General features: G+C 47.1%; 45 protein-coding genes and 1 tRNA gene (1 of these 46 cut by a window edge). 34 read left to right on the top strand and 12 right to left on the bottom strand.

The features are described from left to right. Nucleotides 1-420: 420 nt before the first annotated feature. The 3 genes from K331_RS0118730 to gyrA all read right to left on the bottom strand — a co-directional run bounded on the left by K331_RS0118730 (nt 421) and on the right by gyrA (nt 5344). On the bottom strand, nt 421-1173 hold the full coding sequence (locus tag K331_RS0118730; protein WP_208115210.1) for an SDR family NAD(P)-dependent oxidoreductase: 753 nt from the start codon (nt 1171-1173) through the stop codon (nt 421-423). Between the two features lie 221 nt (nt 1174-1394). After that, nucleotides 1395-2519, bottom strand: a complete 1125-nt coding sequence (locus K331_RS0118725; protein WP_028591503.1) for an HD-GYP domain-containing protein — start codon at nt 2517-2519, stop codon at nt 1395-1397. 293 nt (nt 2520-2812) lie between these two features. Continuing rightward, a complete protein-coding gene (gene gyrA / locus K331_RS0118720) occupies nt 2813-5344 on the bottom strand; it encodes a DNA gyrase subunit A (protein WP_028591502.1) in 2532 nt (843 codons plus the stop codon). 455 nt (nt 5345-5799) lie between these two features. Here gyrA and K331_RS0118715 point away from each other — a divergent pair, with 455 nt between their 5' ends. Beyond that, nucleotides 5800-6675 carry a YheC/YheD family protein gene (locus K331_RS0118715; protein ID WP_028591501.1) on the top strand — a complete coding sequence of 292 codons (876 nt, stop codon included), beginning with the start codon at nt 5800-5802 and terminating at the stop codon, nt 6673-6675. 284 nt (nt 6676-6959) lie between these two features. On the opposite strand, the gene gyrB is transcribed toward K331_RS0118715, so the two are convergent. From gyrB to dnaA, 6 genes are all read right to left on the bottom strand, one after another. Then, complete coding sequence (gene gyrB / locus K331_RS0118710; protein WP_033412258.1) at nt 6960-8870, bottom strand: DNA topoisomerase (ATP-hydrolyzing) subunit B; 1911 nt, start codon at nt 8868-8870, stop codon at nt 6960-6962. Between the two features lie 99 nt (nt 8871-8969). Then, the gene (gene remB / locus K331_RS0118705; protein ID WP_025681310.1) at nt 8970-9221 is read right to left on the bottom strand and encodes an extracellular matrix regulator RemB; all 252 of its coding nucleotides are present in this window, start codon (nt 9219-9221) and stop codon (nt 8970-8972) included. Between the two features lie 119 nt (nt 9222-9340). Continuing rightward, on the bottom strand, nt 9341-10456 hold the full coding sequence (gene recF / locus K331_RS0118700) for a DNA replication/repair protein RecF (protein ID WP_028591500.1): 1116 nt from the start codon (nt 10454-10456) through the stop codon (nt 9341-9343). Between the two features lie 59 nt (nt 10457-10515). Next, nucleotides 10516-10734, bottom strand: a complete 219-nt coding sequence (gene yaaA / locus K331_RS0118695; protein WP_018883668.1) for a S4 domain-containing protein YaaA — start codon at nt 10732-10734, stop codon at nt 10516-10518. 88 nt (nt 10735-10822) lie between these two features. Next, entirely contained in the window at nt 10823-11965 is a 1143-nt protein-coding gene (gene dnaN / locus K331_RS0118690) for a DNA polymerase III subunit beta (RefSeq protein ID WP_018883669.1), read from the bottom strand. Nucleotides 11966-12184: 219 nt separating this feature from the next. After that, entirely contained in the window at nt 12185-13531 is a 1347-nt protein-coding gene (gene dnaA, locus K331_RS0118685) for a chromosomal replication initiator protein DnaA (RefSeq protein WP_018883670.1), read from the bottom strand. Nucleotides 13532-14445: 914 nt separating this feature from the next. On the opposite strand from dnaA, the gene rpmH reads away from it, so the two are divergent. From rpmH to K331_RS0118635, 11 genes are all read left to right on the top strand, one after another. Further along, a complete protein-coding gene (gene rpmH / locus K331_RS31610) occupies nt 14446-14580 on the top strand; it encodes a 50S ribosomal protein L34 (protein WP_081625218.1) in 135 nt (44 codons plus the stop codon). A gap of 348 nt (nt 14581-14928) precedes the next feature. After that, nucleotides 14929-15279, top strand: a complete 351-nt coding sequence (gene rnpA, locus K331_RS0118680; protein ID WP_018883671.1) for a ribonuclease P protein component — start codon at nt 14929-14931, stop codon at nt 15277-15279. A gap of 71 nt (nt 15280-15350) precedes the next feature. Next, nucleotides 15351-16223: a YidC/Oxa1 family membrane protein insertase gene (locus K331_RS0118675; RefSeq protein WP_018883672.1), complete on the top strand. Its 873-nt coding sequence runs from the start codon at nt 15351-15353 to the stop codon at nt 16221-16223. After that, a complete protein-coding gene (gene jag / locus K331_RS0118670; RefSeq protein ID WP_028591499.1) occupies nt 16220-16960 on the top strand; it encodes an RNA-binding cell elongation regulator Jag/EloR in 741 nt (246 codons plus the stop codon). Before K331_RS0118675 ends, jag begins: the two co-directional genes overlap by 4 nt. Nucleotides 16961-17062: 102 nt before the next feature. Next, a complete protein-coding gene (mnmE, locus tag K331_RS0118665) occupies nt 17063-18439 on the top strand; it encodes a tRNA uridine-5-carboxymethylaminomethyl(34) synthesis GTPase MnmE (RefSeq protein ID WP_028591498.1) in 1377 nt (458 codons plus the stop codon). 101 nt (nt 18440-18540) lie between these two features. Then, the gene (mnmG, locus tag K331_RS0118660) at nt 18541-20427 is read left to right on the top strand and encodes a tRNA uridine-5-carboxymethylaminomethyl(34) synthesis enzyme MnmG (protein ID WP_028591497.1); all 1887 of its coding nucleotides are present in this window, start codon (nt 18541-18543) and stop codon (nt 20425-20427) included. Beyond that, entirely contained in the window at nt 20427-21158 is a 732-nt protein-coding gene (rsmG, locus tag K331_RS0118655) for a 16S rRNA (guanine(527)-N(7))-methyltransferase RsmG (RefSeq protein WP_028591496.1), read from the top strand. Before mnmG ends, rsmG begins: the two co-directional genes overlap by 1 nt. A gap of 776 nt (nt 21159-21934) precedes the next feature. Beyond that, nucleotides 21935-22753, top strand: coding sequence for a nucleoid occlusion protein (gene noc, locus K331_RS0118650; RefSeq protein WP_018883677.1), 819 nt, complete (start codon nt 21935-21937; stop codon nt 22751-22753). A gap of 236 nt (nt 22754-22989) precedes the next feature. Beyond that, nucleotides 22990-23751, top strand: a complete 762-nt coding sequence (locus tag K331_RS0118645; protein ID WP_025681305.1) for a ParA family protein — start codon at nt 22990-22992, stop codon at nt 23749-23751. Then, nucleotides 23744-24586 carry a ParB/RepB/Spo0J family partition protein gene (locus K331_RS0118640; RefSeq protein ID WP_018883679.1) on the top strand — a complete coding sequence of 281 codons (843 nt, stop codon included), beginning with the start codon at nt 23744-23746 and terminating at the stop codon, nt 24584-24586. Before K331_RS0118645 ends, K331_RS0118640 begins: the two co-directional genes overlap by 8 nt. Before the next feature lie 375 nt (nt 24587-24961). Then, the gene (locus K331_RS0118635; protein WP_028591495.1) at nt 24962-25483 is read left to right on the top strand and encodes a DUF4446 family protein; all 522 of its coding nucleotides are present in this window, start codon (nt 24962-24964) and stop codon (nt 25481-25483) included. On the opposite strand, the gene yyaC is transcribed toward K331_RS0118635, so the two are convergent. Next, complete coding sequence (yyaC, locus tag K331_RS0118630; protein ID WP_018883681.1) at nt 25434-26039, bottom strand: spore protease YyaC; 606 nt, start codon at nt 26037-26039, stop codon at nt 25434-25436. The genes K331_RS0118635 and yyaC overlap by 50 nt on opposite strands. Nucleotides 26040-26354: 315 nt before the next feature. Here yyaC and K331_RS0118625 point away from each other — a divergent pair, with 315 nt between their 5' ends. From K331_RS0118625 to K331_RS0118615, 3 genes are all read left to right on the top strand, one after another. After that, nucleotides 26355-27215 (top strand): mechanosensitive ion channel family protein, encoded by an 861-nt coding sequence (locus K331_RS0118625; RefSeq protein WP_051289911.1) that lies wholly within the window; start codon nt 26355-26357, stop codon nt 27213-27215. 131 nt (nt 27216-27346) lie between these two features. Continuing rightward, entirely contained in the window at nt 27347-27565 is a 219-nt protein-coding gene (locus K331_RS0118620; RefSeq protein WP_025681302.1) for a DUF951 domain-containing protein, read from the top strand. Between the two features lie 73 nt (nt 27566-27638). After that, nucleotides 27639-27729 (top strand) — tRNA-Ser (locus K331_RS0118615). A 313-nt stretch (nt 27730-28042) separates the two neighbouring features. On the opposite strand, the gene K331_RS0118605 is transcribed toward K331_RS0118615, so the two are convergent. After that, nucleotides 28043-28360, bottom strand: coding sequence for a hypothetical protein (locus K331_RS0118605; RefSeq protein WP_018883684.1), 318 nt, complete (start codon nt 28358-28360; stop codon nt 28043-28045). A gap of 392 nt (nt 28361-28752) precedes the next feature. Then, complete coding sequence (locus K331_RS0118600) at nt 28753-28947, bottom strand: YjzC family protein (protein ID WP_018883685.1); 195 nt, start codon at nt 28945-28947, stop codon at nt 28753-28755. Nucleotides 28948-29338: 391 nt separating this feature from the next. Between K331_RS0118600 and rpsF the strand changes: the two genes are divergently transcribed. The 19 genes from rpsF to K331_RS0118495 all read left to right on the top strand — a co-directional run. Beyond that, complete coding sequence (gene rpsF / locus K331_RS0118590) at nt 29339-29626, top strand: 30S ribosomal protein S6 (protein ID WP_018883686.1); 288 nt, start codon at nt 29339-29341, stop codon at nt 29624-29626. 50 nt (nt 29627-29676) lie between these two features. Further along, the gene (ssb, locus tag K331_RS0118585) at nt 29677-30156 is read left to right on the top strand and encodes a single-stranded DNA-binding protein (RefSeq protein ID WP_018883687.1); all 480 of its coding nucleotides are present in this window, start codon (nt 29677-29679) and stop codon (nt 30154-30156) included. Between the two features lie 21 nt (nt 30157-30177). Further along, nucleotides 30178-30447 (top strand): 30S ribosomal protein S18, encoded by a 270-nt coding sequence (rpsR, locus tag K331_RS0118580; protein ID WP_018883688.1) that lies wholly within the window; start codon nt 30178-30180, stop codon nt 30445-30447. Between the two features lie 640 nt (nt 30448-31087). Continuing rightward, on the top strand, nt 31088-32827 hold the full coding sequence (locus tag K331_RS0118575; RefSeq protein ID WP_028591492.1) for an ABC transporter substrate-binding protein: 1740 nt from the start codon (nt 31088-31090) through the stop codon (nt 32825-32827). Between the two features lie 68 nt (nt 32828-32895). After that, entirely contained in the window at nt 32896-33858 is a 963-nt protein-coding gene (locus K331_RS0118570) for an ABC transporter permease (RefSeq protein WP_028591491.1), read from the top strand. 44 nt (nt 33859-33902) lie between these two features. After that, nucleotides 33903-34829 (top strand): oligopeptide ABC transporter permease, encoded by a 927-nt coding sequence (gene opp4C / locus K331_RS0118565; RefSeq protein ID WP_028591490.1) that lies wholly within the window; start codon nt 33903-33905, stop codon nt 34827-34829. A 14-nt stretch (nt 34830-34843) separates the two neighbouring features. After that, nucleotides 34844-35827 (top strand): ABC transporter ATP-binding protein, encoded by a 984-nt coding sequence (locus tag K331_RS0118560; RefSeq protein WP_028591489.1) that lies wholly within the window; start codon nt 34844-34846, stop codon nt 35825-35827. Then, a complete protein-coding gene (locus K331_RS0118555) occupies nt 35824-36792 on the top strand; it encodes an ABC transporter ATP-binding protein (RefSeq protein ID WP_028591488.1) in 969 nt (322 codons plus the stop codon). The genes K331_RS0118560 and K331_RS0118555 overlap by 4 nt, the downstream gene beginning before the upstream one ends. A gap of 258 nt (nt 36793-37050) precedes the next feature. Then, complete coding sequence (locus K331_RS0118550; RefSeq protein WP_028591487.1) at nt 37051-38013, top strand: D-alanyl-D-alanine carboxypeptidase family protein; 963 nt, start codon at nt 37051-37053, stop codon at nt 38011-38013. A gap of 323 nt (nt 38014-38336) precedes the next feature. Further along, nucleotides 38337-39419 carry an LCP family protein gene (locus K331_RS0118545; RefSeq protein WP_036635295.1) on the top strand — a complete coding sequence of 361 codons (1083 nt, stop codon included), beginning with the start codon at nt 38337-38339 and terminating at the stop codon, nt 39417-39419. 118 nt (nt 39420-39537) lie between these two features. Further along, complete coding sequence (locus K331_RS0118540; protein WP_028591485.1) at nt 39538-39963, top strand: CBS domain-containing protein; 426 nt, start codon at nt 39538-39540, stop codon at nt 39961-39963. 226 nt (nt 39964-40189) lie between these two features. After that, a complete protein-coding gene (locus K331_RS0118535; RefSeq protein WP_018883697.1) occupies nt 40190-40492 on the top strand; it encodes a MazG-like family protein in 303 nt (100 codons plus the stop codon). A 6-nt stretch (nt 40493-40498) separates the two neighbouring features. After that, nucleotides 40499-41413, top strand: a complete 915-nt coding sequence (locus K331_RS0118530) for a DUF2232 domain-containing protein (protein WP_028591484.1) — start codon at nt 40499-40501, stop codon at nt 41411-41413. A gap of 11 nt (nt 41414-41424) precedes the next feature. Continuing rightward, a complete protein-coding gene (locus K331_RS0118525) occupies nt 41425-43416 on the top strand; it encodes a DHH family phosphoesterase (protein WP_028591483.1) in 1992 nt (663 codons plus the stop codon). Next, entirely contained in the window at nt 43413-43856 is a 444-nt protein-coding gene (gene rplI, locus K331_RS0118520; protein WP_028591482.1) for a 50S ribosomal protein L9, read from the top strand. Before K331_RS0118525 ends, rplI begins: the two co-directional genes overlap by 4 nt. Further along, a complete protein-coding gene (dnaB, locus tag K331_RS0118515; RefSeq protein ID WP_028591481.1) occupies nt 43857-45215 on the top strand; it encodes a replicative DNA helicase in 1359 nt (452 codons plus the stop codon). Nucleotides 45216-45813: 598 nt separating this feature from the next. Beyond that, the gene (locus K331_RS0118510; protein WP_018883702.1) at nt 45814-47100 is read left to right on the top strand and encodes an adenylosuccinate synthase; all 1287 of its coding nucleotides are present in this window, start codon (nt 45814-45816) and stop codon (nt 47098-47100) included. 481 nt (nt 47101-47581) lie between these two features. Next, a complete protein-coding gene (locus K331_RS0118505) occupies nt 47582-48385 on the top strand; it encodes a hypothetical protein (protein WP_028591480.1) in 804 nt (267 codons plus the stop codon). Nucleotides 48386-48929: 544 nt separating this feature from the next. Then, nucleotides 48930-49560: the beginning of a M23 family metallopeptidase gene (locus K331_RS0118495; RefSeq protein WP_028591479.1), read on the top strand. It continues 920 nt past the right edge of the window; only the first 631 of its 1551 coding nucleotides appear in the window; the start codon lies at nt 48930-48932; its stop codon lies beyond the right edge, outside the window.

Raw genomic sequence — 49560 nt, 5'->3', positions numbered from 1 at the left:
ACATGTACCAAAAACCTTCGCGTTGGATTTTGCTTCACAAAATCCGCTCACTCGTTGTTCAGTTTTCAAAGATCAACCGTAACACTTTTCATATCTCGTCGCTGCATTCTCTCGAACAATCAGCAACTTTTATATTGTATCATCTTCTTTTGAAGAGTGCAAGCTTTTTTTATTTTTTATTTTGCTTTGCACTAGTTGATGATACATCACCGTTTTCAGCGGCAAGAAACAATATACCATACATATTAACTCGATTGCAACCTGTTTTTTAAAAAAATTCATAGTTTCCTTTAATCCCGTACACCAGATAGGATGTATGCTTCACATATAGCAGGATTAGTCCCGTGGCAACCTTGAGACCCTTCATATGAAGTACAACAGTGAGCTCACATCTCTGTAGCAAGCATAGTTGAAGACGCCCTAGTTCATATATGTCCCACCATTCAGATTAATGGCCTCTCCAGTAATAAAGTCAGACATGGAGGACGCCAGGAACAGTACAGCGTCAGCAACGTTTTGTGGCGTACCTAACTTACCAAGCGGAATTTTACTTAAGACACTCTCCCGATATTCCGACGTCCACTGCTGACTCATATCCGTATCAATAGGCCCCGGACATATGGCATTGACATAGATATTATGCTTGGCCATTTCCAATGCTAAGTGCTGGGTAAGATAGTTAACCCCCGCTTTGGACGTCCCATATGAGGGTGCAGCATTCCTGTGCGGCGTCTTAGCTGTCGTAGAGGTCACGTTGACAATCTTACCATACTTCTGGTCAATCATATGCGGTATTGCCGCCATACACGTATAAAGTGTACCATTCAGATTAATATCCAATACCTTTCTCCAATCCTCCTCAAGATCCATATCAAGAGTTGGAGTTCGCCTGTTAATGCCTGCATTATTAACTAGAATATCAATACGCCCAAATTGCTCCATGGCCAACTGAGCCATTCCCTGTGCAATCTCTTGAACCGACACATCTCCTACGTATATAACACAGCCTGATCCAAGGGCCTGTATCTCAGCTGCTAGCTCCCTTAGCAAATCTTCACGGGTACCATTAACGACAAGCGACGCACCGTGCATAGCCAGTGTAAGGGCAATCGCCTTGCCGATACCACGACTTGCCCCCGTCACAATCGCGATTCGTCCTTCCAGCAGCATCATGCTTCACTCTCCTTTTCATCTGCTTCGACTTCTATAAAGCGTTTACAACAAAATTATAAAACATGCTATTTCATAAAAAAAGCCCCAACATCCGTAGATCGAATCTGCAGCAGAATCGTATCCGAGGTTGGAGCTCTGAAGTCACATGTTATCCTAGCTTGAGCTTGCGTCATAGCATAATTAGATAATGACTAGTCTCTGGACTACATTATAGCCCTACGTTAAACAATGATATCCTCAATGTGCAGATCAAGACGCTGCACCAGATTGATAATCTCATCGCCGAGATTTACCATCGGCCGTGTAGGATGATCACGATCTGCAAAAATAATTTCCCCAACTCGCTGATCATTCAGACGCACCTTGGTCCCATTGGACAGTTGAGTAACCTTGCTAATAAAAATACGTACAATAGACGGGTCCAGCTTGCCGAAGGCTTCACTTTGAATCTGCTCCAGTACCAAATAAGGAGACTGTGCCTTTCGGTATGTCTTATGCAGTGTCATCGCATGAAAAATATCCGCCACACTCACAATACGTGCATAGATATGCGTCTGTGATTCCTTGAGATGTAGCGGATAGCCACTACCATCCACCTTCTCATGATGTTGAAGCGCTGCAAGTCGCACTCCTTCATTGATGCCCTTCACATTTTTGAGTAGCTGATAGCCATACGTAGTGTGCTGTCGCATTTCATGTAACTCTTCTTCATTAAGCGGAGAGGGCTTGTGGATGACCGCAGGATCTACTTTTGAATTACCAATGTCATGGAACAATCCGGCAAAAGCCACCTGAATCCAGTCCTTCTGCGGCAGTCCGATCCATTGGGCAAGACAATAAGATGTCAGAGCCGTAAGCACTGCGTTATGGTAGACATATTCGCTTTCCTTCATGGAACTAGGTGTAAAAGTTATCACGTTGTAGCGATCGATCTGCTCCAGCATAGACTCCAGTTGGGCCCGAAGCTCATAGATGGAGAGATCGGATACTAGTACAGTTTGGAACGCGCTCTTAATATGATTGATCATTTTGTCATACTGCTGGTCGAATGAAAGAGTCTTGGCCACGGTAACGCCAGCCTTATCACTTAATGAACCCTGAGTGGCGGAACTGGAGGAATTCGAATCCGTTGATGTTTTGGCTGGAGCTTCATTCACTCGTCCTTTATTTGAGTGGCCCTGTCCTTCCGTTACGATCTCAACCTCATCAATCAGAAATGCTTGCAGAATCTCAATATCTCGCGGAAGCAGCACATGCTCCTTCGAAAGCAGCACACTTCCATACTCGGTGAATACATCCTTGGCCAATTTACTACCTGCCGACAACTCTTTAACGGATATGATCATATCGAACCTCGCTTATGTCCTGAAATTATGTCATGCGCCTTGCGCTGCTCTTTTTTCCTAATCTACACTCCATTATATTACTGCCGTAGAACACTGTACATGCTATTCCCAACCTTGTTCACAGGCCATAAGACCTATATTACAAAAAAACCTCCTGCAAAGAGTCACCAAATAAGGTGCGCTCTCTGCAAGAGGCTTGTCTGGATTAGTTAGCTATGCTATAGGTGTACTTCTAATGTCTTCAGTTAGACATATTCTGAATCACTTGGTATGACAGTCTGATAGGCTACGGCTTATTCAGCGTCGCCGCCTGATTCGTTGTCAGTCGTCTCCTCAGAGCTCTCTATTGCTTCTACATCAGAGGAGAAGCCCTCCTCATTCAGTTCCTCGTGTTCTTGCTCCTCATTCTTATCAGCACGGCACACGGTAGCGACTGCATCATCCTCGCGGATATTGATCAGCTTGACCCCCTGTGTATTCCGTCCCATCGTCGAAATTCCTTCCATGCTCGTCCGAATCAGGGTTCCGCTAGCGGTAATGATCATCAGATCCTCTTCGTTCTTCACGATCTTCAGGCCAACCACTGCGCCATTCTTGTCTGTGACATTGATCGTCTTGATCCCTTTACCGCCACGGCTCTGTACACGATAGTCAGTAACCGGTGTACGCTTACCATAGCCTTTGGCAGTAACGATGAGCACTTCGAGCTCCTGATCAACAATGTCCATACCAATGACCTCATCGGTTGGATCCAAGGTAATTCCTTTGACCCCTGTAGCACTCCGTCCCATCGAACGAACATCATCCTCTGGGAAGCGGATGGACATACCACACGCTGTACCAATGATCATTTCCTGTGCCCCATCCGTCAGTTTTACCTCGATCAAGGCATCGTCCTCACGGAGATTGATGGCAATCAGTCCACCCTTACGGATGTTCACATAGTCCTCCAGCGGCGTCTTCTTCACAATCCCCTGCCGTGTGGCAAAGAACAGGAATTTGTCATTCTCGAACTCTTCCACCGGAATGACCGCATTGATGGACTCACCCTGCTCAATCTGAATCAGGTTAATGATCGGTGTCCCGCGGGCTGTACGACTCAGCTCTGGAATCTCATACGCCTTGATTCGATACACCTTACCCTTATCTGTGAAGAAGAGCAGATGATGGTGAGAGTTCGTTACGAACAGATGCTCCACGAAATCCTCTGTCTTCGTATCCATCCCCACAACGCCACGTCCACCACGCTTCTGGTTACGATACGTGGTAACTGGCAGTCGCTTGATATAGCCTGTATGGGTAACGGTTACGATGACATCCTCACGCGGGATCAAGTCCTCATCAAGAATGCTCTCTTCCCCTACTGTAATCTCCGTTCTGCGTTCATCGGCAAAACGGGATTTCAGCTCTTGCAATTCCTCACTGATAATATTCAATACGAGATGCTCATTCGCCAGAATCTCGCGGTACTCCGCAATCTTCAGTAGCAGCTCGTTATATTCATTCTCAATCTTCTCGCGTTCCAGTCCTGTCAGACGTTGCAGACGCATATCCAGAATCGCCTGGGCCTGCTCATGACTAAGGGAGAAACGGTTCATCAGTCCGTCACGCGCAGCATCTGCTGTCGCAGAGGAACGGATCAAGGCAATGACCTCATCCAGATGATCCAGCGCTATTCTCAAGCCCTCCAGAATATGAGCACGAGCCTCAGCCTTCTTCAGATCATACTCGGTCCGGCGACGAATAACTTCGATCTGATGCTGCAAATAATGATACAGCACATCACGAATATTGAGAATCTTAGGTTCTTTATTAACGATAGCGAGCATGTTGATACCGAAGGTAGATTGCATCGCTGTATGCTTGAACAGATTGTTAAGCACGACATTCGGATTGACATCCCGGCGCAGCTCGATAACAATCCGCATCCCGTTACGATCCGATTCATCCCGCAGGTCGGTAATACCTTCAATACGCTTATCACGAACGAGCTCAGCGATCTTCTCTACCAATCTGGCTTTATTGACCTGATAAGGCAGTTCACTGACGATGATTCGGGCTTTGTTACCGTTCTCCTCGATCATCGTTCTCGCGCGCATAGTCACGGAGCCACGCCCGGTCTGATACGCCTGACGGATGCCAGAGCGTCCCAGGATGTAGCCTGCTGTTGGGAAATCAGGGCCTTGAATGTGATCCATCAATTCCATAGGCGTAATGTCTGGGTTCTCAATCATGGCCTGTACGCCATCAATTACCTCACCCAAGTTATGAGGCGGAATGTTCGTGGCCATACCTACAGCAATCCCGCCTACCCCGTTGACCAGGAGGTTCGGGAAGCGAGCAGGTAGCACGGCCGGCTCACGCTCTTCTCCGTCATAGTTAGGAATGAAATCGATCGTCTCTTTGTTGATATCGCGCAGCATTTCCATAGCGATCTTGGACAGCTTGGCCTCCGTATAACGCATCGCCGCAGCCATATCGCCGTCTACGGAACCGAAGTTCCCATGACCGTCTACCAGCATGTAGCGCAACGAGAAATCCTGAGCCATCCGTACCATTGTCTCATAGACTGCAGAGTCACCATGAGGATGGTACTTACCGATGACCTCGCCCACGATTCTGGCTGATTTCTTATAGGGTTTGTCCGGAGACATCCCAAGCTCAGACATCGCGTATAAAATACGACGGTGAACCGGCTTTAATCCGTCCCGTACATCAGGCAGAGCACGGCTGACAATAATACTCATCGCATAATCCATGAAGGATTCGCGCATCTCTAGGCCGATATCTCTGTTAATGATTTGCGGGTTATTTTGATCCGCCATGCTGGACCTCCTCTTTCTTTACCACTCTTCGTAATTCTGATTTCACTATATGTGAAAAGCCTTACAAATGCCTACTGAATCCGATCCTTCGGCATGCAGCCCAAAACGCCGCACAGGCATGCCAATACAAGGTCATACCTCTTCTAATTATATTATTTTCACAAATAGATCACAATTAAACGTGGCTTATTCAGGGTTTGCAACGAAATCCTTAAGAACTGGGGATTCGCCCTACCCACTATAGGTTTTCGACATACAATTACGTATACGGTTTTTTGTCTATCATGACGTAAAGAAGTATGTCCTTATACAAACATCCGAAAAACGCCGTATTCACCTATTATACCACTGTTTATTGAAAATGTCCTTTTGTTTTACTTAATTTGGAAATTGATTGTTAAAGTAATGACTTTTTATCTGCAAGGGTATGAAAATTACAGAAAGGGTGATCTTCCTTGTCCATTCAGCGGGTATCCAGCAAATGGGACAAAACGAAAGTAATCTTGAACCATCCCAAATTAGCCCCCTATATTCCCGATACCAGGTTGTACAGTCCTGACCATCTCAAAGAGATGATAGAGATGTATGACACTGTCTACATCAAGCCGGACTGTGGCACCTTCGGACATGGCGTCATGCGAGCTGAGAAGGAGCGAAATCCCCTCTTGCATGTATCGCCACCGGTCAGCATACCACCCAACTATAGCTATAGCCTTCGTTATGGCGTTCAAAAGGAGGAATACTCGACCCTGGAGGAGCTCCATCAGGCTATATCCACCCATATCAAATCTAAGGTATACCTCGTTCAACAGGGGATCCAACTGCTGCGTTATCAGGATCGTTCCTTCGATCTGCGTGTGCTCACACAGAAGAATCTACGCAATGAGTGGGAGAGCACCGGGTTCATCGGCCGTGTGGCTGCGCATGGTAAAGTAATCACCAACTATCATAGTGGAGGTGCGATCGGAGAATTCCATACGCTTCTCTCAGCCCACACAGATGTCATGACGCAGGCTCGTCTAAAGCGCAAGTTAGGAGTGCTTGGTGAGAAGATAGCAGAGCAGCTGGAGCAAGCGTATCCACGTATCAAGGAAATTGGGCTGGACGTCGCTTTGGATCAGCAGCTCCACCCCTGGATTCTTGAAGTGAACACCTTGCCCTGTCTGTATGTCTTCGGCAAGCTATCTGACAAGGAGCCCTATCGCCGTATCCGTAAATATGCCATCGCTTACGGGCGCATAACCAGCTCTGGTTCTGGACGCAAGAAAGGCACTACCAACCGCAGTAGCCGCAAGACGGCCCCTGTCACCTGGAAGAGACAACAAGCGTAGCCCAAGCTGAAGCTTCTGGAACAGAGAGTCGTGTGACCAATATGTAGAGATGATCAGTAGAGGTGCTACTAAGGGAGAAGGTAAGTACAGGAGGTATTACTCCTACAACGAGCTACAGTTAATTTTCTGGCTACGCATTACGCCTATCTGGGTGCATCTTATTAAGCTAAAAGGCGCCCAGATGGGCGCCTTCACACATGAATACAGTGTGTTTATTACAGGGCAGTTGCACATACCAGCAAGCTCTTATGCCAGAATTGCGAACTCGCCTTTTTACACTTGGTTTATACGTCCAGGTTCTTCACGTATTTCGCGTGCTCCTGGATAAAGTTACGGCGTGGCTCTACGTTATCGCCCATCAGCGTATCGAACAGGGAATCTGCCAGCATGGCATCACCGATGGATACCTGAAGCATAGTGCGGCTCTCAGGGTCCATGGTCGTCTCCCACAGCTGCGCAGCATTCATCTCGCCGAGACCTTTATAACGCTGTACGTTCAGCTTGGCCCCTTCACCGAACTCCTGAATGATCTCATCTCGTTCCTTCTCGCTGTTCGCATAACGAACAACCTTATTGCGCTCAATCTTGAACAATGGTGGCTGTGCGATATACACATACCCTGCCTCAATAATCTTGCGCATGTAGCGGTAGAAGAACGTCAGAAGCAGCGTGCGAATATGCGCACCATCGACATCGGCATCGGTCATGATGATGACCTTGTGATAACGTGCTTTGGCGAGGTCAAAGTCATCGCCAATCCCTGTACCGAATGCAGTTACCATCGACCGGATCTCATCACTGGACAGAATTCGGTCTAGACGTGCCTTCTCGACATTGAGAATCTTACCACGAATCGGCAGGATCGCCTGGAAATGACGGTCACGTCCTTGCTTCGCAGAACCACCAGCGGAATCACCCTCTACGATATACAGCTCGGAGATGGATGCATCCTTGGAGGAGCAGTCCGCCAGCTTACCCGGCAAGGAGCTGATCTCCAGAGCACTCTTACGGCGTGTCAGCTCACGAGCTTTACGTGCTGCTTCACGAGCACGGGCAGCCTGCAGCGCCTTCTCGACAATCCGACGGGAGACGGAAGGATTCTCATCCATGAACTCCTGCAGCTTCTCGGCGAACAACGATTCGACAATCCCTCTGACCTCACTGTTCCCTAGCTTGGTCTTGGTCTGCCCCTCGAACTGCGGCTCAGGAATCTTCACGGAGATGATCGCTGTCAGTCCTTCACGCACGTCATCACCAGACAGATTGTTATTGCTGTCCTTGATAATACCCGTCTTACGGGAATAGTCGTTAATGATCCGGGTCAGCGCACTCTTGAAGCCTGATTCATGCGTACCGCCTTCATGTGTATTGATGTTATTAGCGAAGGAATAGATGTTCTCCGTATAGCTGTCGTTATACTGAAGTGCTACCTCTACCTGGATCATATCCCGGGCACCTTCTACGTAGATTGGCTGCTCGTGGAGCACCTCTCTTTGCTCATTAAGGAACTGCACGTATTCACCAATTCCGCCTTCATAGTGGAACGTAGCATTCTCACCCGTTCTTTCATCGAGCAGGGATAGCTTAATGCCTTTATTCAGGAAGGCCAGTTCACGAATCCGTGTCAGTAGCGTCTCATAGATATAGACTGTCGTCTCTGTGAAGATTTCAGGATCGGGATAGAAGGTGGTCTGTGTTCCCGTCTCCTCCGTATCACCAATGACCTTCACATCATACTGCGGAGCACCCCGATGGTATTCCTGTTGATAGACATGGCCATCCCGCTTGACGGTGACCAATACCTTGCTGGACAAGGCATTCACAACAGAGACCCCGACACCATGCAGACCGCCAGATACCTTGTATCCGCCGCCGCCGAATTTACCACCAGCATGAAGTACGGTCATAACGACCTCAAGTGCTGATTTTTTCATCTTGGCGTGCTCGCTGACTGGAATGCCGCGGCCATTATCAATCACGGTAATGCTGTTATCCTGATGGACGATGACCTGTATGGTATCGCAGTATCCGGCAAGCGCCTCGTCAATACTGTTGTCCACTACTTCCCACACCAGATGATGGAGTCCCTTGACGCTGGTTGAGCCGATGTACATACCCGGCCGCTTGCGCACAGCCTCCAGTCCCTCAAGGACCTGGATCTCGCCCGCATCATAAGTTGGTTGATTCATAGACATGCCTTTCACCTACTTCTATAGATTCAATAGCCATAGCTTGGGCTCTAATTCTTAAGATCCGTTCATTTTCCATAAGTTAAAATGGGCGTTAGCCAGCCGCTAAGGATGGTCGACAAATATGTTTGCCCTTTTCTTCAAGGTTGCGGATGAGATCGGAGAGTAATAGACCTTCCTTTTGGTCACCACAATAGACTTGGCCTCTTCCTCGCCAATAACCTCGATATGCTTATGCTGCTGTGCATAGCTTACATATTGCTTGGAGATTTTAGAGGATTTCTCAATCGAAATATCGAAAATGGCGACGAGCTCGGAGGATCGGATAATCTTCTCCCCTCCCAGATGGATATACATGACCGTCATTCACTCCTTCTAGGCAGCTTGCTGAGGTTAAGTACGCAATACTACGTACCTAGCTCCTTACACCATGGAGAGCCTGTCAGCAAAGACGGGCATAATCCTGGCAAGCGTCTCTAATGCTCCACATGTCCTGCATGCACATGATAAATACTGGCATCCTTCAGCCGTCCGGTGTTCAGGCTCTCAATGCCTGTTGCTGTGATGAAGGTCTGCACCTTGCTTTGAAACGTCTCGATCAGTTGGGTCTGGCGGTAGGAGTCCAACTCGGACAATACATCATCCAGCAATAGAATCGGGTATTCCCCAATCTCCTCATGAATCAGCTCGATCTCTGCCAGCTTCAGCGAGAGCGCGGTCGTGCGCTGCTGTCCCTGTGAACCATAGGTCTGAACCTCTTTACCGTTGATGGCAAAGGTCAGATCATCGCGATGCGGCCCCGCGAGCGTCATTCCACGCCTGATTTCCTGATCCCTCATTTGTGATAACTTTAACATAAATTGCTCCAATAAGACAGCTTCATCTTCTTCCTCTGCCTCGCTGAAGGACGGAACATAGCCTAATTCCAGCGTCTCTTTGCCTCCAGCAATGCCCTCATGAATCTCCTGTGCCCACTTTTGGAGCTTCTTTATGAATTGTTTCCGTTTTTTAACAATCTTAACACCATGCTCTACAAGCTGTTCATTCCAGACCTCCAGCATGACCTGTACCGATGACAGATCCTTGCCCCAGGCCTGCTTCAAAAGATTGTTGCGCTGGGCTAGCACCTTCTGATATTGCTGCAAGTGGTATAGATACCCTGGAGCCACCTGACCAATCTCCATGTCAAGAAACCGGCGGCGGCCCCCCGGTGTCCCCTTCACAATCTCCAGATCCTCCGGAGCGAACATGACGACATTCAGCGCTCCGATGAAATCACTTAGCTTGCGTTGTTCAAGTCCGTTAATCTTCGCCTTCTTCCCCTGTACAGACAAGGCCAGCTCAAGCTTGACCTTCCCATACCGCTTCTCCACCTCGGAGGAAAGATAGGCAGCGGAGCTATCAAATGCGATTAGCTCTCGATCCTTGGAGGTGCGATGGCTCTTCGTGAGAGCCAGCACGAATATCGCCTCTACCAGATTCGTCTTCCCCTGCGCATTTTGTCCGATCAGCAAATTCACCGGTCCGAACGCATTCAGCTCAAGCTGAGTGTAATTGCGATAATGCTGCAAATGGATGTTGTTCACATACACGCTTGGTCCCCCTCATTCAGATGACCGGCACACGACAGGAATGCTGTCCTTTGGCGGGCTTAAGTCGCCGAGATAACCTCAAAGCTTCCTTCGCCCTCTACCTCTACACGATCGCCTGGGTACAGCTTGCGTCCTCTCCGCTCCTCCGGCTCACCATTGACATGAACGGCACCCTCCTGCAACAGAGCCTTGGCCATTCCTCCAGTCGGCACACAATCTGCCAGCTTCAAAAATTGATCCAGCTTAATATATTCACTGTGGATAGAAATCTGCTTCATGTATCACAACCACCTTCCTGCTTGTCCACATGTGCATAACTTTTTTAGTTGGAAAACCTGCTCCAAGTTATGCACCATGTCTCCATCCTTAATTTGTCGTCCGGTAAGGCAAAATAATGTAGAGCGCCTTGCTCTCATCAGTCGGCTTTAGAATAATTGGGCTCATGATACCCGTAAAGGCAATGACCAGCTGTTCACTATCAATGACCTTGAGCACATCGAGCATATATTTCGAGTTGAAGGAGATTTTCAGTGGTTCGCCTTCAAAGCTAGATACGCTAACCTCTTCGCGCACCTTGCCTAGCTCCGAGGAGCTGGATGAGATTTCAAGTCCGCCTTGCTCAATAGATTGCATACGCACAATATTGGTCTTTTCTTCACGAGATAGCAAATAAGCACGGTCGATTGACTCGCTCAGACTTTTTGTGTCCAGCATCAGTTCTGTTTTATACGATGTCGGAATAATCCTAGAAGTATCGGGATAGGTTCCGTCAAGAATACGAGAATAAAATAGCACCCGATCAATCTTGAACAGCACCTGACTATCCGCTACGACGATATCGACCATTGTATTTTGATCTGGAACGATCTTGCTCAGCTCGTTCAATGTTTTACCAGAGATAACCACATTGTTGAAACGAATGCCTTCTGCAGAATCCAGCATGGCGGAGCGAGTAGCAAGGCGGTGGCGGTCGGTAGCAACGAACTTCAGTTCATTGTCGGCCAGACTCCAAAGTACACCCGTCAGAATGGGTGTTGTCTCGTGCGAGGAGATGGAGAATACAGTCTGCTTGATCATATTCTTGAGCAGATCTCCTGGAATAGAGAACATTTGGTTCTCTTCAATGCTTGGTAGTACAGGGAACTCCTCAGGATCAAGACCTACCATCTGGATCTCGGTTGCTCCCGCAGCAATGAAGGTCTGGAATTGGTCCTTAACCTCCATATGAACTTCCTGAGAAGGAAGCTTCTTGATAATTTCAACAAAAAATTTGGCAGGCAGCACGACGCTTCCTGGCTGATCAACCTTTACGATCGTCTGATCACCACTCTCAATCGGAATAAACGATTGGATGGAGATATCCGTGTCGCTGGCGGTCAGTGTCACGCCCTGATGATTAACATCCAGCTTGATGCCGCTCAAGATGGGGATTGTTGTACGGCTGGAGATCGCTTTGGATACATGCTGGATGGATTCATTAAGAGCTTGCTTTAAAATACTGATTTTCATAATTTCCTCCTACAAGCGAATGGACTTTATCTTGCTACTGTTGTGGGTTCAGCTTTTCGTTATTCATGTTGAGGCAAAGCCGATGACATGATGGTGATTTATTTATAAAAAATAGTAGTAATAGCAGTAGGTGCACTGAATATGTGGATAAGTGACATAAACGTGAATAAATCAAGCCTATCCACATGTGTATATATTGTGCATAGGCTTTGTACTTGTTCAGGTTGGGTTTTTGATTTTCTCAGTAATGTTGTTGATAACTTTGAACAGATCCTGGTCAGCTTGAATGGACTTCGAGATCTTCTCATGGGCATGAATGACTGTTGTATGGTCTCGTCCACCGAAGGCTTCTCCAATCTTGGGCAAGGAATAATCGGTCAGCTCTCGTGACAAATACATGGCAATCTGACGCGGGAAGGCAACAGCCTTGGTACGCTTGCGTGCCTTGAAATCCTCCAGCTTAAGATTGTAGTATTCTCCGACCTGCTGCTGAATGTCCTGAATAGTAATCATCTTCGGACGACTGGATGGAATGATATCCTTCAGCGCCTCGGCAGCCAGATGCGTCGTTACATCCTGATTGGTTAAGGAAGAGTAAGCCACAACGCGGATCAAGGCACCTTCCAGCTCCCGGATGTTTGTATCAATCTGATTGGCGATATACATCATCGCTTCATTCGGAATGTCCAGGTTCTCCGCCTTGGCCTTCTTACGCAAAATGGCAATTCGCGTCTCCAGATCCGGAGGCTGAATATCCGTGATTAATCCCCATTCAAAGCGGGAGCGAAGCCGTTCTTCTAGTGTGGGAATCTCCTTGGGCGGTCGGTCACTGGAGATGATAATCTGCTTGCGTTCCTCATGAAGTGCATTGAAGGTATGGAAAAACTCCTCCTGTGTCGACTCCTTGCCCGCCAAAAACTGAATATCGTCAATCAGCAGGATATCGATATTGCGGTATTTGTTCCGGAAGCTCTCGCCGCGGTTGTCGCGGATCGCATTAATGAATTCATTGGTGAATTTCTCGGATGACAAATAAACGACCTTGCTGCTGGGATTGTGCTCCAGAATATAATGACCGATAGCGTGCATAAGGTGTGTCTTTCCTAGTCCCACGCCACCATACAAGAACAATGGGTTATAAGCTTTTGCCGGCGCCTCGGCGACGGCGAGCGATGCAGCATGGGCAAAACGATTGCCCGACCCGATCACGAAGGTATCGAACGTATATTTCGGATTCAGCATATGAGAGATGACTTCTTCCTGGGCAGCAGGCTGCTGGGGCGGAAGCTGCTGCGGGTCAGGCTCTGCAGGCTTGTTCTCTTCGATGATGAATTTGACCTCAACCTGCTTGTCCAACAGCTCATACACGGTGGAAGCGACCAGCTTCGTATAGCGGCTCTCCAGCCACTCAACAGCGAATGTCGTCGGCGCAGAAATCACAATGGAGTGATCCGTAAGCTTTGTCACCTTGGTTGCCTTGAACCAGGTATCAAAGCTGGGCTTGCTAAGTTTGGTTTGTATGATGGATAGTATTTGCTGCCATATTTCGGAAGTATGGCTCTCCACAGACGTCACTCCTTTTACATCCTCCAATGTGGCTACAACCGCCTCGTTAAGGCACATCCGCGTTGCTGACTAGCGGCGCACAGTTGCAGAGAAACGCAGCACAAACCAGCCCCGAACGAGACATAGACGGAAAGTCAGCTGCCGTAATCGGCAGAATCGTGGCAGTCAATTCAGGTGGGCTTGGGCAGTGTAGTTGTACTCTGTGTTCCATAGGCCGGAGAGGAAATCAAAATGTCGAAATGAAATGAATAATGTAGAATATATCCCCAGAATCCAGTATCCGCACAAATAAAAAATATGGATAAATTGAACTTGTTCACAACTTTATCCACAGACTGTTGATAATATATAGGGTAAAACAACATATTCACAATCAAAAGTAATATAATCATAGCAAAAGAAGCCTTGTATTTCAATGAGTCATCGGATTTTATCCACAAATTCAATCTGTTGTGTATAAATCTTATGCACAACACAAGATATTGTTAATAATTTGTTTAGTTTTCGACAATAACTCAATTCACTGGATAAAAATTATTCACAGGTTATGACGGATCAAATCGGTTATAAGCTGTTTTTGTGAGCTTGTGTATAACTCCGATCTAGAGCATTGTTCAAAAGAGCCTGTGGAAAACTCTAACTGACAGCAACTGACCAGCAGCTTATTCAGGATTGGCTCGGAATGTACTTAATAGTGGAGTAGACGCTATGAGGGTATCGTTCCATTTTTAGAGGATGATTATGTGGGCAAGGTACAGGAAGAAGAAATATAGAAAAAAGAAAAAAGAGGAAGAGCTTCAAGCAGGTTGACTTCGTAGAATACTTATGGTTAAATGTATAAAGGTGTTTTTTGTGGAGATCGCTATCGAGTATATTCCATATAAAACGTATTTCTTGTAAGGAGGTGCAATACATTGAGACCGACTTTCAAACCAAATGTCAGCAAGCGTAAAAAGGTTCACGGCTTCCGTAAAAGAATGAGCACGAAGAACGGACGCAGAGTGTTGGCTGCCCGTCGCCAAAAAGGCAGAAAAGTATTGAGTGCATAATACGTGCATGGAGACCACCTGCGGTGGTCTTTTTTTTTGAAGATAATAGAATTTTTAAGTTTTCAGCGGCCTTGAATTATTCGATTATCTCCAGAAAAATATCCATAAACACGGTCTATCTCCTGTGAAAGTACGACGAGAGACATTTTCTTATCAGACAGTGGGAGAAAAAGTTCCTACATCTATATATGGATGATGGTGTATGAATTAGGCCCAATATAGATGTAGGCATAGCTCCGGTTGCATCTAGATTATCACCCGGAAGTTTGGGCTATAATTATTTATAGTAGAAACGCATTCCGGGAGCGGACGAATGAATAGAATTGAATTGAAGCAAGGAGAAGCGCCGTGCAGAGAAAATTGCGTCTTCGTAACCGTGCAGACTTCGGACGAGTATACCGACATGGCAAATCCTTTGCGAATCATCAGTTGGTTGTATACTGGTTTCGCAAAAAAGAGGTAGATCAGTTCCGCGTGGGTATCTCGGTAAGCAAAAAGATTGGTAATGCCGTCGTCCGTAACCGGATGCGCAGATTAATTAAAGAAATTATGCGTCACCATGAGCATGAGATCATGGACCATATCGATCTGATCTTTATTGTTCGCAAGGGGGCCGTATCCATGTCCTATCAAAATCTGGAGAAGAGCGTATTACATGTATTACGCAAAGCCTCACTGTTGAAATCTTCAGGGAGATAGTCGGTTTCTTTGTCCTGCTCAATATGGTATGATTTACGTTGGAATGGATTGGTTAAGAGAGGGGTTATGAAGTGTCGCGATTCAAGACAAAACAGGGAAAATGGTTTCTCCTGAGCGCCATGCTTGGTCTTGTTGCTGTATTAGCCGGTTGTGCTCCATCAGCGAACAATTCCTATACGACAGCTGACTTGGCTAACGGAAGCTTCTGGCAAAGGAATGTCGTATACTGGTTCTCTTATGCACTGGACACCTTTGCTGAATGGTTCAGTGGAGAGTATGGCTTAGCAGTACTACTGCTCGTGATTATTGTAAGAACACTGATTTTACCGCTTACCCTCAAACAGGTGAAGAGCTCAAAGGCAATGCAGGCGATTCAGCCGCAGCTGAAAGAAATCCAGAATAAGTACAAGGATACACCAGAGAAGGTACAGCAGGAGACGATGAAGCTGTTCCAAGAGAACAAGGTCAATCCTATGGCTGGCTGTCTTCCACTAGTTGTGCAAATGCCAATCTTCATCGCGCTGTATAACGCGATCTACTATAACTCGGAGCTGCGTGATCACACATTCCTGTGGTTACAACTAGGTATGCCTGACCAATATTGGATCCTGCCAGTTATCGCAGCGATTACAACATTCGTGCAGACCTGGATGATGATGAAGATGAATCCAACGCCGCAGCAAGGGCCTATGCAATTCCTGCTGTGGGTATATCCGGTATTGATCTTCATTATGTCCTATCAGTTCCCATCGGCGCTGCCGCTGTACTGGGTGTACAGTAACATTTACACGATCGTACAGAACTATTTCTTGTATCGCAATAACGACAAGACGGCTGCAGCTCTTGCTGTGAATGCTGCCAAGGTATCTCAAGGTGGACAAGGCAATAGCAATAAGAGAAAAAATCAGAGCGGAAAACGGAAAGGAGCTAAAAAATCGAGATGACCAAAGTCGTTGCGACAGGAAAAACCGTTGAAGATGCTGTAGAACAAGGGCTTGCCGAGCTTCGGACAAGCCGGGAACGAGTAAACGTGACCGTGTTAGAGCAGCCGTCAAAAGGATTCCTGGGCTGGTTCGGGACCAGGAAGGCGAAGGTAGAACTAACTATAATTCCTGAACCTGACCCTATACCGGCTACTAAAGCAACCATAGAACATCATCCGATAACAGCTCCTGAAGCAGAGGTACAATCTGCTTCTACACAATTGGCGTCTACAGATTCTTCTTCCACCGGTGCTGATCCATATGAGGAGGCTATTCGCTTCATCAGGGAGACGGCAGCAGGTATGGGGCTTGAGGTAAGTGTGGATGTCCACCATCGTAAGGATGAGAGCACACTGGATATTTCCGGCCCCGAGCTTGGAATGCTGATAGGAAGAAGAGGGCAGACGTTGGACGCTCTACAATATTTAACCAATATTGTGGCTAATCGATACTCTGATGGATATGTTCGTATCATTCTTGATGCCGAGAATTTCCGGGATCGACGACGTAAGACGCTGGAGAATCTGGCTGAGCGTCTGGCTGGACAAGTTGTCTCTTCAGGCAAAGAGGTCATGTTAGAGCCTATGTCTTCGGCGGAGCGTAAAGTGATTCACGCCAAGCTACAACGTAATCATCAGGTTAGAACGTACAGCAAAGGGGACGATCCGAATCGGCGCGTCATCATTGCCAAGAAATAAAGAAATGCAATGGCTCTCTGCCTGGTGCGGAGGCCATTGCTTTTTTTCATAAGAGCGAAGAAGAGGCATGTGTGCCCCAGAAAATAGAACGAGGTGAGAATAATGTTAAGCGATACGATAGCAGCGATCTCCACAGCAGTTGGTGAGGGAGGAATTGCGATCATCCGCGTTAGCGGGCCAGAGGCATTACCAGAGGTTCAGCGTATGTTCAAGAGTAAAACCCCTCTTACAGAGGCTGAATCACATACTGTGCATTATGGACACATTATCGAGCCCCAGAGCGGAGAACGAGTCGAAGAGGTGCTGGTAACGGTCATGAGAGGGCCGCGATCCTTCACTACAGAGGATGTCGTAGAGATTAGCTCTCATGGGGGTGTGGTAGCTGTCAAGCGAGTCATGGACCTGTTACTGCTCCAGAATATTCGACTGGCTGAGCCAGGTGAGTTCACGAAGAGGGCATTCTTGAACGGACGAATTGATCTTAGCCAGGCAGAGGCCGTCATGGATCTCATCCGCTCCAAGTCAGACAAGGCATTCTCTATTGCGATGAAGCAGTCAGAGGGGATGCTGTCCTCGAAGATTCGCAATCTTCGTCACATTCTGGTCGAGACGCTTGCCCATATTGAAGTGAATATTGACTATCCAGAGCATGATGTAGAATCGCTAACCTCGCAGTTCATCAAGGACAAGAGTAGTGAGGTCATGAAGGAGATTGATGGACTTCTGCGTACAGCTGAGCAGGGGAAGATTCTGCGCGAAGGGATTACTACCGCCATCATCGGGCGACCGAACGTGGGGAAATCTTCATTACTGAATGCTTTGGCTCAAGGGGATAAGGCAATTGTCACAGATATCCCTGGTACGACCCGTGATGTCATTGAAGAATATGTCACAATTCGCAATGTTCCGCTAAGGCTGCTGGATACTGCCGGGATTCGGGAAACGATGGATGTGGTCGAGCAAATTGGTGTAGAGCGTTCACGGACCGCTGTCAGTGAAGCTGACCTGATCTTACTGGTCCTGAATTCAAGTGAGCCACTGCATCAGGATGAGCTGGAATTGTTGGAACAAATCCGCGGTAGACAAGTGATTGTCATTATGAATAAAATGGACTTACCTTCCCAACTAGATCGAGGGATTCTGACACGTTATATAGCTGAGGAGCTGATTGTTCCGATGTCCGTGAAGACGGATGAAGGCTTGGATGGATTGGAAGAAGCTATCTCCAAGCTGTTCTTCAGTGGTAAGCTGGAGTCTGCTGATCTTACCTATGTAAGTAACGTGCGGCATATTGCGCTGTTGAAACGGGCAAAGCAGTCACTCCAGGAAGCCTACGAGGCTGCCGATCAATTCATTCCGATTGATATGATTCAGATTGATGTCCGGCTCGCATGGGAGCAGCTTGGAGAGATTGTGGGCGATACGGCTCATGATGCGTTGATTGATCAGATCTTCTCCCAATTCTGTCTTGGGAAGTAGGAATTACAGCTTCAGAAATTGATGGTTAGAAAATCATACTATTTATAATAGAAGAGAGTGAATAGCAACGGCTATGCTCTTATTTTAAGGAGGTACTACCAATGGGATACGATGGCGGCAACTATGACGTTATTGTTGTAGGCGCTGGACACGCTGGCGTAGAGTCAGCACTTGCTGCGGCCCGTATGGGCTGTAAGACATTGATGATTACCATCAATCTGGATATGGTGGCTTTTATGCCATGTAATCCTTCGATTGGTGGTCCGGCCAAGGGTCATGTTGTACGTGAAATTGATGCGCTCGGGGGAGAGATGGGGCGCAATATAGATAAGACCTTCATTCAGATGCGGATGTTGAATACAGGCAAGGGACCAGCCGTTCATGCGCTGCGTGCGCAAGCAGATAAGTTCTCTTACCAGCATGCCATGAAGGAGACGATGGAGAAAGAACCCAATCTGACACTTCGTCAAGGTATGGTCGAGGAACTGATCGTTGAGGATGGTAAATGTGTAGGGGTACTAACAAAGACCGGAACCTCCTATCGGGGAGGTGCAGTGGTATTGACTACTGGAACCTATCTGCGTGGGAAAATTATTATGGGTGAGCTGATGTACGAGAGTGGCCCGAACAATCAGCAGCCATCTGTACGACTGTCGGAGCATTTGCGTGAATTGGGCTTCAACCTGGTGCGCTTTAAGACCGGAACTCCTCCACGAGTGCATAAGGATAGCATTGACTTCAGCAAGACAGAGATTCAACCAGGTGATGATCAGCCCAAATTCTTCTCGTATGAGACGAAATCGTCTGACAACGAGCAGCTTCCATGCTGGCTGACATATACTTCAGTGGACACACATCAGATTATTAATGATAATCTGCACCGTGCTCCTATGTTCTCAGGTGTTATTGAAGGGACAGGGCCTCGCTATTGTCCTTCGATCGAGGATAAGATTGTACGCTTCAGTGATAAGCCGAAGCACCAGATCTTCCTGGAGCCTGAGGGCAAGAATACCTCTGAGTATTATGTACAAGGCTTGTCTACAAGTCTTCCGGAGGATGTGCAGCTTGCTGTGCTCCGTTCCATTCCAGGTATGGAGAACGTAGAAATGATGCGTAATGGATATGCTATAGAATATGATGCGATGGTACCGACACAGCTCTGGCCGACACTTGAGACGAAACAGCTACCAGGACTCTTCACCGCTGGACAAATTAACGGTACCTCTGGATATGAGGAAGCGGCTGGTCAAGGTATTATGGCTGGGATTAATGCAGCTCGTAAGGTACAAGGCAAGGAGCCAGTAATCCTTGATCGTTCACAGGGCTATATTGGTGTACTGATTGATGATCTGGTGACCAAGGGGACGAATGAGCCTTATCGCTTGCTGACTTCCCGTGCTGAATATAGATTGTTGCTGCGGCATGATAATGCAGATTTGCGTCTGACACCGATCGGCCATGAGATTGGTCTGATTCCAGAAGAGCGCTATGCGGCATTCGTGGATAAGAAAGCTAAGGTCGAACAGGAAATTGAACGTCTGCGTACGCATAAAATCAAGCCTGTAGATGTTAACACCATGCTGGAGGCGGCAGGCTCTGCTCCAATCCAGGATGGTAGCAATCTGCTGACGATCCTTCGTCGTCCAGAGATCAGCTATGCGCAGGTTGAGCAGATCTCGGCTTCACCAATGGAGCTGGATGCAGACATGAAGGAGCAGGTTGAGATTCAGATTAAGTACGCTGGCTATATCGAAAAGCAATTGCAGCATGTAGAGCGTCTGCAAAAGATGGAGCAAAAAAAGCTGCCTGAGGACCTTCAATATGATGAGGTACAGGGGCTTGCCATGGAAGCGAAGCAAAAGCTCAACACCATTCGTCCAATGTCCATCGGGCAGGCTTCACGGATCTCAGGTGTGACACCTGCTGATATTTCGATTCTGCTAGTCTATCTGGAGCATTATAATCGTGTGAAGGCGGCAAGAGCATAATGGCAGATGCGATACAGTTAGAATTTCAGGCAAGATTAGCCGAGCATGGCATTATGATTCATGAACAGCAGCTAGACCAGTTTGAAAGCTATTATCGTCTCCTTGTAGAGTGGAATGAGAAGATGAATTTGACCGGGATTACTGAACGTGAGGCTGTCTACACGAAGCATTTTTACGATTCCGTCTCCCTGGCCTTCTATGTGAATATGGACGAGATTCGGACACTCGCAGATATTGGATCGGGTGCGGGTTTTCCTGGCATACCTCTGAAAATTTGCTTTCCGTCCATTAAGCTGACGATCATTGATTCGCTGAACAAACGGATTAACTTCCTGTCGCACATCAAGGATGCTCTGCAGCTTACGGAGACCGAGCTGATTCATGGTCGAGCAGAGGAGCTAGGTCGTAAGGCTGGCTATCGGGATAGCTATGACCTGGTTACAGCACGAGCTGTAGCAAGGCTAGCAGTTCTTAATGAATTCTGTCTTCCTTTTGTACGCAAAGGTGGATGCTTCGCGGCGATGAAGGGCAGTGACCCGCAAGAGGAGATTCGAGAGGCGGCTTATAGTCTTAAAGAGCTACGAGGACAGCTGAGCTCAGTTGAAGCCTTTCAGCTTCCCGTTGAAGAGTCTGCTAGACACATGGTGCTGATTCGAAAGCTTGCCGAGACACCTAAGAAGTATCCGCGTAAAGCAGGAACCCCTTTAAAAACGCCTTTACTGCAGCCTTAGGTCATTTGATTTATGGACTGTCGTAAGAAATTCCAAATATAGAGCTGAGTAAAGATCGAGATCATGATAAAGATACAAATATAGAGACAAGGGAGTGTTTCACGTGAAACATTCCCTTTATTTGTGATTCAACAATTTTCCATATTATAATAGAGTAGCCTAGTAAGATATTATATTGTTGGAAAGGAGACAAAGAATCCGCTGCTGATACATATCTTCAATTGATGCTGTAGACGATGTAGAGAAGTAACGGTCTCATGGACCAGAGAAGGAGCTTGTTAGCTAGTATCAGACATGGGTGAATTATATCATTAACCTATAGTAAATAAGAGACCAAATCATATATTTTAGGGATTGGGAATAGATAGGATTATACTCGAAAAAGTGATAGAATAGAAATAACGGATGTAACCAGATACATGATATACAAGTAACTTTATGCCCGCATCACATTTTACTCATAGTTGGAATCTAGTTCCTGAAGGTCCGATGAATTTGATGTTACTTCGCGTATCTGTATGTACATAGTCTCTGTATTACACATGAATAGATATCTGCTCATATGACCAAGGTTGCTTGTCCACATGTGGATAGCCATTCTATTGTGGCTGAGGATATATCAATTAATGTGCATGAGGGGTCTTTAGCCTGAGTGATCTTCAAGGTAAGAGGAGACAGCAGGACCGTGTATCAGGTGAGTGTATTAGGAAGAAACACAAATGAGTGTGTGCAGGTTCTGTGAATGTCCATTATGAAATTAGGTGGTATTATACGGAATGAAAGAACAATTTTCTAAGCTATTTGGTTTCTCGGAGCGTGTAAGTGGAGATGAAGTGAAGAACATTCCGATCCATGACATTGTCAGCAGTCCATTTCAGCCTAGGACGATTTTTGACGATGACAAGATTGACGAGCTGTGCCAGACGATTAAGACACATGGAATTATCCAGCCGATTGTGGTCCGTGCCCGAGATCAACATTATGAGATTATAGCAGGTGAACGTCGTTGGCGTGCGGTGACCAAGCTGGGAATGGAGAGCATTCCAGCAATCGTGCGTGATTTTAATGATTCACAGGCCGCTTCCATTGCTCTCATTGAGAATTTGCAAAGAGAAGGACTTACTTCGATCGAAGAGGCTGTCGCCTATCAGAAGCTGATTGATCTGCATCAATTGACTCAGGAGAGCCTTGCTCAGCGTCTGGGTAAAAGCCAATCGACGATTGCCAATAAAATACGTCTGCTCCAGCTTCCAGATGGGGTTAAGACGGCTTTGATGGAGCGCAGTATTACTGAGCGTCATGCCAGAGCTCTGCTGTCATTAGAAACAGAAGAATTGCAGCTTAAGGTACTGGCAGAGGTAATCAGCAAGGAACTGAATGTGAAGCAGACGGAAGCCAGAGTAGCCTTTTATAAAGAAGCATCCAAGATTAAAAAGGCTAAGCGCGTATCCTTTACGAAGGACGTGCGGCTGGCCCTGAACACAATCAGACAGTCCATCGATATGATTACTGGCTCGGGAATGGACATCAAGACAAAAGAATCAGATAATGAAGATCACTACGAGATCGTTATCCATATTCCAAAGCGTAAATAATGTAGTTGAAGCGTCAAGCGGCAGCGTTGCCGCTTTTTCTGTCTCGTGAGACTGTATTCTCCGTAGAACGATGAACTCCGGGAATAAGGTACAGTGGAAGTTGATGATCAGGTTCAGTTAATATAGTAGAAGAGGTTAGCTGTATTGTAGCTACATCCATTAGAATGTAACTATGTATAGCTAATCTCAGAATCTATCAGAATAAGACCCCTTTAATAAATTATGAGGTGAACGAATTGGCCAAAATTATAGCCATAGCGAATCAAAAGGGCGGGGTAGGTAAGACGACTACTTCCGTGAATTTGGGCGCTGGACTTGCTTCCCTCGGCAAGCGGGTACTGCTTGTGGATATTGATCCGCAAGGGAACACCACAAGCGGGGTTGGAATCAATAAAGCAGATGTGCCTAACTGTATATATGATGTGCTCATTAATGAAGTCCATCCTAGTGAGGCCATAGCGCCTACGCAGGTGGAAGGATTGCATATTATTCCGGCTACCATTCAATTGGCAGGTGCTGAGATCGAGTTGGTACCAACCATTTCCCGTGAGCTTCGGCTGAAAAAGTCTCTGCAGCTCGTCAAAGACAACTACGATTATATATTGATTGACTGTCCGCCATCCCTTGGGATTCTTACGCTGAATTCGCTGACGGCATCCGATTCTGTCATTATTCCTATCCAATGTGAGTATTATGCTTTGGAGGGGCTTAGTCAGTTGCTTAATACGGTTCGCTTGGTGCAAAAACACTTGAATACTGGCCTCCAGATTGAGGGTGTGCTGTTGACGATGTTCGATGCACGGACGAATCTTGGCATACAGGTCATTGAAGAGGTCAAGAAGTATTTCCAAAGCAAGGTGTATCAGACCATCATTCCTCGTAACGTAAGACTCAGTGAAGCACCTTCACATGGACAATCGATTATTACGTATGATCCTCGCTCACGTGGGGCAGAAGTATACATTGAGTTGGCAAAGGAAGTGGATGCAAATGAGTAAGAGACTGGGTAAAGGTCTGGATGCACTGATACCTTCACTTGCTGTCAATGATGACGATAAAGTTGTAGACATTCCGCTGAATCAATTACGAGCGAATCCGTATCAACCACGGAAGGTGTTTGAAGAAGAGGCAATTAAGGAACTGGCGGAGTCCATCCGTCAGCATGGGGTCATCCAACCTATTATTGTCCGCAGTGTGCTCAAAGGCTATGAGATTATAGCAGGGGAGAGACGATTCCGCGCTTCTCAATATTGCGGCAATACGACGATACCTGCAGTGGTGCGGAGTTTTTCTGACCAGCAAGTAATGGAGATTGCTCTTATTGAGAACCTGCAACGTGAGAACCTCAACGCGATGGAGATCGCCGTTGCCTACCAAGGATTGATGGAGCAATTTTCCCTGACACAAGAAGAGCTTTCGTTAAAAGTAGGAAAATCAAGATCTCATATCGCTAACTTCTTGAGATTATTGTCTTTGCCTGAAGAAGTGAAAGATTATGTTTCACGTGGAACATTGTCAATGGGACATGCACGGGCATTGGTATCGGTCAAGAATGAGGAGACGCTCAAAGCACTTGCTCAGCAGTCGATTGATTTGCAATGGAGTGTACGTGAGCTAGAAGAGGCTGTTCAGCAACTAGATCGGAAAGCGGATGACACGAAGAGCAAACCAAAGCAAAAGAAGAAGGACCCATTCATTGAAAATGTTGAAGAATCATTACGAGATCGATTCAAGACGACTGTTCGTATTAAGCATAACAAGGACAAGGGTAAGATTGAATTGAACTATTATAGCCAACAGGACCTTGAACGACTGCTTGAGTTACTTCAATAAGGGTTAGTAGGTCAGGAGAGGATATACTTTTCTGTATAAGCCTCTTTATGTCCGGCAATTCTTGAAAACCATTGTAAGTTAATTCTATGCAATACGTAATAAATGGTTAGCGAGGCAAGGCGTGAAATAACCTGAAATAGCAAATACTCAAAATGATGGAGTAAGGTTAGAAGAAATCATCATCCATTCGACCAATGACAGAATCAGAACAAGCAGAGACTCACACCATACCCGAGAGGTAAAAGTGAAAGTCGAAAAACACACTACAGACCATAAAGAACGAGCAGGAGCATAGGGGATTGCATAGATGATTGATTCATAATCCATGCTTTGCCATTACAATAATCAAAATGTACAGGGGAGTAGGAGCAATACATGGTCGAATTAAACGGACTAATCGCGGAGCAGCTGGCTGCTTTGATGGCGGGGATATTTCTCGTTTTACTGATCCTCATCATTGTAGTCATTGTCCAAGGGGCCAAGCTCAAAGGAATGCGACGCAGATATCAGAAAATGATGGCAGGCAGCGGAGTCGACAATCTGGAATCATTGCTGATTGATCTGAAGGTTCAGATGGATGGGATTGAGGATGAGCAGGAGAAAAATCGGGCTCTGATGCACACGATCCAAGGTAGAATGAAAGGCCTGAAAGGGAATATTGGGGTCAAAAGATACAACGCTCTTGGAGAGCACGGTGGAGACCTGAGCTTCTCCCTGGCCATTCTGGATGAGCATCGGGATGGTATGGTGTTGACCGGGATTTACAACCGAGATGGCTCTTACGTTTATGCTAAGGCTGTAAAAGGGGGAAGCTCCTCCCATATGCTCTCCCCCGAAGAAAATGAGGCTATTGCTCTTGCGCAGTCAACAGTGCATAGTGATAGTTCCACTCCTTGATCGCTGTATACAGGCTATTTGAAATAACATCAGCAAGCTTCATTACCAGATTCAAGCGAGTGTTCTGAAGTACAAAGTATTCCATAAAACCGCCGACGTTCACGATGCCCGTAAGATGGATATCGCCAACCGGCGGTAATTCTTTATTTACCCCTGCTCCCGGACGAAGAGGCCCTTCTGTGACCTGTATGCATCCTACACTGGAGCTCTGGCCTAGACAAGCATCAATACCGATCACGTAGGGGTTATGATGCTGTTGGCTGATCTGGTCGAGTGTGCTTTGCAAATTAATCGCGTGTACAGGCTCATCAAGTGTACCGTACAAGTGAAAAAGAGGCGAGTGGAGCTTGCTCAGGCTCGTTCCGACAAGAGGACCTAACGAATCGCCAGTAGAGCGGTCTGTACCTACACAGACAACGACCAGATTCATATTGCGGGCCTGATGCAAATAGAAGAGCAGACGATGCACAAGGATAGACTGGATATCAGGGTCTGAGTACAAGACCTTCAGGTTGGCCGCTTCATAGTTACCTGTAGATTGGGGAGGACGATTCATGAGATCTTCCTTTCGTAGCTTAGTGTGTCAGCATAATGCAGACGATATAGTAGTAACTAGTATATGGAAGTAATCTTCTTTTTATACTTTATGAATCAAGAGAATTCATAGATCGGCTCCCGCAGGGATTATCCTGGGAAAGAGCCGCATTCCAGGGAACTTATAATCATGCTTGGGACATGAGAAGAGTGAAAGGAATGAAAAGGGGTAAATGATATAGATAATAATGTACATTGCTGTAGAAGAGGTCACGGCTAGAGGAGGAGATCATGTGTGGTAAGGCTGTTAAATGAGAATAGTGGGACAGAGGATATTATGAAAGATGCGGCCTTATGGAAGCAGCAAATCTGGGCATGGCTAACCGATACTGGAATGTGGACCGGAACGGCCTACACCATACTGAAGGTTGTTATTATTATCTTGATTACCCGCATTGGTATACGCCTGATGTATAGGTTGATTGACCGCACGATGGAGCAGCGAAAGACGCGCAAAATTATGGTCAACTCCAGAAGAATGACGACCATAGGCGAGCTCCTCAAAAATGTCATTACCGTCGTGTTCAATTTCCTACTAATCATGCTTGTGCTATCCCAACTGGGCATAAATCTGGCTCCACTTATTGCCGGTGCAGGCGTTATTGGACTCGCGGTCGGTTTTGGTGCACAGAGCTTGGTGAAGGATATTATTACGGGCTTCTTTATTATTTTTGAGGATCAATTTGCTGTAGGTGATGTAGTTGAGACTGGAGCCTATAAAGGGACTGTAGAACTCATTGGATTGCGGACGACCCGATTGATTGGCTGGCGGGGTGAGGTGTACATTATACCGAATGGTATGATTACAGCTGTCACGAACTACTCTATGTCCAACTCTCTTGCTGTCGTTGATCTACCTGTGAAGGCAGAGCGTACTCTGCAGGAGACGGTAAATATGGTCAATCAGGCTCTGGAAGGTATACAGGATCGGAATCCACTGGTTATCTCAGAACCTGAAGTGCTGGGGGTACAGTCGATGAGCACCTCCGAATATATTATTCGTATCGTAGCAGAATGCCAGCCAAATACGAGATCTGAGGTGGAGCGTGACATCATCACTGAGGTGAAGAAGTCAGTGGAGCATGAGGAAGCGATGAGACAGGCATTGCTGGAGCAGGCAGCCTCCAGAGAGCAGTGAGAAAGCCAATTGCAGTAAAGAATACTAATTCGAGAAATGAATAGACTGAGCTTTGCTTTGGCAGATATGATAAAGATATAAGCAAGTATTAGAGCAAGGCTAAGCAGGTGATTAAAGGGGGAGTCATGGAGATGGAGCGCAAGACCTTCCAATTGGGAGATATCGTACAAATGAAGAAGCAGCACCCTTGTGGGAGCAATGAGATGGAGATCATCCGAATGGGTATGGATATCCGCATTAAATGTGTAGGCTGCAAGCATAGTGTACTCATTCCACGTCTGAAATTTGAAAAAAATATGCGGAAGGTGCTGCGCTCAGCTGGGGCCGAAGAGGGGCCAACCCCTTCGTAATGCGTGTTGCAGGAATTCTTTAGACGGACATCTTGAACCGAACCCATATATGTGATACAATAAACCTTGCTGCGGAAAGGTACCCAAGAGGTCCAAGGGGGCTGACTCGAAATCAGTTAGGCGTCGCAAGGCGTGCGTGGGTTCGAATCCCACTCTTTCCGCCATTTCTACTTTCTGCTTATACATGCTCGATCGGATATATTCCTCTTGCACTCGACAGAGTTCAGGAGGATTTTTTGCATATATACAATTACGCTAGCCTTACGCTTAGTATATGGATTATAGAAGCAAATATTAATGAGTGGCCGTGTATACAATCCAAAGAACTGATGCTCGGTTTTCAGGCAATGAGAAACCCCTTGCTCGGCTTGCTGCTGAACAAGGGGTTATTGATATTTATCTATGAATACATAAATGAAAGGATCTCTTCAGGTGAGACAAGGCTCTCTAAGCTACGTAAAAGACCGCTCTACCTATTTAGAATGGGTTAGGTGGGTAAGAGTAGCGCTCCGTTCGCTTAGCCCCGGTAATCATGCACAGAATGGCTGTAATAAGGTGCAATAGCCAGCCGAGAACAGGAATCCATGCGATTGCAGAGGTAATTATACCGAATACAGAGCCATAGATGGGCTCTTGGTTGCGAAGTGAGAGAATGACTGTAATCAGATGAAGGACGAACATGAAGCCGAGAGCCGAGTAAGAAGTACCAATTACAATGGACCCGCCAATGATGGGGATGGCAAGAATCAGCTCCAGAACGCCTGAGATCCATTTTAATACTCGGGACACGCTCATAGCATTTACCTCCAATGGAATAGGATCATTAGTTCAACAGGTATAGTCTATCAGAACTAACCAGAACAATCCAGATAACTGGCGTAAGGAAAAAAATAGAAAAAGGAGAAACCCTAAGGCTTCTCCTCTTCGGCAGTGCATTAATGGATTGATCTTTCCTTATCATCACGAACCCAGTGTATTGCTAGGCAATACTTGCGCTTACAGAACTAATGTCCTCGGCACAATCTGTTGCTCTCTAATGTCCGGGGCTGATCTCCCAACAGTCTGTCCGGCTACGTCATCCAACGGAACCACACCTCTCTGCTACACTGCCTGATAATAATATGCACGCACTTGCGATGTTTTATACATTACCCTAAAAATTTATTGAGTGGACTTTTTGAGTGGACTTAGTGAACGCGTGCCTTGGTCTTCTTTTTCCATTTTCGATTATGGTTAGTGGTCTCAGGGAAGGTATCTCCCTTGAGAAGATGCACATGCTGCGGGTTTTGAATCTCGGTATGGAAGCTTTTCTCGCCGACCTCCATATAATACCCGTCATTTGGAGCTTTGTCGCCAGGCTCAAATTCGGTTTTTTCACCCATAATGCTAGTCCTCCTTTGTAGAAAGTGTGTATTTTGCCGAAGCGGGTATATTGTGTGCTACTGTCCAGGGAAACATGTGCCTGCGTCTACAGGAGAATCAGTATGGGGAAAAGAGGGGGGAGCGGCGTGAGCAAGTGCAGCGATCAGCTAAAGATGGAAAGGGTCAAGTTAGAAAGTAAAGATAAGAAATCAGAAATTAAGTAAAAGAAATTAGAAAGTAAGGATACGAAGTTAGAAGGCAAGTATAAGGGAATACAGCAGAAACAAGGAAATTAGGAGTTTTCCTTGCAATAGCAGTATCCTTTTGATATAATATTTCAGTGCGAGTTTGTGCTCGTTCCTTGCTCTCAACTGAGATTGAGGGCCTTAAGTCCATAAGGAGGTGTAAAGAATGCGCAAATACGAAGTGATGTACATTATTCGCCCTGACATTGAACAAGAAGCTGTTCAAGCGGCAGTCGAAAAATTCCAAGGCATCATCTCCAACGGCGGTGGCGAAATTACCAAGCATGATGTGATCGGTAAGCGCCGTCTTGCGTATGAGATCAAGAAGTTTCGTGATGGTTCCTTTGTTCTTGTTAACTTCACAGCTGAACCAGCTGTAGTTACTGAGATGGAGCGTCAAATGAAAATTTCTGACGATGTAATTCGTTATCTCATTACGAACGACGTAGCTTAATTCACATTCTGTGATGTAATTATGCACAACGTACAAAGGAGGGGATTGGATTGTTGAATCGTGTTATTCTGATCGGTCGGTTAACCAAAGATCCAGAGCTGAGATATACACCGGCAGGTGTCGCTGTTACTCAATTCACTTTGGCTGTAGACCGTCCGTTTACAAGTCAAGGCGGGGAACGGGAAGCGGATTTTATTCCGGTTGTCACCTGGCGCCAGCTTGCGGAGACCTGCGCTAACTATCTTCGTAAAGGTCGACTAACGGCTGTTGAAGGCCGAATTCAGGTAAGAAATTATGAGAATAATGAAGGTAAACGTGTATACGTGACTGAAATTATTGCTGATAATGTTCGCTTCCTGGAGTCGAACCGTGACGGTGGAAATGGTGAAGGTGGTCGTCAAGAGTCCTCATCTTCATATGGGGGCGGCGGCAACCAACGTGGGAACTATAACAACGCTCGCAGCAATCAGGATCCTTTTTCCGATGACGGAAAGCCGATTGATATATCGGACGATGATTTGCCATTTTAAAACGGAAAGGACTGACAAAGAATGGGCTTCAGACAAAGAGAAGGCGGAGACGACAACAAAAGACCAGCTCGTCGCGGTCGCAACAAACGTCGTAAAGTATGTTTCTTCACTGTGAACAAAATTACTCACATTGACTATAAAGATACAGATCTGCTCAAAAAATTCATCAGCGAGCGCGGCAAAATTTTGCCACGTCGTGTGACTGGAACTAGCGCGAAATATCAGCGTATGCTGACAATCGCTGTTAAGCGTTCCCGTCAAATCGCTCTGCTTCCTTACACTACTGAGTAGTAATTAGGGGCTACAGAAAAGGGACATTCTCTTCGGAGAGTGTCCTTTTTTTGTTAGGTAAATACTTTGGAAAAAATAACAGACTTAAGGAAAAGCTTGACAACTCTAGCATTGCGATGTAACGTGTTACTAACACATTTTTATTCCATTACTATCCAACTTCTCTGTATCATCCAGAAATAGCTTTGTTATTCAATTTTTTTTGTTGATGAAATTCAAAGCCTTCAGATATGATCCCCACAACATGATGCAATTCCTACAGTAGCAGACTCTATGTTATCAGACCATAAACCTGATCAAGTATAGCTCCATTTACCAGATAGCAATAATACGTCAATTATATGTAATGATAGTTAACTCTACATAGCTACATTGTGACATATATTTATAGGTGAGCATGCTTTTTCGTTACTAACTCTTAATAATCGAATAAATATATAACACTAATATTTCATGATTATGAATTAAAGTTAATTAATGAGAGGAATAAAATATATTGACGTAATGTTAAGTGACATTGTAATATGATTGATAATTCATTGGGATAATTTGTGAGCGAGAACAACAAATTATTGACCAATGGTTTATTTCTAAGACATTTCTATGAAGTCCAAAGCTAGGTAAAGAGGGGGATGAATCTGTGGTAAAAGTAAAGAGCTGGTATGGAACATGCATGTTGATTCTGGTGTTAGGTCTGGTATTAGGTGCTTGTGGGGGAGGAAGCGGAGCAGATACGACTGATCCAGCTGCGGAATCACCGCCTGCCGAGACGCAGACGCCTACAGAGGAAGCTAGTGAAGGGATATTTGAAGCTGAAGATATGTCATTGAACCCAGCTGCCGCACAACAGCGTACAGATACAATTATTGTTGGAATGACGGCTCCTAAGGGAGTGTTCAACTGGTTATTCTATCAAACCTCCTATGATAACTATGTGAACCGTCTCATATTCGATACGCTTCTGGAAGTAGATGTAGATGGTACGTTTAAGGAAAGTCTGGCTGAGAAGGTAGATGTATCTGAGGATGGACTCAAGTATACATTCCACCTCAAGCCAGGTGTGAAGTATAGCGATGGTACACCCGTGACGATGAATGACTATCTTTTCGTCATGAAGGTTCTGCATGACCCGGCATATGATGGAGAGCATGACATGCTGTCGATCAATATTGCAGGTGGTAAAGAATACTTCGAGGGGAATGCACAGGATATCTCAGGTATCAAGATTATTGATGAGCTGACGGCTGAGGTGACTGTAACCGAGCCAAATGCGGCTACACGCGATGTATTGGGTGATGTAGTGCTCATACCTGAATCCTACTACGGCAAGGACTACAAGAAAGGAAGTCTTGATAGCATCAAAGCACTGAGTGACAAGCCAATTGGCTCTGGTCAATATATTCTTAAGCAATATGTACCTGGACAACAGGTTGTGTTGGAAGCGAATCCGGATTACTTCAGAGGAGCTCCAAAGACAAAGAATGTCATCTATAAGACAACTACAGACGGAACAAATCTGTCCATGCTTCAGACGGGTGAGACAGATATGGATAATGTCACGGTGACCGAGGACAATGTAGAAGAGCTGAAGAGCTTTGGTTTCTTGAATGTGCATATCATGCCGACGAACGGCTATGGATATATAGCTTTTAACCACAAGGATGAGAAATTCCAGGATTTGAAGGTGCGCCAAGCACTGACAATTGGCCTGAATCGGGAGGAGATCGTGCAAGGCGTATACGGGCCTTATGCAAATGTCATTAACATTCCTCAATCCACCGAGTCCTGGGCTTATACAATTGAGGGTGTTGAACAGTATGAGTTCGATATGGAGAAGGCTAAGCAGTTACTGGATGAGGCTGGCTGGACGGTCGGAGCTGACGGTATCCGTGAGAAAGGTGGCAAGAAGTTCAAGATCAACTTCTCTGCAACAGCGGATAATCCAGTAGTAGATTCACTGCTACCGATCATGACAAACAATTACAAGGAGCTGGGCATTGATCTGGCCGCAGAGACGTTAGACTTCAATGCCATTATGGATAAAAAGGATACAGGGAACTTCGAAATGTTCTTCGCTGCATGGAGCCTGACGCCTGATCCAGATACAACGGTCTATATTACGAATGGGGCGCAAAATGATATTGGATACTCCAATGCCAAGGTTGATGAGCTGACGCTGGCGGCGAAGAAGGAGCTGGATCATGAGAAGCGCAAGGCTCTGTATGCTGAGCTGTACCAAGAGATTAACAAGGATGTACCAGTAATCTTCATGTACCAGCGCCGGGATATGTGGCCAATCAACGGCAGATTGTCTGGTTTCGAACTATCGCCGTTCAAGGATTTTATGTACAGCATGTATAGCGTATCGACTGCACAATAAGTGACGTTCATATATGCTCAGCTCTATTCAGGGCTGGGCATATCATTTATCTTCCAGGAGGAATCCGCATGAAGCAGTATATCGCTCGAAGGCTGCTGCAAATGATCCCCACGCTCCTTGGCATATCCATTATCATTTTTGCCATTTCAGCCTTGGTACCTGGCGACTATATCACAGGAAAAGGCAATCCGAACATGACCGCTGAGAAAGAGGCACAGCTTCGTCATATTTACGGGCTGGATAAGCCTGACTATCAGCGCTATTTCATCTGGGCTGGCAATATGCTGAAGGGGAATTTCGGAGAATCCATGCAGCATAAGCAGCCGGTCACCAAGGTCATTAACAATTATGTCTGGAACTCCTTCCTGATCGCCTTCTTCAGTCTGATCTTTAGCTGGATTATTGCGGTCTTCATAGGTGTGTTCTCAGCCAAGTTCCAGTACTCCTTATTTGATAAACTGGCTACACTCTTTATCTTCTTATGTATGTCTCTTCCCTCCTTCTTTATAGGGTTATTGTTTATCAAAATATTCGCGCTAGATCTGGGAATGTTTCCGGTAGGCGGGATGACGACTGCGGGAATCACCAACAATACATGGGAGCATATCGTCGATATTATGAATCATATGTTCTTACCTGTACTCATTCTGACGATGCTCAGTACAGGAAGCCTTACCCGCTACTTCCGTACAGGAATGCTAGAGGTCATTCGCCAGGACTACATCCGAACTGCTCGTGCGAAGGGGCTGAAGGAACGGACGGTCATCTTCAAGCATGCGCTTCGTAATGCACTGATCCCGGCAATCACCTTGCTCGGCTTCGAGCTGCCGGCTCTATTCAGCGGTGCGATTATATTGGAAAAGGTATTCGTATGGCCCGGGATTGGTCAGGTCTACCTCGAATCCATCAATATGAGGGACTACCCCTTTATGCTCGGATTCACCGTCTTCTTGGCTGTGCTAACACTGCTGGGGAATCTGTTGTCGGACGTATTATACGGGGTTGCAGATCCACGCATTCGTCTGAAATAGAGGACGACGTATACCTAATCATGAATTAGCAGGAGGGATTCATTTTGTCAGTTGAGACGGTTACCTCAGAAATGAATCAGCAAGTCCCTGTGCGTCGTTCAGAGCTCTCGCCCTGGCGCATCGCATGGAGTCGATTTGCTCGTAATAAACTGGCTGTCATCGGCGCTATTGTTATTATGCTGATGGCTGGAATAAGCATTTTTGGACCCATGATCTCCCCCTATACGGTGAATGACTATGATCTATCACAGAAAAATCTGTCTCCTAACTCAAAATATTGGCTGGGAACCGATAAGCTAGGTCGTGATATTCTGCTGAGAACAATGCTTGCAGGGCGAATCTCGTTAATGGTCGGGCTGGTAGCCACCGTCATTTCAGTGGTCATTGGCTCTACCTTGGGCGCTTTGGCAGGCTTTTATCGCAAGAACGTTGATACGATCATCATGCGGATTGCCGATATTTTCATGTCCTTACCGACACTACCACTCCTCATTATCCTGGGAGCCGTGCTTTCTGACCTCAAAATTGACCCATCCAAACGCATTTATTTCTTAATGTTTATTATAGGAGTTCTAAGTTGGACTACGCTTTCTAGGTTAGTGAGAGGGCAAATACTTACACTTCGAGAGCAGGAATTCATGCAAGCGACAGAGGCACTTGGTCTTCGGGATCGGCGTAAAATTTTTCGTCATCTGCTACCGAACACGATTCCTACTATTATTGTTACGGCGACACTAGGCGTAGCAGGAGCAATTATTACCGAATCAGCCCTAAGCTTCTTGGGGCTTGGCGTTGTTCAGCCGACACCCTCGTGGGGCAACATGATCTCAGCCGCCAATAATCTCATTGATTTCCGCAAACGACCGTGGCTCTGGATTCCTCCAGGCATGTGTATTCTCATCACGGTAGTTGCTATTAATCTGATGGGGGACGGACTTCGGGATGCCCTTGACCCCAAAATGAAGAGATAGACCGGGAGGCCATTATGGAAAATACACTAGTCGAATTTCGAAATCTCAAAACCCACTTTCATACCTCGAGCGGTACGGTCAAAGCCGTGAATGATGTTAGCTTCAAGATCAGAGAGGGGGAGACACTATGTGTGGTCGGGGAGTCCGGCTGTGGTAAAAGCGTAACCGCGATGACCATGATGAGGCTTATTGATTCCCCCCATGTATCGGAGGGCGAGATATGGTTTGAGGGACGTGAGCTCCTTTCTCTTCATAAGCGGGACATGCAACGGATTCGCGGGAATGATATCTCAATGATCTTCCAGGAGCCGATGTCTTCTCTGAATCCAGTGCTGACGATCGGCGAGCAGATTATGGAGCCATTGCTCATGCATACACTTATGAGCAATAAGGAGGCCAAGGTACGTGCGATTGAGCTGATCAAGCTGGTTGGTATCTCAAGGCCTGACGAAATCTTCCGTTCCTACCCACACGAACTGAGTGGTGGTATGCGTCAGCGCATCATGATTGCGATTGCTCTCTGCTGCAATCCTAAGCTACTCATTGCGGATGAGCCTACCACGGCGCTGGATGTTACGATACAAGCGCAGATCCTTGACCTGATGCGTAATCTGAAGCAGGAGATCAAGACCTCTATTATGCTGATCACGCATGATCTGGGTGTGGTAGCCGAGATGGCAGATTATGTGGTGGTCATGTATGCAGGGAGGGTTATTGAGGAGGCATCCGTGTATGAGCTGTTCAAGAATCCTAAGCATCCGTATACTCAAGGATTGTTAAAAGCCAAGCCTATCATCAATCAAAGGAAGGATCGGCTATATTCCATTCCCGGACAGGTGCCGAATCCGATTGATCTGCTAGATAATTGCCATTTCCATGAACGATGTGAGGCTTGCATGCAAATATGCAGGGAAAAGACCCCACCGCTACGTACGAAGGAACAGGGACATAAGGTAGCCTGCTGGCTGTACGAGGAGGAAGGGGGAAGCAGACCATGAGTACAGAAGTCTTGGTTGAAGTGAATCGGCTCAAAAAGTATTTCCCGATTACAGGTGGTGTGTTTAAGCGCAAGGTCGGGGATGTGAAGGCTGTAGATGATGTGTCCTTTCAGATATATAAAGGTGAGTCCTTCGGACTTGTTGGCGAGTCGGGCTGTGGCAAGAGCACCATCGGACGTACGATATTACGTCTGCTCGACAAGACGGGTGGTGAGGTGCGCTTCAATGGGACAGATATTCATACCTTGCCCAGTGATCAGATTCGCAAGCTGCGCCCACGTATGCAGATTGTATTTCAGGACCCGTTCAGCTCGCTAAACCCACGAATCAAGATTGGTGAAGCTATCGGAGAAGCGCTGCTGGATCATGGATTAATTGACCGCAAGGAGCTGAAGGACAGAGTTATCGAGACGCTCAAAATATGCGGCCTTGCCGAGTATCATTACGACCGTTATCCCCATGAATTCTCAGGTGGTCAGCGTCAGCGGATTGGTATTGCTCGTGCTCTGATCCTGAATCCCGACTTCATTGTAGCCGACGAGCCAGTATCTGCTCTGGATGTATCGATTCAGGCCCAAATCATTAACTTGCTTAGTGATTTACAGGAGAAGCGCCAGCTGACGTATCTATTTATTTCTCATGATCTGAGTGTGGTAGAGCATCTATGCTCAAGGATAGGAGTCATGTATCTCGGCTCCATGGTGGAGATGGCTACGACAGATGAGTTGTTCAGCAATCCGTTACATCCGTATACGAAGGCACTACTGTCAGCGGTTCCGATCCCTGATCCTACAATTAAAAGGGAACGGATCGTGCTGCAGGGAGACATCCCAAGCCCGGCGAATCCTCCAACCGGCTGCAAATTTCACACCCGCTGTCCGTTGGCGGCCGACCAGTGCAGGCAGGTTGTGCCCGATTACAGGGATATGGGTGGCCAGCATTACGTAGCCTGCCATTTCGCATAATCATGTGCTGGGTAAATACCCCTCTACACCATCTACAGTATTTTATAGCATTCTCGACATCCGCCAGAACGGCGGATGTTTTTGTTTTTGGAAGGACACGGCTCGGCGAGTTTCTATAAATATTTCGTTATTGTCACCAGATTATGACCGATTTTAAAGGGGAAATTCTCTTGTCCGAAAAAAAAATTAAATTTTTTTTACAAAATTGCAGACCAAAACCCTCTTTAGTTCGTCTAATATATATATGGGGGTTGTGCGATGATGAATAAACGATGGTTCCGCTGGGCTCTGGTGCCCACGCTTATTATATGTGTGTGTATAATCGCTTCACCAGTCATGCTGGTCGGCAAGCCTGATGTAAACGCTAATGCAGCTGTAGTCATGGATATGGAATCCGGCAATATCCTGGTGGATGTGAATGGAGGACAAGCCCTACCTTCTGCCAGTATGTCCAAGCTTATGACGGAGCTATTGGTGCTGGATGACATCGCTGCAGGCAAACTGAATTGGAATGATGAGGTTCGAATCAGCCGGTATGCAAGTACAGTTGGGGGCGTTAACCTGTCATTGCGGTATGGTGAGTATATGACGGTAAGCGAGCTCTTCCAGAGCATGGTAGTCTACTCTGCCAATGATGCTGCTGTTGCGATCGCTGAGCATATTGCTGGCTCGGAGGCATCATTCGTACAACGTATGAACGAGCGTGCTAAGGAGATCGGACTCAGCTCACACACCTTATTTGTGAATTCTTCAGGAGCAAGTGCACAGGAGCTCGGAGTGAATCATCCGGTAGATATTCATGGCGAGACGCTAATGACAGCCACAGATACGGCTAGATTGGCCTCCTATCTGATTCAGACACATCCCGAAATTCTGACGACCTCAAGTCGCACACAGCTGGAGTTGAAAGGCAAAGGCTTGTATCTTAGCAACACGAATTGGCTGCTCGCTGCACTTGGGGGCCCCTATTCCTACCAAGGTGCAGATGGACTCAAAGCAGGCTACACGGCAGATGCCGGGTATTGTATTACGGGGACAGCGGAGAAGCATGGCAAACGTCTTGTAGTCGTCATTCTGGGTGCTGCAACCCGGGAGGAACGATTCGAGGAGACGCGCAAGCTGTTCAATTATGGGTTTGGAGAGAAGGTATCATTGAAGGATCGATTCCAGAATTGGGCTCACTTGGCCCCGAACTGGCTGGTTGACCTGCAAAGATTGTAATGGATAAAGAACTTGATCCGATTATAGCATTTCATTGATTACCACTTTGGCAATGGATAAAGGAAGCCAAGAAGGCTCTGTCATCAGACAGAGTCTTTTTATTTTGAACGATTCAGCTGAATGGAGAAGACAACGGTGAATAAGCTATAATACAGGAGGTTGTTTGCGAGTTTTGACAAGTGACCATCTCAACTCTTATGCTGAGGTAGACAAGTGGCGCTTCATCCTGTGGCCAGTGCGGTTAAATGAAGATAGTAGTCGTAGTCATGCGCTATTAGGCAATTATTGTTATTGAAAACTAACGGTAAAGAAGGAATCATGATATGGATAAAAAACCTGCCGAATCCGGGAAGACAAAGGTGAAGACAACTGCTAAGAAAAAGAAGGGAAAGAAAAGCGCGAGGCGAGTATTCGGAATCGTGCTCATTGTGGTGCTCCTGATAGCTGGCGCTGGCTTCCTCTTCCGCAAGCCTTTGACGGCACTAGCCTTTGATTTGTTCGTTGCTCCGACGCTGGAGAATAAGCTGCAGGAGTCCTATCAGCCGCGAGGTGGCGGTGAGGACAATATGGTGCCTACCAGGGTCCAGAATGAGCCATTCTCTGTCCTGCTGCTGGGCTCAGACCGCAGATCGTATGAGAAGACGCGGGGACGCTCAGATACGGTGATGTTCGCAGCGGTAAGGCCCAAGGAGTCCCGAGTGCTGCTGGTGTCGGTACCACGTGATACCTATGTGCAGATTGTAGGACGGGATGCCAATAAGGATGGTCAGTATGATTTTGACAAGCTGGCACATGCGTACGCTTTTGGTGGGGAACAGATGTCCATAGACACCGTAGAGCAGTTGTTGAGTCATAAGATTGACTATTACGCTACGATTAACTTTCAAGGGATACAAGATGTCGTGAATGCAGTGGGCGGCGTGTCGTTGCCGATTACAGAGGATATAGAAAATAAGAATCCCAATCACGTAAAATTCAAAATTGAAGCTGGAAAACCCGTGTATAATGGAGAAGAGGCTATGTATTATGTGCGTTATCGGGAGGACAGCGACTTTAATCGCACTAAGCGTCAGCAGATATTCCTGAAAGCCTTATCCGATAAGGTTCTGAATCTGAGTGGAATTACCAAGGTTCCGGAGCTACTGGATATCATGGGTGATAATTTCCAGACAGATATGCCACCCGGCTCGATTACAGATCTGGGCAAGCAGGTATTGATGCAGGATACAAGTCCACAGATCTCCAGCTTCACTATTATGGGTACAGGACAGAAGGTGAACGGCATCTATTATGATCAGGCTAATGAAGAGGATCTAGAGTATGCCAGGTCATTGATCCAGAACTGGATGGACCCCAGTACAACACCAGCTACCTTGAAGCTGCCAGATCGACAGGATCTGGATTGATGGAGTGAAAGACACAGTCAGGTGATTAGCATCAGCAGTCGGAAGGTTCCGTCTGCTGATTTTGTTCCCTGTATAGAACGGGGTACAAACCTACAATATAGGAGGATACACAGTTCTCATGAATATTGCATTTTTCTTGTTGCCTAAGCAGGAGGTTGCTTGTGTAACGTCTGATTCAACCTTAAGACAGACCCTGGAGCGGATGGAATATCATCGCTTCACCGCTGTTCCAATTCTCGATAAGGATGGTAAATATATTGGAACCGTTACCGAAGGAGATCTGCTATGGCATATGAAGGACTCGGGCGGGAAAATAACCTTCGAGAATTCATCAAAATTTCTACTGAAGGATGTTCCTCTGCGTGTGCACAACAAGCCTGTATCTATCGAGGCTAACATGGAGGATCTTATCAATCTGGCCAAGGTACAGAATTTCGTGCCCGTCGTGGATGATATGGACCGCTTCATTGGCATTGTGCGGCGCAGCCAAATTATTGAGTATTGTGAGCAGTTGGTGTCGAAGGAATCTCTGAATTCCGGATAATCCAGCTGTCTGGCCTGCAGGAGTGCAGGCTTTTTTCAAGAATAATCTTAGGACATTCTATATCTGCTTGTTGTTGCTCCTCTAGATTAGGCTGGGGAGTGAAAGCAGTGTCATTATGCCTTGGCAGAGTGGCTATGTATAAGGTGGTAAGTCACCTTCGTATTCATGCAGGGTTATGCTATAATGGAGAATAAAGCTTTTTCAGAAGGGGTGGCTCTTCAGAATTATGGCTAAGGAACTGGATGTGGCCAAGCGGGCCAAGGTCATTGAATGGCTAAAAACAGAGGTATTGGACCAGGTGTCTCGCCTGTTCAAGGCCATATGGGAAGGAAGTACAGCGCGAATAGGAGATTGCCTGGCAAGTCTCATTATGAGCGGATACATCTTGGGACGACGTCTGGGAATATCGTATCGTGAGTTGGATGACCAGTTGCTTGACAAGCTAAAGAAGCACAGACAGGAAGGCCATCAACTGGAAGATTGGTATCAGGATATTTCCGCTCTGGAAGAACATATGCGTAAGAGGTGAATACATTTGAAATCCCGTATGACTTCAGCGGTGTGGGTCGTTATATACGTACTGCTGCTGTTGTCCTTGCTTACACCGTTGAGATTAATAACCTCCTTTTTCTTGATTGTACCAGCTGCGGTTCTATACGCATTGCTGCCTATTAGACAATTTCTGCTGTATATTGTGGGTGTGGCAGTTGTGGCTTTGATCGCTTCACCCGTGCTGTTGCTGTCGATGTTATATTTCCTGATTCCAGGATTGTTGATGGGGATGGCCTACAAGAAGAAGGCACCAGCACTGCAGGCCTTGATGACAGGAACGGGTGTCATGGTAGCGATGCTGCTGTTGCTCTTGTTAATTAGCACGACACTGTTCCAGTTCGATCTGTCCGGGTATATCCGGGAGATTGTCAATCAAATGGTTGCTCCGCTGCAGGATATGACGAATAACAATCCGTTAACCAGCATTAACTGGACGGATCAGGATACGAAGGAAGTGGCGGATGCTACAGTTGCGATGGTACCGTATGCGCTAATCCTGACTTCTTTCTTGATTGCGTTAATTACGCACGTGGTGACAAGACCGCTCCTGACAGCTGCTGGTATGGATGTTCCCAAAATGAAGCCTGCTCGGGAGTGGCGTATGCCACGAGCATTGATCTGGTATTATCTGCTGGCTGTACTCATTGAATGGATTGCGTACGGCTCCAGCGGGGGCTGGGCTACGATTATCGCTGCGAATCTGATTCCACTGATTAACATTTGTTTTGTGATTCAAACGATCGGGTTCTTCTTTTTCCTGACACATGTCCGTCGTTGGAATCCGGCGATCTCATTCCTGTTATCCGCATTGGTGCTGCTCATTCATCCACTTCGGATAATAGGAATTATTGATCTGGCCTTCCCGCTTCGTGAAGCTATTACGAAATCCAAACGATAGGGAGAACAGTCATGCCTAAATTCCTACAGAAACGCTGGCACGGCTATTACACCGTCTGGGCGTTTCTACTGTTGCTATTGCTGGTCATTGCTATTAGCTGGTACAACTGGGCGCTTGGTGTTATTGGTCTGGTTATCTCCTTTGCTCTAAGCGGAATGCTTTTGCGCGCTGAAATGAATTTTCGGGAAGGGTTGTCCGAGTACATAAGTGGACTCTCCTTCCGCATCAAGCGTGTAGAAGCGGAGACGGTGAATAAGCTTCCTTTTGGAATCATTCTCTACAGCGAGGATCGCACTGTGGAGTGGAACAACCGTTACGTAGCGGGAATGTTCGAGGATGAGCATAACCTGATCGGTGCTTCGCTTCAACAGGTATTCCCGCAGCTAACGGCGTTGCTGCAGAACAAGAAAGAGCTTAAAGAGACGGCGAAGGTTCATCAGTTGGAGATCCAACATGACAGTCGCTTCTACCGAATGACAGTCATTCTGGACGAACGTCTCATCTATTTACATGAGGTTACTGAGCTTGCCGTGTTGCGAGAGCAATATGAGAATGAGCGTCTGGCGATCGGAATCGTGCTGCTCGACAATCTGGATGAAGCTTCACAGGGCATGGATGATCAGCAGCGTACAGCCTTGATTGCCAAGGTGTCCAGCGAGATTACCGCTTGGGCGAAGCAGTTCAATGTATACCTGCGGAGACTCTCCTCCGAGCGCTACCTGATGATGCTTAACCAAAAGTCTTTACAGGAGCTAGAGCAGAGCCGATTCGTTATTCTGGATACTGTACGGGAGATGACAGCTGATCTGAAGGTGCCACTCACGCTGAGCATTGGCCTGTCCTTCGGCGCTGGCACGATTAGTGAGCTGGGCGAGCTGGCACAATCCAGTCTGGATATGGCGCTTGGTCGTGGTGGAGATCAGGCTGCAGTCAAGGCAGGGCAGCGCTTGTCCTTCTATGGCGGCAAGACGAATGCCGTCGAGAAACGGACACGAGTGCGTGCGAGAGTCATCGCCCATGCGCTTCGCGATCTGATGCAGGAGAGCGACCGTGTGATTATCCTCGGCCATCGGGCGCCGGATATGGATGCGATTGGAGCAGCCATCGGCGTGCGGAAGGCGGCGTCGCTCTTCAAGGTGGAATCGAGCATTGTCCTGGATAAGCCGAACCCGTCGATTGATCGACTTCTTGAGCAGGTAGCCAAGGATGATCAGCTGACATCAGCGTTCGTTACACCAGAGCAAGCCATGCAGATGATGACGGAGCATACATTGCTCGTCGTGGTAGATACGCACAAGGCTTCCATGACGATGGAGCCCAAGTTGGTACAGGCGGCCCGGCGCGTGGTTGTAGTAGATCATCACCGTCGGGGTGAGGAGTTCATTAACGATGCCGTGCTGATCTATCTGGAGCCTTATGCCTCCTCTGCGTGCGAGCTGGTTACGGAGCTGTTGCAATATATCCATGATCGAGTGCAGTTCACGCCACTGGAGGCAACAGCGCTGCTATCTGGAATTACGGTAGATACGAAGCACTTCTCCCTGCATACAGGCTCGCGGACCTTTGAGGCCGCAGGGTTCCTGAGACGCAGTGGAGCGGACACAGTCATGATCCAGCGTCTACTGAAAGAAGATCTTGATGAATATATTGCTAAGGCAGAAATCATTAAGCATGCTAAAATGATGTATGGGCATATCGCGCTTGCGGTCACTGAGCCAGGGAATAAAATTCCTCAGCTATTGATCGCGCAAGCGGCCGATACACTCTTGAATATGACGGACGTGATTGCGTCGTTCGTCATAAGTGAACGCCCGGATGGTCTGATAGGTATAAGTGCCCGGTCATTCGGACGTATGAATGTTCAAGTCGTGATGGAGCGGCTGGGCGGCGGGGGACATCTAACGAATGCGGCCGTGCAGCTGGAATGTACGCTGGCCGAGGCAGAGCAACGCTTGCTTGCCGTGCTGGCTGAAATAGAAGAGGAAGAGGGGTTGTTTGAATGAAGGTCATTTTTTTGCAAGACGTAAAAGGGCAAGGTAAGAAGGGCCAAGTGAAGGAAGTATCCGATGGTTATGCATCGAACTTTTTGCTGCCGAAAGGCTTGGTTCGTCCAGCAACCGATGGCAATATGAAGGTGCTGCAAAATCAGGCAGCTGCAGAAGATAGACGCAAGCAAGAGGAGAAGGAAGAAGCGCAGGCTCTGGCTAAGAAGCTGGAAGCAACTGCAATTGAGTTGAAGGCCAAAGCTGGTGAAGGCGGTCGACTGTTTGGAGCTATCACCTCCAAGCAGATCGGAGAGGCTCTGTCCAAGCAAGGACTGAAGATTGATAAGCGTAAAATTGAGCTGGATGAGCCGATTCGTCACCTGGGCGTGACTCAAATGACAGTTAAGCTGCATCCGGAAGTGAAGGCGACCCTGAAGGTTCAGGTGACCGAAGAGTAAATGGGCGGCGAATTCTTTGACCGGATTCCTCCGCAGAATCTCGAAGCGGAGCAGGCTGTAATTGGCTCAATTCTGCTTCAGGCAGAAGCTCTGATTACCGCAATGGAGCGGGTTCAGAGTGAGGATTTCTATGATAAAGCGCACCAAATGATCTACGAGTCCATGATTGAGCTGGGAGAGCAAGGCCAGCCAATTGACCTCGTGACGTTGACTGCGAAGCTGCAGGATAAGGGCCAACTGGAGGAAATCGGTGGTGTCAGCTATCTATCGAAGCTGGCTCACGGTGTACCTACAGCAGCCAACGTAGACTACTATGCCCAGATTATCGAGGAGAAGTCGATGCTTCGTCGTCTGATTCGGGCAGCCACCCAGATTGTAAGCGAGGGCTATACAGGTGGGGAAGATGTACCTGCGATGCTCAGTGATGCTGAGCGGCGGATTCTGGAGATATCCAACAGCCGCTCCGGTAGCGGATTTATAGCAATCCGTGATGTCGTCATGGAGGTCTTCGACCGTATGGAGGGGCTGTACCAGAATCGGGGCAATACGACAGGAATTCCATCGGGCTTCGTTGATCTGGATAAGATGACTGCGGGCTTCCAGCGTAACGATCTGATCATCGTAGCAGCGCGTCCTTCCGTGGGTAAGACAGCCTTTGCACTGAATATCGCCCAGAATGTAGCGGTACGGGCCAAAGAGACTGTAGCCATCTTCAGTCTGGAGATGTCCGCGGCGCAGCTCGTACAACGTATGATCTGTGCCGAGGCCAATCTGGATGCGAACGTTATGCGTACAGGTGAATTCAAGGGTGATGAAGACTGGGCCAAGCTGACGATGGGGATTGCAGCTCTGGCTGAGGCAGAAATCTACATTGATGATACCCCTGGTGTGACGGTAGCGGATATTCGTGCCAAGTGTCGTCGCTTGAAGACCGAGAAGGGGCTTGGAATGATCGTCATCGATTACCTCCAGCTCATTCATGGTCGCGGCAAAGCAGGCGAGAACCGGCAGCAGGAGGTATCGGAAATCTCCCGTACACTCAAGCAGATTGCCCGTGAGCTGGAAGTGCCCGTCATTGCTCTGTCCCAGCTTAGCCGTGGGGTTGAGCAGCGGCAGGACAAGCGTCCAATGATGAGTGACCTTCGGGAATCAGGCTCCATCGAGCAGGATGCCGACATCGTCGCGTTCCTGTACCGGGATGATTATTACAATCAGGAGACGGAGAAGAAGAACATCATTGAGATCATTATTGCCAAGCAGCGTAATGGTCCGGTAGGCACGGTGGAGCTTGTATTTCTCAAGAATTATAATAAGTTCGCCAATTACGAACGTGCTCATACCGACGCATTTGCCGGATAGCGGCTGGATGGCGCATTTCATCCAAATGTACTCATGTTAAACTATGAAATGGTCGTCTTCGCTTGAGGTATCAAGCGAGGACGGCTTTATTTTCGTAAAATGCTCATAATATGAATAGATATCAGGTTCGAACGGTGCCATTTTGTGACGTTACTTGGGAATGTTATAATATAACTGTAATTTACATTCGCGTATTGTCATACATATTTTAGCGATAAACCATCATCCTAGAAGGAACGCTGGGTATACAGAACTTCCGTGTCATCGGAACTATAAGGTCTTAGGCTGTATCGCTTATGGGGAAGCTTGTCATTTGCAGGCTTGGTTAATTCACGAACATTTATAATTTTGCACAACCAATTGTTCGCTTTTAATTTGACTTTAAAATTTGAGGCTGGTACACTTAAAGTGCTGCGTTAAAGCAGTGGGCTGCTTATGCGCCCGGGGATTTCCACGCCCGCGGAAGGGCATCTCCGGACGTTTTTTCCTGCTGCTTGTCATTCCGTTGTCCTGTCACTGGTGTTATTGGCGGGATGCAGTGAACGGAAGCTCAGCTCAAAATCAGAGTGTCTGCGAGCACTCCACGGAGGAATGAAACATGTCAACTGTAGTCGTTGTGGGAACACAATGGGGAGACGAGGGTAAGGGTAAAATTACGGATTTTCTGGCCGAGAAGGCAGATGTCGTAGCCCGGTACCAAGGCGGCAACAATGCAGGCCATACCATTCTGATTGAAGGAAAGAAATATAAGCTTAGCTTGATTCCATCCGGTATCTTTTATGAAGATAAGACATGCGTCATCGGGAATGGTATGGTAGTGAACCCGACCGCATTGATTGAAGAAATTAATTACATTCATGATAATGGATTTAAGACTGATAATCTGGTCATTAGCGATCGTGCACACGTGATTATGCCTTATCATATGACGTTAGATGCGTTGGAAGAAGATCGTAAGGGTCCGAACAAGATCGGTACGACCCGTAAGGGAATTGGCCCGGCATATATGGATAAGGCCGCACGGAACGGTATCCGTATCGCGGACCTGATGGACGCCGAGGAGTTCGAGCTGAAGCTGCGTCACCTGATGAAGGAGAAGAATCAGATCATTACGCAGATGTATGGGGCAGAGCCGCTGGATGTGGAAGAAATTCTGAAGCAATATCTGGAGTATGCAGAAATCCTGCGTCCGTATGTTACCGATACCTCTGTTGTATTGAATGACGCTATTGATACGGAGCGCAAAGTATTGTTCGAGGGTGCTCAAGGGGTCATGCTGGATATCGATCAGGGTACTTATCCATTCGTAACGTCCTCTAACCCGTCAGCGGGGGGAGTATGTATCGGTTCTGGCGTAGGACCTTCCAAGATCAAGGAGGTCATCGGTGTAGCGAAGGCATACACTACGCGCGTCGGTGATGGTCCATTCCCTACGGAGCTGAACAATGAGGTCGGTGATTTCATCCGTGAGAAAGGCCATGAGTACGGTACTGTAACTGGTCGTCCACGTCGTGTAGGCTGGTTCGATAGCGTAGTCGTTCGTCATGCACGTCGCGTAAGCGGAATTACAGGGCTGTCCTTGAACTCTCTGGACGTTATGACAGGTCTGGATACGGTCAAGATCTGCACAGGCTACAAATACCGTGGTGAGATTATTACCCATTACCCGGCAAGCCTGAAAATGCTGGCTGAATGTGAAGCGGTCTACGAGGAGCTGCCAGGCTGGCATGAGGACATCACTGGCGTGAAGACGCTGGAGGAGCTGCCAGAGAATACTCGCCGTTATGTACAGCGTGTATCTGAGCTGACAGGTATTCCGATCGCCATCTTCTCTGTAGGACGCAATCGTGAGCAGACGAATCAGGTACTGCCGATCTACGTGTAATCCTTTTCGGAAATAAGAGCAAGCTACCACCCGACGTTCGTGTAACGGAGGTAAGGCTGCTGCGAGTATAAATAAGGGCTATAGTGCCATAAGTGTTATAAGGAAGCATAAATAAGCAATATATAAGCGCTATGAATAAGCGTGCCCATCCGATGCTATTGGCTGTCGGAGGGTACGTTTTTTTTGTTGGGGTGGGAGAGTGCACTAGGTACATCTTGTCGAGATGATTTAGATGCAGCCTGTGAAGAGGAGGAGACTCATAGTGGCTGTCGGGCTAATTTCGGTGCTGGCAAGGTTAACTCGACTTCCTTTGGTCAATAATGGAGACAGACGGACTTACCGTTAACTTGGCATCATTCGAGGATGGATGTCAGTGAGGAGCTTTGGATGGTTCTTGTCAAATTCGAAGCCTTCATAACGGGGTCCTCCATTCGGAGAGCGTTATTCCTGGATGGCTGAAGCGGAAGAAGGAGGTACACCGATGAAGTGGATTAGCTGGATGGTACGCAAGACCTTATCTATCGTGATGATTGTAGCGCTGACACTACTGACGACTGGATATGTCGTGAATGCTTATGTGCAGTCTCTGTTAGGCATGTTCAATATTAAGCTGGAGGGAACCTCAGTGCTGGGCCTGAACATTGGACAGGGCCTCTTTGGGTCCAAGCAGCCCTCTGCGGGTGAAGGTGGAGTGGGGACGAATGGCACATCGAACAGCACATCGAACAGCACATCGAACGGCCTGAACGGCACTGTGGGCGGCACACAAGGCGAACGCAAGCCAACAGATAGTTCGCGTGAAGGATTGCCTAACGGGAGTGCGGCTTCCTCAAGCACAAGCAATTCCCCAGCTCATGGACAGGAATCAGAGGGAGGCACCCCGGGAAGCGTGACTGGCAACCCGGCGTCTGAGGAGGAGGAGTCTACACCCGAGGGAGCATTACCTGTGATGGGGACAGCAGACGATGAGGACACCCCGACAGCAGCATCCCCTGAATCTGCTACACCACCAGTAGTAGAAGGGCGATCTTTAGAGGAAGAGGAACTGGTAATGACCCCAGGAGACCTTGTAGACCGGAAGGATGAGCTGAATACACAGCAGAAACAAGAGATTCTCAGCATGCTGATGAACAAGCTTCCAGCCGAGGACATGCAGATGATCTCAACAGCTATGGAAGGCGGATTGACGGAGAAGGAGCTGCAGGATATACAACAGGTCATCGCCAAGCGACTTACGAATGAGGAGTATACGAAGCTAATGGACATGCTGAAAGTAAGCAGATAAGTATTCTCTCTATGTAAAATTTCCAATAAATATATGTTATACAACATTAGTGGAATAAATGAACATTAACTGTATAATCATCCCCAAAGCCGCGTCCAGTGCGGCTTTTTGCTGTGGAGCGATGAAGTTGAAATTCATCCAGTAGCTATGATAAAGTAAACAAGTGTTTATAAAAGGTTAAATTTTTGACACCTTTTATAGCAATTTTAAATAAAACTAGTATAATTATTGGTTCTTCAGCTTGTCTTAAGGATTATCGTGTAAAGTAGTGGCTATGACTTTCCTGTGGATAGGAAGCTTATGCCCGCAGAATGGATTTTGTATTCTATGGAACGTCACATAAAAGAAGGCCTAAGGCATGATCATCGAGCATCTTGAGGCTATCATTTTGAACACTGAACATGCCCATGCCCACTCTACTAACAAATGTACTATTCAACGCACTACACAGCCATGGATGCGTCCAGGCGATATGAAGCCCTGGTGACGAAGGTATGTCCATACTTAAGGAGTACAAAGGAGTACAGATGAAAGGAAGAGAAGTATGAAAGGTTTCAAAGGGAAGCGCCCGAACGGGAAGCAGCTAAAGACGAAGACGTCCAAGGCGCCACAGAGCAGTAAACACCCTGTCGAGCGTGTGAATGAGCTCTCTGCCAGAATGCTGGATTGGAGTCGTCAGCACATTTGGACGGGACAGCGACGCTGGCTGACATTGGCCGCGAGTGGAATTATCTTGGCCGGAGGATTGGGATTCGTTAGTAATCAGTATGTTGCAGCCAACACCGTTCCTTATTACAAGGTATATGTAAAGGGGCAGGAGGTTGGAGCCATCCAAAGCGAGGATCAGCTAGCTGCGCTGTATGAGAACAAGCGTAAGGCTTATACGGAGAAGTATCCCGACGCGGAAATGGTACTGAATACCGAAGCCATCACTACGAAGATTGAGAAGGCCTATAAGGCCGACGTGGATAGCAAGGCCACCTTGACGAAGCTGGACGGAATGCTGACAGCATACGCTAAGGGCGTCAAGGTGATGGTGGACGGTGAAGAGGTCGGTGTAGTCAAGGACGAGGATACAGCTAAGGCTGCGATCAAGGCGTTGCAGAAAGAGTACATACCGGAAGGACAAGGACAGCCTGCCGGATGGACCTCCTCTGTGAAGAAGACTTCAGCTT

Origin of the sequence: Paenibacillus massiliensis subsp. panacisoli DSM 21345 (assembly GCF_000426545.1) — a bacterium.
In the GTDB taxonomy this organism is placed as follows: Bacteria; Bacillota; Bacilli; order Paenibacillales; family Paenibacillaceae; genus Paenibacillus; species Paenibacillus panacisoli.
Note: the sequence above shows the minus strand (reverse complement) of the source record. Positions and strands in the feature narration are given on the sequence as shown.

Bases quoted from the DNA above. Each gene is read 5' to 3' on its own strand.
- K331_RS0118730 (WP_208115210.1), bottom strand. From the start codon at position 1,173: ATGATGCTGCTGGAAGGACGAATCGCGATTGTGACGGGGGCAAGTCGT.
- K331_RS0118725 (WP_028591503.1), bottom strand. From the start codon at position 2,519: ATGATCATATCCGTTAAAGAGTTGTCGGCAGGTAGTAAATTGGCCAAG.
- gyrA (WP_028591502.1), bottom strand. From the start codon at position 5,344: ATGGCGGATCAAAATAACCCGCAAATCATTAACAGAGATATCGGCCTA.
- gyrB (WP_033412258.1), bottom strand. From the start codon at position 8,870: ATGTCTATGAATCAACCAACTTATGATGCGGGCGAGATCCAGGTCCTT.
- remB (WP_025681310.1), bottom strand. From the start codon at position 9,221: ATGTATATCCATCTGGGAGGGGAGAAGATTATCCGATCCTCCGAGCTC.
- yaaA (WP_018883668.1), bottom strand. From the start codon at position 10,734: ATGAAGCAGATTTCTATCCACAGTGAATATATTAAGCTGGATCAATTT.
- dnaN (WP_018883669.1), bottom strand. From the start codon at position 11,965: ATGAAAATCAGTATTTTAAAGCAAGCTCTTAATGAATCCATCCAGCAT.
- jag (WP_028591499.1), top strand. From the start codon at position 16,220: ATGACCAAAGTCGTTGCGACAGGAAAAACCGTTGAAGATGCTGTAGAA.
- mnmE (WP_028591498.1), top strand. From the start codon at position 17,063: ATGTTAAGCGATACGATAGCAGCGATCTCCACAGCAGTTGGTGAGGGA.
- mnmG (WP_028591497.1), top strand. From the start codon at position 18,541: ATGGGATACGATGGCGGCAACTATGACGTTATTGTTGTAGGCGCTGGA.
- rsmG (WP_028591496.1), top strand. From the start codon at position 20,427: ATGGCAGATGCGATACAGTTAGAATTTCAGGCAAGATTAGCCGAGCAT.
- noc (WP_018883677.1), top strand. From the start codon at position 21,935: ATGAAAGAACAATTTTCTAAGCTATTTGGTTTCTCGGAGCGTGTAAGT.
- K331_RS0118640 (WP_018883679.1), top strand. From the start codon at position 23,744: ATGAGTAAGAGACTGGGTAAAGGTCTGGATGCACTGATACCTTCACTT.
- K331_RS0118635 (WP_028591495.1), top strand. From the start codon at position 24,962: ATGGTCGAATTAAACGGACTAATCGCGGAGCAGCTGGCTGCTTTGATG.
- yyaC (WP_018883681.1), bottom strand. From the start codon at position 26,039: ATGAATCGTCCTCCCCAATCTACAGGTAACTATGAAGCGGCCAACCTG.
- K331_RS0118625 (WP_051289911.1), top strand. From the start codon at position 26,355: ATGAAAGATGCGGCCTTATGGAAGCAGCAAATCTGGGCATGGCTAACC.
- K331_RS0118620 (WP_025681302.1), top strand. From the start codon at position 27,347: ATGGAGCGCAAGACCTTCCAATTGGGAGATATCGTACAAATGAAGAAG.
- K331_RS0118605 (WP_018883684.1), bottom strand. From the start codon at position 28,360: ATGAGCGTGTCCCGAGTATTAAAATGGATCTCAGGCGTTCTGGAGCTG.
- K331_RS0118600 (WP_018883685.1), bottom strand. From the start codon at position 28,947: ATGGGTGAAAAAACCGAATTTGAGCCTGGCGACAAAGCTCCAAATGAC.
- rpsF (WP_018883686.1), top strand. From the start codon at position 29,339: ATGCGCAAATACGAAGTGATGTACATTATTCGCCCTGACATTGAACAA.
- rpsR (WP_018883688.1), top strand. From the start codon at position 30,178: ATGGGCTTCAGACAAAGAGAAGGCGGAGACGACAACAAAAGACCAGCT.
- K331_RS0118570 (WP_028591491.1), top strand. From the start codon at position 32,896: ATGAAGCAGTATATCGCTCGAAGGCTGCTGCAAATGATCCCCACGCTC.
- K331_RS0118560 (WP_028591489.1), top strand. From the start codon at position 34,844: ATGGAAAATACACTAGTCGAATTTCGAAATCTCAAAACCCACTTTCAT.
- K331_RS0118555 (WP_028591488.1), top strand. From the start codon at position 35,824: ATGAGTACAGAAGTCTTGGTTGAAGTGAATCGGCTCAAAAAGTATTTC.
- K331_RS0118550 (WP_028591487.1), top strand. From the start codon at position 37,051: ATGATGAATAAACGATGGTTCCGCTGGGCTCTGGTGCCCACGCTTATT.
- K331_RS0118545 (WP_036635295.1), top strand. From the start codon at position 38,337: ATGGATAAAAAACCTGCCGAATCCGGGAAGACAAAGGTGAAGACAACT.
- K331_RS0118540 (WP_028591485.1), top strand. From the start codon at position 39,538: ATGAATATTGCATTTTTCTTGTTGCCTAAGCAGGAGGTTGCTTGTGTA.
- K331_RS0118535 (WP_018883697.1), top strand. From the start codon at position 40,190: ATGGCTAAGGAACTGGATGTGGCCAAGCGGGCCAAGGTCATTGAATGG.
- K331_RS0118525 (WP_028591483.1), top strand. From the start codon at position 41,425: ATGCCTAAATTCCTACAGAAACGCTGGCACGGCTATTACACCGTCTGG.
- rplI (WP_028591482.1), top strand. From the start codon at position 43,413: ATGAAGGTCATTTTTTTGCAAGACGTAAAAGGGCAAGGTAAGAAGGGC.
- dnaB (WP_028591481.1), top strand. From the start codon at position 43,857: ATGGGCGGCGAATTCTTTGACCGGATTCCTCCGCAGAATCTCGAAGCG.
- K331_RS0118510 (WP_018883702.1), top strand. From the start codon at position 45,814: ATGTCAACTGTAGTCGTTGTGGGAACACAATGGGGAGACGAGGGTAAG.
- K331_RS0118505 (WP_028591480.1), top strand. From the start codon at position 47,582: ATGAAGTGGATTAGCTGGATGGTACGCAAGACCTTATCTATCGTGATG.